The following is a 56,843-nucleotide window of genomic DNA, read 5'->3' on the forward strand; positions in this document are numbered from 1 at the left end:
GAGCGAAGTCGAGACACCGACCGCAACGTATGGTGTCTCGACTTCGCTCGACACGAACGGTTAGAGAGAGGGATGAGTTCAGAAGCCTACCAGATCATCGGCACGCCGCGTTTCGGCGGCATTCTCGTCGTCTCCGATCATGCCTCCAACCGCGTGCCGGATGACATCGATCTCGGCATCGACCCGGCGCTGCTCGAACAGCACATCGCGGTCGATATCGGCGTAGCGGGCGTTGCTGCCCGGATGGCCCAGCGCCCCGGCATCGCCGCGTTTCTCGGGGGGGTGAGCCGCCTTGTCTGCGATTTCAACCGCGACGAGCATGGGCCGACCGTCTGCCCCATCGCCAGCGACGGCCATGCCATTCCCGGCAATGCTCTTGATCACGCCGGCCACGAAGCCCGCCTCGCGCGGTTCTACCGGCCTTATCACGAAGCACTGGCGCAGTTGCTCGATGAAGCGCCGCCTGCGCTGATCCTCTCGCTCCACAGCTTCACCCCGCAACTCGCAAGTGATCCGTCGCAGCAGCGCCCCTGGCAGGTCGGCGTGCTCTACAACGAAGACGACCGCGCCTCGCGGCTCGCGATCCCTCTGCTCGAAGCGGAAGGGCTGATCGTCGGCGATCAGGAGCCTTATTCCGGCCGCCTCCTCAACGCCACGATGAACCGCCATGCCGAGGACGAAGGGCGGCCCTATTTCGGCGTTGAAGTGCGGCAGGACCAGATCGCCGATCCCGCGGGCCATGCGCTCTGGGCCGAACGGCTCGCGCGCATCGCCAATCAGGTGGCCATCGCTCCCGGCGCTTAGCCGGATGGTTGCGGAGATTACTTTCGACCGGAAAGCGCACTTGCGCTAGGTGCGCAGCATTGCCGCCGCGCGGGCGGTCACCCAACTTCGAGAGAGAATGCCAATGCCGGTCTATCGTTCCAGAACCACCACCCACGGCCGCAACATGGCGGGCGCGCGCGGATTGTGGCGCGCCACGGGCATGAAGGACAGCGATTTTGGCAAGCCGATCATCGCGGTCGTCAACAGCTTCACCCAGTTCGTGCCGGGCCACGTCCACTTGAAGGACCTCGGCCAGCTCGTCGCGCGCGAGATCGAGGCGGCAGGCGGCGTCGCAAAGGAATTCAACACCATAGCGGTCGATGATGGCATCGCGATGGGCCACGACGGGATGCTCTATTCGCTTCCCAGCCGCGACCTCATTGCAGACAGTGTCGAGTACATGGTCAACGCGCACTGCGCCGATGCGATGGTCTGCATCTCGAACTGCGACAAGATTACACCCGGCATGCTGATGGCCGCGATGCGCATCAACATCCCCGCCGTGTTCGTCTCGGGCGGACCGATGGAAGCGGGCAAGGTTGTCCTCAATGGCAAGGAAGTCGCGCTCGATCTCGTCGATGCCATGGTGGCTGCGGCAGATGACAAGTACACCGACGAGGAAGTCACGGCGATCGAGCGGTCCGCGTGCCCGACCTGCGGTTCGTGTTCGGGCATGTTCACTGCCAATTCGATGAACTGCCTCACCGAAGCGCTTGGCCTCTCGCTGCCCGGCAACGGTTCGGTGCTCGCAACCCACGCCGATCGCGAGCGCTTGTTCCGCGAGGCCGGACGGCTCGCCGTCAGTCTCTGCCGCCGCTACTACGAGGAGGACGATTCGAGCGTCCTTCCCCGCGAAGTCGCCAGCTTCCGGGCTTTCGAGAACGCGATGAGCCTTGATATCGCGATGGGCGGCTCGACCAACACCGTGCTGCACCTGCTTGCTGCCGCGCATGAAGCGGGCGTCGATTTCACCATGGCCGATATCGACCGCCTTTCGCGCCGCGTGCCCTGCCTCTCCAAGGTCGCACCGGCCAAGTCCGACGTGCACATGGAAGATGTCCACCGCGCGGGCGGCATCATGGCGATCCTTGGCGAGCTGGAGAAAGCGGGCCTGCTCCACACGGACCTCCCCACAGTGCACAGCCCGACCATGGGCGATGCGATCAACAAGTGGGACATTTCCCGCAGCAACGATCCGGCGGTGCACGAATTCTACAAGGCGGCCCCGGGCGGCGTGCCGACTCAAGTCGCCTTCAGCCAGTCGCGCCGCTGGAAGGAACTCGATCTCGACCGCGAGACCGGCGTGATACGCAGTGCCGAGCACGCCTTCAGCCAGGATGGCGGCCTTGCGGTCCTGTTCGGCAATCTTGCCAAGGATGGCTGCATCGTGAAGACGGCCGGGGTCGACGACAAGATCCTCAAGTTCAGCGGCCCGGCCAAGGTCTACGAAAGTCAGGACGCTGCCGTCACCGCCATCCTCACCGGGCAGGTCGAGGCGGGTGACGTTGTCCTTATCCGCTACGAAGGCCCGCGCGGCGGCCCGGGCATGCAGGAAATGCTCTACCCCACGAGCTACCTCAAGTCGAAGGGCCTCGGCGCGGCTTGCGCGCTCGTCACCGACGGTCGCTTCTCGGGCGGCACTTCGGGTCTTTCGATCGGCCACTGCTCGCCCGAAGCGGCGGAAGGTGGCACGATCGGCCTCGTCGAGACCGGTGACCGCATCGAGATCGACATTCCCGCCCGCTCGATCCACCTCGCGGTAGACGATGCCACGCTCACCGAACGCCGCAAGGCCGCTGAAGCGCGCGGCTGGCAACCGGTCAAGCCCCGCCCGCGCAAGGTCAGCCTCGCGCTGCAAGCCTATGCCCTGATGACGACCAGCGCCGCGCGCGGCGGTGTGCGCGATCTCTCCGGCATTGTCCGCACGAGCGGCAAGCAGGATGCCGGCTGACCTGGCCCAGGTCCTCGACGTCGCCGCGATGCGCGCTGCCGAAGCGGCGCTCATTGCGGGCGGCACACCTGCGCAGGATTTGATGGAAGTAGCCGGCCGCGCGCTCGGCGAATGGGTGCGCAGGCTCGGGGCAGGGCGCCCCGTCACGGTGCTCTGCGGCCCCGGCAACAATGGCGGCGATGGTTACGTTGCCGCGCGGTATCTCGCCGAGCACGGCGTGCCGGTCACCATCATCGCAGCGCGTCAAACGACTACGCCGGAAGCCTTTACGGCGCGCTCGCTCTACAAGGGCGAGGTGCAAGGTGCAGGCAGTCTCCCCGGCGGCGGCGTGCTCCTTGATTGCCTGTTCGGCAGCGGCCTGTCGCGGCCGCTGCCGAACGACTTGTTCGATCTCCTCAGCGGCCTTGCAGAACGGCATGCGCTGCGTATCGCGGCCGATCTCCCCAGCGGTATCGAGGCGGACAGCGGCGCCGTGCTGAACCCCGGCTTGCCCATTTTCGATCTGACGGTCGCACTTGGTGCCTGGAAGCATGCGCACTACGCCATGCCAGCCGCTCCGCTGATGGGCGCGCTTCGCCTCGTCGATATCGGCGTGCAGTCGGTTCCCGGTGCCGCGCGCGTTATCCAGAAGCCGCATGTTAGGTCGCCCGCACCCGATGCGCATAAGTACCGGCGCGGCCTGCTGGCGGTGGTTGCAGGTGCCATGCCCGGTGCCGCGCTGCTTTCCGCCGAGGCTGCGCAGCGCTCCGGAGCAGGCTACGTGAAGCTGTTGGCCCCCGCGCAGCCTCAGGGTGTGCCGCCGTCATTGGTCTGTGACGTCACGGACCTTGCAGCACTCACCGACCCGCGCATCGCCGCAATTCTTGTCGGCCCGGGACTGGGACGCAACGCGGAAGCCGCTGCCCGGCTCGATGCAGCGCTTGCGGCCAATCGTCCCGTCGTGATCGACGGCGACGCACTCACGCTCTTGCGGCCTGACAGCCCCGGCACGGCTCCGCGCGTTCTTACGCCCCACGAAGGCGAGATGGCCGCGCTGGAAGCCGCATTCGGACTCCCTGCCACCGGGACCCGCCGTGCCCGCGCGCTGGCACTGGCCAAGACGGGGCAGGCGGTTGTCCTCCTCAAAGGCCCGGGCAGCCTGATCGCCACGCCAAGCGGTGACGTAACGGTCAGCCCGCGCGCATCGGCATGGCTTTCGGTTGCCGGCAGCGGCGATGTGCTCGCCGGAATCATCGCCAGCCGGCTTGCTGTGCACGGCGAGGTCCACCGTGCCGCGCAGGAAGGACTGTGGCTCCATGGCGAGGCCGCGCGGCGCTGCGGACCCGCCTTTACTGCCGGAGACCTTGCGGGCGCGACGGGTTCTGCCCTAAGCGCCGCACTTCCATGAGCAATCCCGGCCTAATCATCCGCGTCGCCGCCAAGGGCGAAGGGCAGACCGCCGACGGGCGTTACGTTGCGCTCGCCGCGCCGGGCGATGTGCTGGAAGCCGATGGCATGCTGACGCCGGGGCCGGACCATGCCGCGCCGTCATGCCGCCACTTTCCGGCCTGTGGCGGGTGCCAGCTTCAGCACCTCTCCGAGAGCGCATTGGCTGCCTATGTCGCGGGCCGTGTCGAAGGCGCGGCGCGGGGGCAGGGGCTGGATCCGGGCCATGTGTCGCCGCCGCATCTCTCTCAAGCACATACCCGCCGCCGCGCCACGCTCCATGCGCAGGCCATCGGTAAGCGCGTCGTTCTCGGCTTCCGTGAGGCAGGCTCGCACAAGATCGTCGACCTCAGGGAATGCCCGGTCCTCGCACCCGAACTCGCCGCGCTGGTCCCGCCGAGCCGCCTCCTGCTGGAGGCGCGTGGCGGCCGCAGCCTCGCCGCCGATATCGCACTGACGCTGGCCGATCAGGGCCCAACCGTCGATCTCGCCGGGCTGACGATGGAAGGTCTTGCCCAGACCGAAGCTCTGCTCGACTTCGCGCGCGACAACCGGATTGCGCGGCTGACCCTCGATCAAGGCGACGGACCCGAGACAGTGTGGGAACCCGACCCCGTTACGGTAACGCTCGGCGGCGTGCCGGTCGGCCTGCCGCCGGGCGCTTTCCTGCAGGCGACGCGTGATGGCGAGGATGCCCTGGTCGCCGCCGCGCGCGAATGGCTGGCGGGCGCCAATACGGTGGCAGACCTGTTTTCGGGCCTCGGCACATTCGCCTTTGCCCTCGCAGGGCCCGGCACCAAGGTACTTGCCGTGGAAGCTGCCCGCGACGCGCATCTCGCCTGCCAGGCGGCTGCCCGCATGCACGGCAAGCCGGTCCATTCGCTGCATCGCGACTTGTTCCGCAATCCGCTGCAGAAGGCCGAACTCGACCGCTTCGCCGCGGTCCTGCTTGATCCGCCCCGCGCGGGGGCGCGCGAACAGGTTTTGCAACTCGCGCAGTCGGTCGTCCCGCGCGTGGTCTACATCAGCTGTAACCCGGCCAGTTGGGCCAAGGATGCCGTCACCCTGATCGAAAGCGGCTACAAGCTCGCCGGGCTCGTGCCGGTGGGCCAGTTCCGTTGGTCCACCCACGTCGAGCTGGCGAGCCTGTTCGTCAGGCCGTGAACACCGCCATCGCGGCGTGGAGTACGAGCGCCATCAGCGCCACGCTCGACAGCGCAAACAGGATGAAGCGCGGCGCGACCTTGTTCACGGTCGACTGGAAGATCGAGTGGATCACGCGCAGGCCCACATAGGCCCATGCGATCATCATGTTGACCCCATCGCCCTGGCCGATGATCGCCAGAACGATCGCCACTGCATAGAACACCGTAGGTGCTTCATGCAGATGATTGTAATTGTGCGCTTTCCACTGGATATGCGGAGGAATCAGCGCTTCTAGCTTGGCACCCGTCCAGCCTACATCTGCCTTCGGATCATCGGACTTGGGCAACGCGTTTATCGCCGGGATACGCGTGGCGTACATCCATATCCACATCACCATCGTCCAGGCCGTCAGCGCCACTACCGGTTTCAGAATTTCCATGCCCGTCATTGCGGTCCCCTCCATTTTTGGTTGTTCAAGGTAAAAGCGTGTTCTCCGCGGCGCGGATCGCCAGCGCCAGCAGCAGACCGGTCGACACCACGAAGAGCGTGAGGCGCACCGGGATCGTGTTGACGAGCGCCTGCCACAGCGAGTGGATGATTCTGAGACCCGCGTAGCCCCATGCCAGCACCACATCGATCTTCGTCGCGCCGGTCAGGGCAATGATGATGCTCACCGCATAGAACAGCGTCGGCTGCTCAAGCAGGTGGGTATAATTGTGCGACTTCCAGTTGATCTGCGGTGGAATCACGCCTTCGAGATCCTGTCCGCGTCCACCCGGCTTTGCATCGGCGAGCCCGCCCATCCGCTTGAGCGCGGGAAGGCGGCTGGTGGCAAGCCAGGTCAGCATCACGAATGTCCACAGCACCAGCACGGCGGCCGGCGCCAGCACTTCCTTCTGCATGGTCAGAACACCCCGCTGCCACGTTTGTGACAGGAGTGACGGCTCGGAGATCGATTGTCAAATGCAACCGATCAGGTGTCCGCGATCACTTTGGCAAACGCGGCCGGATCGACGTTGCCGCCGGAGAGGATCACCGCCGTCCGCCGGTCCGCCGGAACCTTGCCCGCCAGCACCGCCGCCAATGCCGCCGCGCCGCCCGGCTCGACCACCAGCCTCAGCTTGCGGAAGGCATAGACCTGCGCCGCGCGTACCTCTGCCTCGCTCACCGCTACGCCCTCCATATGGTGTGACGTCATGACGGCGAAGTTGATCGGGAAGGTCGCCATGGTCTGCAGCGCATCGCAGGCTGTCGGCGGCGGATTGGCGCCGACGCCGACGATCTCGCCGCCCGCCAGACTGCGCGCGATATCGTCCCAGCCTTCGGGCTCCACCGGCACGACCTCGGCGTCTGGACAGGCGATGGCAAGGCCGGATGCAAGCCCGCCGCCGCCGCAAGGCGTCACGATGCGTGTCGGTCCGCCGCCCGCAAAGCACTCCATCTGGCTCGCCAGTTCGATGCCGGTGCTGCCCTGGCCCTCGATCACCCACGGATCGCCATAGGCATGGACCAGCACGCTGCCCTGCGCAGCGCAGATTTCTGCGGCAATCGCATCGCGTGATTGCGTCAGCCGTTCATAGAGCACGACTTCGGCGCCGAGCCGCTTGGTCTCCGAAAGCTTCACTTGCGGCGCATCGGAGGGCATCACGATGGTCGCCGCGATCCCCAGCCGCCGCGCCGCCCAGGCGACACCCTGCGCATGGTTGCCGCTCGAAACGGCTACAACGCCGCTCGCGCGTTCTTCCTCGGTCAGATCGGTCAGCCGGTGCCAGGCCCCGCGGATCTTGAACGCGCCCATCGGTTGCAGGTTCTCGGCCTTACACCACACCGTTCCGCCATCCGGCAGCTCCAGCGCCAGCAGCGGCGTATGCGGCACCAGTGCGCTCACTTTGGCAGCGGCACGCAGCACGCCCTCGCGCGTCGGCTCGCGGACTGAAGGGGCAGGGCTCAATTGGGGACTTGGGTTTGTCATGCGCATACCCTAAAGGCACCGCTTTCGAAGCGCCAGCACACGCTGTGCCGGTCCGGTTTGGAGTTTTCCTATGGCCAAGGTCCTTGTCATCGGCGCAGGCGGCGTCGGCTCGGTTGCCGTTCACAAGATGGCGATGAACCCCGATATCTTCAGCGAAGTCGTGCTCGCCAGCCGCACGTTGTCGAAGTGCGAGGCGATTGCCGCCTCGGTCAAGGAGCGCACCGGCCGCGATGTCGCGACCTACGCACTCGATGCCGACGACGTCGCCGCGACGACTGCACTGCTGAACGAGCTCAAGCCTGCGCTCGTCTGCAATCTCGCGCTGCCCTATCAGGACCTCAACATCATGGAGGCCTGCCTCGCCGCCGGGGTCAATTACATGGACACCGCGAACTACGAGCCGATCGACGAGGCCAAGTTCGAATACAAGTGGCAGTGGGCCTATCAGGAGCGCTTCAAGGCGGCCGGCCTCACCGCGCTGCTCGGTTCGGGCTTCGATCCGGGCGTGACCTCGGTCTTCGCGACCTGGCTCAAGAAGCACAAGCTGGATACGATCCGCACGCTCGACATCCTCGATTGCAACGGGGGCGACCATGGCCAGCCTTTCGCCACCAACTTCAACCCGGAAATCAACATCCGCGAAGTGACCGCGCCCGCGCGCCGCTGGGAAAAGGGCGAATGGGTCGAAACGCCCGCGCTGACGATCAAGCAGACCTTCGATTTCGAAGGCGTCGGCCCCAAGAACATGTACCTGATGTACCACGAGGAGCTCGAAAGCCTCGCGCATCACCTGCCCGAGATCGAGCGCATCCGCTTCTGGATGACGTTCGGCGATGCCTATATCACGCACCTCACCGTGCTGCAGAACGTGGGCATGACGCGCATCGACCCGGTCATCTACGAGGGCAAGGAAATCGTTCCGCTCCAGTTCCTCAAGGCCGTGCTGCCCGAACCCGCCAGCCTCGGCGCGCTGACCAAGGGCAAGACCAACATCGGCGATATCGCCACGGGCCTGAAGGACGGGGTGGAGAAGACTTTCTACATCTACAACATCTGCGACCACGAAGAGGCCTATGCTGAAACCGGCAACCAGGCGATCAGCTACACCACCGGTGTGCCTGCCATGATCGGCGCAGCGATGCTGGTGACGGGCACGTGGGGCGGTGCGGGCGTGTTCAACATCGAACAGTTCGATCCCGATCCCTATATGGACATGCTGAACAAGCACGGCCTGCCCTGGCAGGTGAAGGAGCTTGAGGGGCCGCTGGCGTTCTGACGGTCGAGACGTCCCCGGTCAGGGAGGCGAGAGGGAAACAATGGAAACCAGAGCCGGCGATCCGGGCGCCTTCGCCCATTTCGACCTGAACCGCGTCGACAGCCCCGCCTTTGTCGTCGATGCCGCACGCCTCAGGCAGAATCTCGCCATTCTCGCCGATGTGCGGGACCGCGCCGGGATCAAGGTCCTCGCCGCGCTCAAGGCCTTCTCGATGTGGCGTGTTGCCCCGCTGATCGGGGAATACCTCGACGGCGTCTGCACCTCGGGCCTGTGGGAGGCGCGGCTCGCGGCGGATCACTACGCCGGTGAGATCGCGACCTACTGCGCGGCCTACAAGGCGGAGGACTTGCCCGAGATCCTCCAGCACTCCGATCATGTGATCTTCAATTCGCCGGGGCAGCATGCGCGCTTTGCCGAACAGATCGCGGCAGCGCGTGCTGCCGGTGAACCCTTCGATATCGGCCTTCGCATCAATCCCTTGCACGCCGAAGGTGAAGTACCGCGCTATGATCCGTGCGCGCCGCATTCGCGCCTCGGCTTCCCGGTCGACCAGCTGAAGCCGGAGCATCTCGAAGGCGTTTCCGGCCTCCACTTCCACACGCTGTGCGAGCAGGATTTCGAGCCGCTCCAGCGCACGTGGGAAGCACTGAAGCCGCGCATCACGCCGTTCTTTGGCCAGCTCAAGTGGCTCAATTTCGGCGGTGGCCATCACATCACCCGCGCCGACTACCAGCGTGAAGACCTCATCGCGTTTCTGAAGGCTGTGCGCGAAGAGACGGGCTGCGAGATCTATCTCGAACCCGGCGAGGCCGTGGCGCTCGACGCCGGCATCCTTGTCGGCACCGTGCTCGACACGCACTGGAACGGCATGCAGCTTGGCATCACCGACATCTCGGCCACCTGCCATATGCCCGATGTGATCGAGGCGCCCTATCGCCCCGCGATGCTCGGCGAACTGCCTATCGACGAGTACGAAGACGGTGAGGGCGATGCCCCGGTCCGGCTGGGCGGCCCCTCGTGCCTCGCCGGTGACGTCATCGGCGATTACCGCAAGCCCGGCCTTGCCGAGTCCGGTACCCGCTTCGCCTTCCTCGATCAGGCGCACTACTCGATGGTGAAGACCACGACCTTCAACGGCGTGCCGCTGCCTTCGATCTGGCTGTGGGACAGCGAGACCGACACGCTCGAATGCGTGAAGCGATTTTCGTGGGAGGCCTTCCGGGATCGTGTTTCCTGAGGCATCGTCTCCGCAACTGATAACAGGATGTGGAGAGTGCAGATGGCAGGCGAAGTGCTGGACGGCGTTACAAGCGACCCGGTGACGATGGGCTGGATGGTCGGCGCGCCGCCGCCGCCGGAGAAGCGCATCCTGGCCGCCCGCGCCGATCACATGCGCTTCCCGATGATCCGCTGGTCCTATTCCAACATGCGCAGCTTCGTCGCCAGCGCCAATGTTGCGGCAGGCGGCACCGGCACCCCCTATCCCCGCGCGCTGCGGCCTGAGCTTGCGGAGGTGCGCTTCACGCCGATCGGCGCAGACGAGGCGATGAGCATCGAGGAAGCGCTCATCCGCAACTTTACCGACGGTATCCTCGTGCTGCACAAGGGCACCGTGGTCTTCGAGCGCTGGTTCGGCGTCACCGGCCCGCTCACCCGCCATATCGCCTTTTCGGTGACCAAGAGCTTCGTCGGCACCCCGCTTGAAATGCTCGTGGGGGAGGGGCGAGTCGATCTGGCCGCCCGCGTCGATGAAGTCATTCCCGAACTCGCCTCCAGCGGTTTCGGCAGCGCCACCATCGCGCAGGTCCTCCATATGACGACCGCGCTGGACTATTCCGAGGACTATACCGACCCCAATTCGGGCATCGGAGCCTACAGCGCCGCGCTCGGCCTCACGCCGCGCCCCGCAGGCTATGGCGGTGCGCGCAATCTCTGGAACTATCTGACAACCGTACCCGGAGCCGGAGTCCACGGCGAGAAGTTCACCTACCGCACGCCCAACACCGATGTTCTGGCCTGGATCATCACCCGCATCGAGGGCAAGCCGCTTCCCCGGATCCTCAGCGAACGCCTCTGGCAGCCACTCGGCATGCTGGGCGATGCTTACCTGATAGTCGACGAGATCGGCACGCCATTTGCCGGTGGCGGGCTCAATCTGCGGCTCGAGGACCTGCTGCGCTTCGGCGAGTCGATGCGCCTGGGCGGTCTCGGCGTGATACCCGAAGCGGACGTCGCGCGCATCCGCACCGGCGGCAATCCCGCGCACTTCCCGAAGGCGACCTATCCCGATCTGCCGGGCTGGAGCTATGGCAGCCAGTGGTGGCACGCGCACGACAACCACGGATGCTTCACCGCGCGCGGAATCCACGGACAGACCTTGTGGATCGATCCTGTCGCCGAAATGGTCGTGGCGCGATTCGCCTCGCACCCGATCGCGACGAGTCTCGCCAACGATCCGCACTCGGTCCCCGCCTGGGGCGCTTTGGCGCAAGCCTTGATGGCGTAAGGATTTTGGGCGCCTCGGCGTAAAAATGTTTCATGTTTGTGACATCAACATGAGGTGCCCATTTTTTCACTTGATGTTCAGGGCGGGGGGGCTATTTACCCCCTCGCTGCCCCATGGGGACTTCCAAACCGCAAGGCAGCTTTGTCTCAATTTTCCGTTTGGGGGTCCCTTGAGTTGCACATCCATCCTGACGCATTGGCTGTAGCGGGCGCCTTCGCGCCTGACCAACCCGCCATTCTGAACCGACCGCACGCTGCTGCGCGCGCTGCCCGTTTCTTCGTCGAGAAGTTTCCGGGGCGCTCGCTCTATGCGGTAAAGGCCAATCCCTCGCCGGAGCTGCTCCGCGTGCTGTGGGATGCCGGGATCACGCATTACGACGTGGCCTCGATCGCCGAAGTGCGCATGGCGCGCGCGGCGGTGCCGGCGGCGACGCTGTGCTTCATGCATCCGGTCAAGACGCCGAGCGCGATCACCGAGGCCTACCGCGACCACGACGTGCGCGTGTTCAGCCTCGATTCGGTCGAGGAACTGGAAAAGATCCGCGAGGCCACGACGGCTGCCAATAATGGCGTGCTGCCCGAAGACCTGACGTTGTGCGTGCGCCTGCGCGTCTCGTCGGAATATTCGGAGCTCAGCCTCGCCTCGAAGTTCGGCTGCGATCTCACGGGCGCGGCAGAGCTTTTGCAGGCCACCCGCCAGGTCGCCGATTCGCTCGGTGTCTGCTTCCATGTCGGCAGCCAGTCGATGAGCCCGCACGCCTATGTCCAGGCGCTCGAGCGCGTCCGCGCGGCGATTGTCGATGCCTCGGTCACGGTTGACATCATCGATGTCGGCGGCGGCTTCCCGTCGATCTATCCGGGCATGGAGCCTCCGCCGCTGGAGGACTACTTCGGCGTGATCGACCGCACCTATGAATCGCTGCCGGTCTCGTATTCGGCCGAACTGTGGTGCGAGCCGGGCCGCGCGCTCTGCGCCGAGTACAATTCGATGATCGTGCGCGTCGAACGCCGCCGCGGCACCGAGCTGTTCATCAACGACGGCGCCTATGGCGCACTGTTCGATGCGGCGCATGTCGGCTGGCGCTTCCCTGTCCGCCTGCTGCGCGAAAGCGCGGCGAACGAGGACGGCGAGACCGAAACCGAGGACTTCAGCTTCTGGGGTCCCACCTGCGACGACATGGACCGCATGGAAGGGCCTTTCGCGCTTCCGGCGGACATCAAGGCGGGCGATTTCATCGAGATCGGCATGCTCGGCGCCTATGGCGCGGCAATGAAGACCGCGTTCAACGGCTTCGGCGCGACTGATGTCTACGAAGTGTCGGATGAGCCGATGGCCAGCCAGTACCGCGGTGACCGCCGCGATCCGCGCGTGTCGGACAACGTGGTGTCGCTGCGCTGAAGCTTTGATAAGCCGGATGAAGTCCGGGTCGCAAGCGAAAGGCCCCGCAAGCAATTGCGGGGCCTTTCTTTTTGTCGGGTCGAGATGGGGGAGGGGCAGGATGCCCGCTCTCCCCGCAGCTCGTCAGAACTTGGCGCGGAAGCCCGCGTAGAACGACGTCCCGCTTGTCTCGGTCGGATAAGTGTTTGAGCCGATGTCCGGCTGCTGGTTGAACAGGTTGTTCACGCCGCCGTAGAACTCCATCGTCTTGTTGACGGTGAAGTTGGCCGAGATGTTGTGCACCCAGCGCTCCTTGTACCACGCGTACTTGGGATCGACGTAGTTCGGGTTGCCGTTGGTGCGGTCGGCCGAGTAGCGCCGGGTCTTGTCCCACCACGAAACGCTGTAGTTGAAGCCGAGCGGACCGGTCTGGTACGACAGGTTCACGAAGGCCTGATACTGCGGCTGATAGGTCTCGCCCAGCGTGCTGCGCGGCGCGGCGCCCGGCGAATCGACGAAGGTCAGCGTGTTCAGGTAGTTGCCGACAAACTTCAGCTGGAAGTCGCCGATCTTCTCGAGCCGGAATGCGTAGTTCACGTTGAGCTCGAGGCCCGAGGTGCGGAACGCGGCGACATTCTGTGGCTGCACGGTATAGTCCACGATCAGGCCGCTGCCCTGCGCACGCACCAGCGATGCGCAGAACGGATTGTTGATCGTTGGCTGGTCGACGCACAGCTCGGCCAGCTTCTGTGCATCGACCGTGTTGATCGCCTGCTTGAGCTTGATGTCATACCAGTCGAGCGCAATCGCTAGGCCGCGCACAAAGCTCGGCTGAATGACCACGCCGGCGGTCCACGTCCGGGCCTTTTCGGGCTGGAGGTTGGGATTGCCGCCGCTGGTGCCCGAGATGTTGACCGTACGGGTGTCCTCGAAGTTGGCAATCTGGTCCGGCGTCAGTCCTGCGGCCGTGAGCAGGGCATTGCAGTTGGCGGCACGATTAGCAGTGCCGAGGCCGATGTTGGAGGGCAGGCAGGGATCGTCGAAGAACGTGAAAGTCTGCCCGGCCGCACCATAAAGCTCGCCGATGTTGGGCGCGCGTACCGCCTGCGAGATCGTGCCGCGGAAGCGGATGTCGGGAATGGGAGCCCAGGCCGCATCTACCTTCCAGGTCGTCGCGCCACCGGTCGAGGAGTAATCCGCATAGCGCACCGCGCCGCTCACATCGAGCACATGGAAGAACGGCTTGTCCTTCAGCAGCGGCAGATCAAGCTCGGCGAAGGCTTCCTTCACATCGAACTTGCCGCGCGTGATGCCCAGCTTGTTTGAGAAGGTGAGGCCCTGCTGCTCAAGCGGATCGGGTACGAAGCTGGAGCTTTCCTTGCGGTATTCGCCGCCGACCACGAAACCGACCGGGCCGCCCGGAAGATTGAAGAAGCTGCGCGTGTCGCCGGATAGCGAGGCGTTCACCACGTGCTGGGTGATGCGCGAGCGCTCGGTCGTGTTGGCGCGCACGAAATCGACGCCCGCCGGATCGCTGCGGCCTTCGCCGAAGAGATTGATCGGACGGCATTCACCCGGCTTGAACGTCACCGCGGCAGCCGCTGTCGGATCGAGATTGACACGGCAGGTGATCTGACCTGTCGCCGGATCGCGCACGGCATCAAGCGCGGCGTTGAAGCGATCGGTGTAGCGGTCGTTGACAAAGCGGTTGGTCACGTCCGTGTGGCCGAAGACGTAGGACACTTCGTAGTGCAGCGACGAGGACAGATCGCCTTCCGCGCCGATCACCGAACGGAATGTCTCGCGCTTGATGTTCTCGCCGCGCTGGCCGAGATCGAAGTTGTCGCGCGTGATGAGAACGCCGCCATTGGCTGGATCGATCGCTGCCTGGATGCTCGCGGGGATATAAGGATTATCCTGCGGCACGAAGATGTAATAGTCGAACGTCGGCTGCCCGAGCGAATAGGACTTCGTGTTCGCGTACTTGGTCTCGACAAACAGCTTGAGCGCCGGCGAGACTTCGAAGCGGGCGTTGAAGTTCACCACGTGGCGCTTGATCGAAGGCAGCAGGTCGTTGCCGTAGTCTGAAACCAGTGTGTCGTCGCTGCCGCGCGAATAGCCGCCGGGGATCGAGGTGCCGAGGTTGTACACCGCACCGTCGCCGCGGAAATCGGGAACCCCGTCGAAGTTCACATCAATGGCGCCCTGTCGCGACGACCACTCATAACGCACATCATTCAGCGGAATACGGCTGTAAACACCCGGCGTGTTCGGCGTGTAGTCCGGGTTGCGGACGAAGGTGATCGCGCGCGAGCCGGTGAACTGCGGGCGGTCGCGCGTCTGCAGGCGGTCGCTGGCGCCGTATTCGTAGGCCAGTGTCACGTTGCCGCGACCACCTGCGAGATTCTTGCCAAGCGTCAGTGCAGCAAAGCGGTCGCCGGCATCGCCATACTTGCTGATCCCGGCCTGCGCCTGCGCGGCGATGCCTTCGAAGTTCTGCTTGAGCACGAAGTTGACCACGCCGGTCACGCCGTCCGCACCATAGATCGCCGAGGCGCCGCCGGTGAGCACGTCGACGCGTTCGATCAGGCTGACCGGGATCGTGTTGATGTCGACGGCCTGCGAGCCTTGGACGCCGGACACCTGGCGACGCCCGTTGATCAGGACCAGCGTGCGATCGACACCCAGATTGCGCAAATTGAGGAGGTTAAGGCCGGTATAGCCGATCCCGGCGCGATCACCCGAGTTGTCGCGCGAGGTCTCGGATCCGACCAGCGCGGGCAGGCTCGCGGTCAGGAAGGTGGTCACATTGGTGACGCCCTGCTTCTCAAGCAGATCCTTGCCGAAGGAAACCGTGGGGCTCGCGGTCTGGTAATCGGTACGGCGCAGACGCGTACCCGTGACGACGATGTCGGTCGTATCCGGCGCCAGGGTGGTAGCGGTCGTGTCAGGCGTCGCGGGGCTCTGGGGCTTGGCCTGCGCCCATGCAGAGGTCGGGAGGTAAGCAGCTAGCGCAAGGGTCGAGGCAGCAACAAACAGGGATGAGCGGCACGGGTGATTGAGCAACATAATTTCCCCCATATTGGAGGAATATAAATTACTCACCACTTCGGATGTGACAACCCTTTGAATTTGCCCAAAAGTGTTAATCCATGTTGCTAAGGGTGAGGCAAGGGGAGCCGCCGACCGCCCATCGCGTCAGCAAAACTTTGTCGCGCCTGAGAATTATTCCCTGGCCCTGAACTCGCGTGCAATTGCCTATGTCAAGGTTGCTGCAGGCTCACGCGGCCTTGCGCATGTCCAGTTCAAGCCGCTGCCAGATCTCGACCAGCGCATGGGTCAGCTCGATCATCATCGCCTCCGTATGCGCGGGGCCGGGCGTGAAGCGCAGGCGCTCGGTGCCGCGCGGAACGGTCGGATAGTTGATCGGCTGCACATAGACGCCGTACTCGGCGAGCAGGATGTCGCTGACCTTCTTGGCCCGCACCGGATCGCCCACCATCAGCGGCACGATGTGGGTAGTGGACGGCATCACCGGCAGACCGGCCTCGGCAAAGGCCTTCTTGAGGAACGCCGCCGCTGCCTGCTGGCCCTCGCGCTCGACGCTCGAGGCCTTGAGGTGGCGCACCGCCGCCAGCACGCCGGCCGCCAGCACCGGCGAAAGCGAAGTGGTGAAGATGAAGCCCGGCGCATAGCTCCGGATCACGTCGATGATCCGCGCGTCGGCCGCGATATAGCCGCCCATGACGCCGAACGCCTTGCCCAGCGTGCCCTCGATGATGTCGATGCGGTGGGCCGCCTCGTCACGCTCCGAAATCCCGCCGCCGCGCGCGCCGTACATGCCCACGGCGTGGACTTCGTCGATATAGGTGAGGGCGTTGTACTTTTCGGCCAGATCGCAGATCGCGTGGATCGGGGCGACGTCGCCGTCCATCGAATAGACGCTTTCGAACGCGATGAGCTTGGGCAGCGCCGGATCGGCCTCGGCCAGCAGCTCTTCGAGATGGTCCACGTCGTTGTGGCGGAACACGCGCTTTTCAGCGCCCGAATTGCGGATGCCCGCGATCATGCTGGCATGGTTGAGCTCGTCCGAGAAGATCACGCAGCCGGGCAGGATCTTGGCGAGCGTCGATAAAGTGGCATCGTTCGAGACATAGCCCGAGGTGAACAGCAGCGCGCCCTGCTTGCCATGGAGGTCCGCCAGTTCGGCTTCCAGATCGACGTGGTAATGCGTATTGCCGCCGATGTTGCGCGTGCCGCCCGAGCCGGCGCCGACATCGTGCAGTGCTTCTTCCATCGCGCCGATGACCTTCGGGTGCTGGCCCATCGCGAGGTAGTCGTTCGAGCACCACACAGTGATCGGCTTGGGGCCATTGTGTCCGGCGAAGCAGCGCGCGTTGGGATAGGCGCCCTTGTTGCGCAGGATATCGATAAAGACGCGGTAACGACCTTCAGTATGCAGACGCTCGATCGCGGAATCGAAAACCTGATCGTAATTCACCCGCGGCTCCTCATGAACCAGTTGCCACAACCCTGTGCGCAGCGCGCTCACGGAACCGGGGGTCCTTGGGGCGCTGTGACTGTCTTCGAACCGACGCAAGCCCGAAGCGAGCGGCGCTTTACGCCGCTTGTCCGGGCAACGCCAGCGGCATTTCGGTCATATCCCGGGAGGGCACAACGCCCTATCGCGCGCTCTTGTGCTCTCTCACGGGAAGCCGGGTGGGTGGCGCAGCGGCAAAACGTGGCCCCTCTGCCTGATCCTGCAACCAGCCGAGGTCGTGGCCGTAGACAATCTTCAGCCCCGGTTCGCGTTCTTTGAGCCTCGCCAGCCCCTTGATCCACGCCAGCGTCTGCCGGCGATCCTCACGGCCGACCCATTCCGCTGCATAGCGTGACCGGGGGCGCTGCCATTCGACATTGCGCCGCATCGGGGCCGTGTCGCCAGCAAACAGATACTCGCGGCCATCCTGCAGGCGGACGTAGACCATCTGCGCGCCACCCATAAAACCCGGGGTGCGGACAATCGCGATGCCCGGCGCGATGGCGGCATAGGCGTAAGGGGCCATCAGGCCGGCAGGGGCGGGAGTGATGGTCTGCGTGAAGCTGGGAAAGAGCGCCTTGATGGTCTCCAGCTGCTGCGGATTGCCGATCAGCTTTTTTGCAACCGAACGATCTTCGACCAGCAGGGTCACAAGTCCGCCAATATGGTCGAGATCCTCACTGGTGAAGATGACACGCCGCGCCGCGAGCAGCCAGCTCTCGGCGGTCTTCTGGATTTCCGGACGGTAGTTGTCATAGCCCCAGGTCGCGGCCTGGTCCTTGGTCAGACCGACGTTGATGATCGTATCCCCGCCCGGCGTGAGCAGGCGCCACACGAACACGCCGGTCTGCTCGCTGCGCAACCCGCCGCCTGCAATGAGGTACGTGCCGGGCTCGGAATTGGTCGCGACGGCGGCATATTCGATCGCGACCGGACGCGGCCCCTTCTGGCTGTCGGCGAGTGTGCGCAGACGCGCAATGTCGATATCGCACGGCGCGACAGACGTGGGGCCCGGATCCATCAGCAGCCAATAGTATGGCACCGCCACGATCAGGATCAGCAGCAAGGCAATCCGGTTCAGCATGGTGCGGTGCAATAACCCCGATCCGGTCAGAACACCAGCCGCTGGCGAAGGCCATAGCGAGCCAGTGCCGGCATCAGTTTCGCATCGTCCGGATCGTCCTTGGTGAACAGCGCAAGGTCCCCGGTCTTGCCCGGCGCCCAGGCTTGCCCCTCGGTAAGGAAAGCGATTCGCCGCGCGATCCCGTCCGACCCGTCGACGAAGCGCACGCCCGGCCCGAAGGCCTCGGCGAGCTCCGCCTCCAGCAGCGGGAAGTGCGTGCAGGCAAGCACCACGGTGTCGATTCGCGCCCCGTCGGGCATCGCGCGCAGTGCCGCTGCAGCACGCGCGAACACCGCCGGATCGACCGGTTCGCCGCGCAGCTTGCCTTCGGCTGCGGCGACCAGTTCGGGCGCACCGTGGCGCAGTAGGCGCTTGTCGGCGGCGAACTCCGCTTCCAATCGGTCGACATAGCCCTGCCGGATCGTCGCCTCGGTGCCGAGCAGGCCGATCACGCCCGTCTGCGTCATGGCCGCCGCCGGCTTGATCGCGGGCACCGTCCCCACGATCGGCACTTCAAGCACTTCGCGCACCGATGCGAGCGCGATCGTGCTTGCGGTGTTGCAGGCGATGCAGACGAGGCGAGGGTGATACCGCTCGGTCAGCCGCCCCAGCAGCCCCGAAACGCGCGCCGCGATCTGCGCCTCGGTCTTGCTGCCGTAGGGAAGGCCCGCATTGTCCGAGACGTACATGACCGGCGCCTGCGGGAGGAGTGTGCGCACCTTGCCCAGAACGGACAGTCCGCCGACGCCGGAATCGAACATCAGGATCGGGGCGGCAGGATCGACGGTCATCGCGACTCTTCTATCGGGAACGGCGGCAAAAAGAAAAGCAGGCCTCTCCCCTTTGTGCCCGGCGGCGGTTAAGGGTTGGGGCATGATCATGGCATTCGCTTACCTAATCGGCATCGTCGCCTTGGCCTATCTGCTGGGCTCGGTGCCCTTCGGCCTCCTGCTCACGAGCTTCTACGGCGCGGGGGACCTGCGCAGCATAGGCTCGGGCAATATCGGGGCCACCAATGTCCTGCGCACGGGTCGGAAGGGCCTCGCCGCGGCAACGCTTCTGCTCGATCTGGCCAAGGGCGCGGCGGCCGTCATCCTCGCGCGCCAACTGTTCCTGGGGACAGAAGCGCTGGCCGCCTTCGCCGCCGTCATCGGCCACTGCTTCCCGGTCTGGCTGCGTTTCAATGGTGGCAAGGGCGTCGCCACGACCATGGGCGTTGCGCTCGGTCTCGCCTGGCCGATCGGGCTTGCCTATGCCGTGGTCTGGCTGGGCATGCTCGCGGCCACGCGCATTTCCTCGCTCGGCGGCCTTTGCGCGGTGATCGCGGCGCCGATCGCAGCTAAGGTGCTCGGCTATCCGGCTTACGCTCCGGTGCTGGCCGCCATCGCGCTGCTGGTGATCTGGCTCCACCGCGCCAACATCGCCCGCCTTCGCGCCGGGACCGAACCGCGCATTGGCAGCAAGGGATGAACCTCGCCGCGCCAGCGCTGTCCGAAGCCGAAGTGTTCGCGCGGCTCAGCGTCTTGCGCTCCGCCGGTATCGGCCCGGTCAGCTACTATCACCTCATGCGCCGCTTCGGCGGTGCAGCGAAGGTGCTGGAAGCGCTGCCCGATATCGCCGGGCGCAGCGGCGCGCTCTATCGCCATGTCCCGCGCGAGCGGATCGTGGCTGAAATGGAGCGGTTGCAAGCAGCGGGCGGCCATTACCTCTTCCACGATGACCCTGCCTATCCCCGCCTCCTTGCCGCTCTGGAAACCCCGCCGCCGGTGCTGACGTATCGCGGTGACCTTTCGCTGCTGGGGCAGGGGGCGGTTGCCCTCGTCGGCGCGCGCAATGCCTCTGCCGGTGCCTGCCGCCTCGCCCGCGACTATGGCGCCTCGCTCGCCGCGCGCGGCTACGCGGTGGTCTCGGGCCTCGCGCGCGGGATCGATGCGGCTGCGCACCGCGGTGCGCTTGCCGCCATGGACAAAGGCGGCGGCACCATCGGCGTGATCGCCAGCGGGATCGACGTCACCTACCCGCCCGACCACGCCGAACTGCAGGAGGACATCGCCGTGCGCGGTCTTCTCCTTGCCGAAATGCCCCCGGGTACCGAGCCGCTCGCGCGTCACTTCCCGTTCCGCAACCGCATCATCGCCGGGCTCGCTGCAGGCACCGTCGTCGTCGAAGCCGCCCCGCGTTCCGGCTCGCTCATCACCGCCCGCCTCGCCGCCGAGGCGGGCCGCGAGGTCATGGCCGTGCCCGGCTCCCCGCTCGACAGCCGCTCGCGCGGCTGCAACGAACTGATCCGCGACGGCGCGATCCTCGTCCAGTCGGCGGACGACATCGCCGAACTGCTCGAACGCTTCGATGGCCCCTCGCGGCTCAAGCTGCGCGAGCCCATCTGGACGGCGATGGACGAGGGCCCGGTGCAGTTCGCGCCTCAAGGGGATGCGGAAGATGGTCCGGCTGACATCGCCCACTTGCTCGGTATGGCTCCGGTCGCCACCGACGAACTGATCCGGCAGAGCGGTGCGAGCGCAGGGGCGGTGCAAATGGCACTGATCGAGCTGGAACTGGCCGGGCGGCTCGTTCGGCACGCGGGCGGGCGCGTCTCGCTCGCCTGAACTCGCCAACGATGGGCTGATCGGCCAGATCAACCGCCTCAAGTGACAGCACGCGTTACGGACTGGACTTTCTCGCAAAGCTGCGCAGAACGCGGCGCTTGACGGTGGGGGCAAAACCTCCCCACCCTCGCGCGTACGTGTAAGGCCTCGAAAGTCCATCCTCGCCCATGCAGCTTGTCATCGTCGAATCCCCGGCCAAGGCCAAGACCATCGAGAAGTATCTCGGTCCCGGCTTCAAGGTCCTCGCGTCCTACGGCCATGTCCGCGACCTGCCTGTGAAGGACGGCTCGGTTCGCCCGGACGAGGACTTCGCGATGGATTGGGAACTCTATGGCGACAAGGCGGCGCGGGTGAAGGCGATCGTCGATTCGGCCAAGGCCGCCGACCGACTGATCCTCGCCACCGACCCCGACCGCGAGGGCGAGGCGATTTCTTGGCACGTGCGCGAGCTGCTGGCGAAGCGCAAGGCGCTGCCCAAGGAAGTCGAGCGCGTTACCTTCAACGCGATCACCAAGGCGACCGTTACGGACGCCATGAAGCACCCGCGCGAACTCGATCAGGATCTCATCGACGCCTATCTCGCCCGCCGCGCGCTCGATTACCTGTTCGGTTTCACGCTTTCGCCCGTCCTCTGGCGCAAGCTGCCCGGCGCCAAGTCCGCCGGCCGCGTCCAGTCCGTCGCGCTGCGCCTGATCGTCGAGCGCGAGCGCGAGATCGAGACCTTCAAGGCGCAGGAGTATTGGTCGGTCGTCGCCACGCTTGAGCAGGGCGGCACCCCGTTCAAGGCCCGCCTCGTGCGCTTCGAGGGCGAGAAACTGGAGCGCCTTTCGCTCGGCAATGAAGGCATTGCCCAGCGCGCCAAGGCGACCGTCGAGGCCGCGACCTTCCGGGTCGAGGATGTCGAGACCCGGCCGACCCGCCGCAATCCCTATCCGCCGTTCACCACCTCCACGCTCCAGCAGGAAGCCGCGCGCAAGCTCGGTTTCTCCGCCAGCCACACCATGCGCGTCGCCCAGACGCTCTACGAGGCCGGCGCGATCACCTACATGCGGACCGACGGCGTGCAGATGGATTCGAGCGCGATCAGCGCCGCGCGCGCCGCGATCAGCAAGCGCTATTCCGGGCACTACCTGCCGGAAAAGCCCCGCCACTACGAAACCAAGGCCAAGAACGCGCAGGAAGCGCACGAAGCGATCCGCCCGACCGATTTCGGCAACGACCGCTACGGCAGCGGTGACGAAGCGCAGCTCTACGACCTCATCTACAAGCGCGCGATGGCGAGCCAGATGGCTTCCGCGCTCATCGAACGCACCACCGTCACGTTGCGTGAAGGCACCGGCAAGCACGAGCTGCGCGCCACTGGGCAGGTCGTGAAGTTCCCCGGCTTCCTTGCCGTCTACGAGGAAGGCCGCGATCAGAAGGCCGATGGCGCCGATGATGGCGAGGACGAGACCAGCCTACTCCCGGTGATGAACCCCGGCGATACCCCCGCCAAGCGCGGCGTCGAGGCCACACAGCATTTCACCCAGCCGCCGCCGCGCTATTCCGAAGCCAGCCTCGTCAAGCGTCTGGAAGAGCTCGGTATCGGCCGTCCCTCGACCTACGCGGCCACGCTGCAGGTGCTGAAGGACCGCAACTATGTCCGCACCGAGAAGAACCGCTTCTTCGCCGAGGAAAGCGGGCGCCTGCTGACGGCCTTCCTTGAGCGCTTCTTCGACCGTTACGTGGCGTACCAGTTCACCGCCGGCATGGAGGATGAACTCGACGACGTCTCCGGTGGCCGCGCCGCATGGAAGGCCGTGCTCGAAGCCTTCTGGCGCGACTTCAAGCCCAAGTCCGACGAGGTCATGGAAAAGAAGCCGAGCGAGGTGACCGCCGAGCTCGACACCTTCCTCGAGGACTATCTGTTCCCCAAGCGCGAGGACGGCTCCGACCCCCGCCTTTGCCCCAAGTGCCAGGCCGGCCGCCTGTCCTTGCGCGGCGGGCGCTACGGCGCCTTCGTTGCCTGCTCGAACTACCCCGAGTGCAAGTTCACCCGCAAGTTCGCGCAAGGCGGCGGCGAGGGTGAGGGGGGCGATGGCGATGAGGCTGGCCTCGGCAAGGACCCGGTGAGCGGCCTCGAAGTCACGCGCCGCTCGGGCCGCTTCGGTCCCTACATCCAGCTCGGCGACGGGAAGGAGGCCAAGCGCGCCTCGATCCCCAAGGACATTCCCGAGCTCGATCTGGAATGGGCGCTCAAGCTCCTATCACTCCCGCGCGAGATTGGTCCGCACCCGGAAACGGGCAAGATGATCACTGCAAGTATAGGACGTTACGGCCCATACCTCGCACACGATGGCAAGTACGGCCGACTTAAGTCTACGTCCGAAGTGTTCGAGACGGGCATGAACGCTGCGGTGGTCAAGCTGGCCGAAGCCGCCTCAGGTGCAGGCGCGCGCGGCAACCGCACTCCGGTCGAACCGCTCAACACCTTCGGCCCGCACCCGACTTCCGGCGGCGAGATGAAGCTGCTGGCGGGCCGCTACGGCGCCTATGTCACCGACGGCACGACCAATGCGACCCTGCCCAAGGACGTCAAGCCCGAGGACCTGACCCTCGAACAGGCCATCGCGCTGATCGACGCCCGCGCGGCTGCTGCCCCCGCCAAGGGCAAGAAGAAGAAAGCCGCGCCCAAGAAGGCTGCCGCCAAGGCTCCGGCCAAAAAGCCTGCCGCCAGGAAAGCACCTGCCAAGAAGGCGGTAAAGTAGGTCTTTTGCCCCAGATCATGCTGGTCTCGTCGCCCCGTGCTTGACATGGGGCTAGGCTGTTCTTCGGGCGCGGCGGCTGAAGAAAAGCCAAGGCCCGGAGCAAGTCCGGGCCGACGATTGCGGCTTATGCACTCTCCCAGCCGTACGTCTCGTAACGCGCCCTCAATTCGGCACCGCAAACCAGATCGTGTGCTTCGGCCCCTTGCCGTTGGTCCGGGCCGCGACGCGGATTTCCTCCACCGCAAACCCGTTCTTTTCCAGTCGCCGCGTGAATGCCGGATCGGGGGCTGCCGACCACACCGCCAACACACCGCCCGGTGTCAGCGCCCGCCGCGCCGCACGCAGGCCCGAGGCGCTGTAGAGGCTGTTGTTGCCCTCGCGCACTACGCCGTCCGGTCCATTGTCCACATCGAGCAGGATCGCGTCGAAATCCCCGTGCGCCCCGTCGATCACGCTGCCGACATCGCCCATGATCAGCCGCACACGGCGGTCATCGAGACAGCCGGCCGCCAGCTCTGCCATCGGCCCGCGCGCCCATTCGATGATTTCCGGCACGAGTTCCGCCACGACCAGTTCGGCTTTTGGCCCCAGAACTTCCTGCGCCGCGCGCAGCGTGAAGCCCATGCCATAGCCGCCGATCAGCAGAGACGGGGCAGGGCGGCCCTTGAGGCGCAGAATTGTTTCGGTCGCCAGCGACACTTCCGAGCCGCTCATCCGGCTGCTCATCAGCTCGTTATGCCCCATCACGATCATGAAATCGCGGTCGTGGCGATAGAGTTTGAGGTCTGTCCCGCCCGGCACATGCGCCGTGCCCAGCAGTTCGCGCGCAATCATCTTGAAATTCCTTCAGCCAAGGCTCTGCGCCACTTTGTCGAGTTCTTCCTGCGGCACGATGATCGCGCCGCTGCGCGGGCTGTCGAGATCGAGGATCGTCCCATAGGCCGCCGCCAGCAGCGTGAAAAACAGCACGGACGAGATCGCTGAGCGCCAGTCGGCTCGCCCGGTGGTGAAGCCCAGCAGTGCGGTGCAGGCACAGCAATAGAGCGCCAGCAAGCCCAGAACCTCGCTCGGCAGCCGCGCCGAACGCGCGGCATGGCGCTCGGTCGTTATGTCACACATCGCGTTGTAGGCGGTGACGAGCGTCGGCCCGCGCGTATCGGGCGGCATGGAGCGCAGCACCGCGAACAACTGGTCGCCAAACTGTCCGCAACTGCGCGAACTGGCGTCGTGTGCGGCCTGCCATGCGTCCTCGCCGGCATTCTTGCCCACAGCCGCCCGCTCCGCCGCGTAGTGCTTCAGCGATGCGGCAAGCGGCTGGCGCTGGCTGTCCTCGAGCAGTGCGAGCCGTGTCGACATCGTGCCGATGGCATTGGCTTCCTCGATCACCAGCAGCCGCCGCGTCTCGTAACGGCCAATCGCGAGGCTGAAGGCAAAGGCCATCAGCAGCGCCAGCAGGCCGAATGCGCCCGATAGCACATAGCTCTCGCCGCCCGCCTCGCCGCCCGCGCCCGCCCGCCGGTGCAGCGCCACGCCAAGCCGCCACAATGCCGACATCGCCACCAGCAAACCCAGACCCGGTAGCACTATCGACAAAGCCGCTCCCATCGCCCAGTCTCCTACTTCACCCAGTCGAGCCCGATTTCCTCATAGATTTCACGTGCCTCGGCCCAGCCTTCCTCCACCTTCACATGGAGGAACAAATGAACCTTCATGCCCAGCAGCTCCGCCAGTTCCTTTCGCGCCGCCTCGCCGATGGTTTTCAGCTTAGATCCGCCCTTGCCGAGCACGATCGCCTTCTGGCTCTCGCGCGCGATCACGATCTGCTGGTGAATCTCGACCGAGCCGTCCTTGCGCGTCACGTAACTCTCGGGCCGCACCGCGCTGTCGTAGGGCAGTTCGTCATGCAGTTGTCGGTAGAGCTGCTCGCGGGTGATCTCGGCCGCCAGCAGGCGCTCGCTGGCATCGGAGACCTGATCTTCCGGATAGTGCCAGGCCCCCGCCGGCATCCGCTCCGCCAGCTTCATCTTGAGGTCCGCCACCCCGTCTCCCGTCAGCGCCGAGACGAAGAACACCTCGTCGAACCCGCCCTGGGGCGCCAGCGCTGCCGCCATGTCGAGCAAGGGCTCCTTGGCAATCACATCGACCTTGTTGAGCACGAGGATCTTGGGCTCGCTGCGGCCCTTCAGGCTCTCGAGGATCGGCTCCAGATAGTCGCGCTTCTTCTTGCGCGCATCGACCACCAGCAGGATCGCGTCGGCCCCTTCCGCGCCCTCCCAAGCGGCATGGACCATCGCGCGGTCCAGCCGCCGCTTGGGCTCGAACAGCCCCGGCGTATCCGCGAGGATGATCTGCACCCGCTCACCGCCCGGCAGGTCCTGCAGCGCAATCCCCATCAGCCGTGCCCGCGTCGTCTGCGCCTTGTTCGAGACGATCGCGACTTTCTGCCCGACCAGCGCGTTGACCAGCGTCGACTTGCCCGCATTGGGCGCGCCGATCACCGCTACAAGTCCGCAATGTTCGGGCGTTTGGGGTTCCGTCATCTCGATCTCATCCATATCGCGTCATGAAGGCGGCCGCCGCGCCGCGCTCGGCTTCCTGCTTGCTTGATCCCGTCGCCCGCTCGCTGCCCACACCCGGCACTTCCACCTGCACCGTGAACACCGCCGCATGGTCCGGCCCGCTGCGATCCACCAGCGTGTAGACTGGCGGCTTGCGGCGATTACCTGCGGCCCATTCCTGCAGCGCCGCCTTGGGGTGCTTCCTCTGCCCCGCGCCGCCCGACATCGCCGGCTCCCACGCGGCACGCACGAAATCGCGCGCCGCATCGAAGCCGCGTTCGAGGAACAGCGCTCCGATCAGCGCTTCCATCACGTCGCCCAGCACGTTGTCGCTCTGCCCGGCGCCGTCGCCGCGCGCCTGCTTGCCGAGCCGGATATGCGGCGCCACGCCCAGCCGCCGTGCAACATCGGCGCAAGTCTCCCGGCTCACCAGCGCATTCAGCCGCTGCGACAGCTTGCCTTCCGCCGCCTCGCTCTGTGCGTGGAGCCATTCGGCAATCGCAAGGCCCAGCACCCGGTCGCCCAGAAATTCCAGCCGCTGGTAATCGCGCGCTTCGCCCATCGAGCCGTGGGTCAACGCCTCATGCCAAAGCCCATCCTGTTCCGGGGCCTTGCCGGTCAGCGCGGCGATGAAGCCCGCGGTCTCTTCCGAAAGTGAGCCGCTCAGAACGTGCCCCCGATCCGGTTCGCCCGGAGCGCGGTGAACCAGGTCCACGGCAGGAACCAGTTGGCGCTGCCGTCGGTCGACCACATCACGATGGTCGCACGGCCGATCAGGTTGTCCTGCGGCACAAGGCCAATCCCGCCACCTTCGACTGCCGGGAAGCGGCTGTCCATCGAGTTGTCGCGGTTGTCGCCCATCAGGAACACATGGCCCGCAGGCACCACCACCGGCGGCGTGTCGTCCTGCGGCCGGTAGCCCAGATCGAGCACGTTGTAGGTTTTGCCTCCGGGCAGTGTCTCGCGGTACTGCGGATAGTGGCAGCTCTGGATCCCGTTCGGCTCAACCGCCTCGAACTCGGGTGCGACGCAGGTGGTGTTGGACGATTGCCGGATCACGAAGTCCGCGATCTTGACCTTGGGCACCGGCACGCCGTTCAGGTGCAGCTGGCCGCCGATCATCTGCACCGTATCGCCCGGCAGGCCGATCACGCGCTTGATGTAGTCGACATCGTTGCCCGGCGGCGCCTTGAAGATCACCACGTCGCCGCGCTGCGGCTGGCCCGCGAAGATCCGGCTCGGCAGCAGCGGAAGGCTGAACGGCAGCGAGTAGGACGAGAAGCCATAGGGCCACTTCGCGGCGAGCAGGTAATCCCCGTTCTCCAGCCGCGGCAGCATCGATTCCGAGGGGATGTTGAACGGCGAGAACACGAAGCTCCGGAAGAAGGCCACGATCAGCACCAGCTTGATCACGAACACCGGGAAGCTGTCTTCCCTGCGCTCTTTCTTGTTCTTCGCGGACGGCACAGGCGCGTCCTGCGCCGTCGTGGCCATGGTCTCGGGCGTATTTTCAGGGGTCTCTGTCATCGCAGCGGTCATGTGGAGGGGCCTCGCATCCGTCAAGCGCAGACTGCATCGATAGCGCCGTGCAGACGAATTTTGCAGGGGCGCCCATCGGCCCTGTCTTGCACTTGATCGAATGGGCAGGGTACGTCCGCCGCATCCCCCAGGAGACAAACCGATGGCCGCCACCGCAACCGCCCCGCTCTGGACCGCGCTCGAAAACCTCCCGCGTCCCGCGTTGACGGAACTTTTCGCCGATCCCGGGCGGCTCGATCGTTACGCGGCGGTGCTCGATCTTCCCGGCGGACCGATTCGCTTCGACTGGTCGAAGACGCACCTTTCGGCGGATGTCGAAGCCGTGCTCGGCCAGATCGCCGAAGCAGTCGATCTCACCGGCAGCCGCGAGGCGCTCTTCGCCGGTGCGCTCATCAACAACACGGAAGGGCGCGCCGCCACGCACATGGCCGAACGCGGCGCCGGCAATCCCGCCGCAGCGGAGGAAGCCGAGCGCTTCCACGAACGCATGCAGGCTCTCGTCGAGGCAATTCACGAAGGCTTGCTGGGCGAGGTGAAGAGCCTCATCCACATCGGCATCGGCGGCTCCGCCCTCGGCCCGGCACTCGCCATCGATGCGCTGGCCCGTGAGGATGCCAGGGTCGCCGTCCATGTCGTCTCGAATGTCGATGCCGCCGCGCTTGCCGCCGCCACAGCGCAGTGCGACCCGGCCACGACCCTGATCGCGGTTGCCTCCAAGACCTTCACCACCACCGAGACGCTGATGAACGCCGTCAGCGCGCTCGACTGGCTGCGCGAAGGCGGCGTCGAAGATCCCTTCGGCCGCGTCGTTGCGCTTACCGCCGCGCCGGACAAGGCCGTCGCCTGGGGTGTCGATGAAACCCGCGTCCTGCCTTTCGCGGAGACGGTCGGCGGGCGCTATTCGCTGTGGTCGTCGATCGGCTTCCCCATCGCGCTCGCGCTGGGCTGGGAGGGGTTCTCCGCCTTCCTCGCCGGTGCCGCCGCCATCGACCGCCATTTCCTCGAAGCGCCCTTGGCCGATAACGTCGTCATCCGCGCCGCTTTCGCCGATCTCTACTACACGCAGGCCCGCCACTGCGGCAGCCGCGCCGTCTTCGCCTATGACGAGCGGCTGCGCCTGCTCCCCAGCTATCTCCAGCAGCTCGAGATGGAATCGAACGGCAAGCGCGTCCTCGCCGACGGCACCCCGCTCACCCGGCCCAGCGCGCCCGTCACGTGGGGCGGGGTCGGCACCGATGCCCAGCATGCCGTGTTCCAGCTGCTCCACCAGGGCACGCACCTTATCCCGGTCGATTTCCTCGCGGTCAGCGTCCCCGGCCACGATTTCGACCCGGCGCATCACCGCACCCTGCTCGCCAACTGCTTCGCGCAGGGCGCCGCGCTGATGGCCGGCAAGGCCGGCGGCGATGACATGGCACGCGACTATCCGGGCGACCGTCCTTCCGCCACGATCCTGTGCGACGAACTCGGGGCGGCAACGCTCGGCAGCCTCATTGCCTTCCACGAACACCGCACCTTCGTCTCGGCGACGATGCTCGGCATCAATCCGTTCGACCAGTTCGGGGTCGAGCTCGGCAAGGCCATTGCCAAGTCGATCGAGGCAGGCGATGCCCAGTTCGATCCCTCGACCACCGCGCTGCTTGCCGCCGCCGGGATCGACGGCTGAGCCGCCGTAACGTCACGCGAAACAGCCACGAATTGCCGCTGGCGGGGGAGGGGATGCATCCCCATATAGGGCCCTGCACGAGGAGCCTGATATGACCGACGACGCTGCCTACGACTACGACCTTTTCGTAATCGGTGCCGGTTCCGGCGGCGTCCGCGCCAGCCGTGTCGCTGCCAGCCACGGCGCCCGTGTCGCGGTGGCGGAGGAGTTCCGCGTCGGCGGCACCTGCGTGATCCGCGGGTGTGTCCCCAAGAAGCTCCTCGTCTACGGATCGCACTTCGCCGAGGAACTGCAGGACGCAGCGAACTACGGCTGGACGGTCGAGAAGACCACGTTCGACTGGCCGACCCTCCGCGACGCGGTGCTGCGCGATGTCGACCGCCTCAACGCCGCCTACACCTCGACGCTCGAGACGCATAAGGTCGAGCGCTTCCTCGAGCGCGCCGTGATCACCGGCCCCCATTCGGTCCGCCTCGCCTCGGGCCGCGAGATCACCGCCAAGCATATCCTCGTGGCGACGGGCGCCTGGCCAATCATGCCCGAGTTCGAAGGCTCGGAGCACTGCATCACCTCCAACGAGGTGTTCCATCTCGAAAAGCTGCCGCGCCGCGTGGTCATCGCTGGCGCCGGCTATATCGCGATGGAATTTGCCGGCATCTTCAACGCACTCGGCAGTCACGTAACAGTGATCAACCGGTCCGAAACGCTGCTGCGCGGCTATGACGAGTCGCTGCGTGACCGCCTGCTCCAGATCACCATGGCGCGCGGCATCCAATACCGCTTCAACTGCCCCTTTGAAAAAGTCGTCAAGCGCGACGACGGCGTGCTCGAAGTCTGGCTCAAGGGCCAGCCCGATCCGGTCCTTGCCGATCAGGTGCTCGTCGCCGCCGGGCGCAAGCCCAATACGGCAGGACTCGGCCTCGAAAACGCCGGTATCGTGCTGGGCGAGCGCGGCGAGATCGTTGTCGATGAACGCGCGCAGACCTCGTGCCCAAGCATCTACGCAGTTGGTGACGTAACGGACCGCGTCCAACTCACCCCCGTTGCCATCCGCGAGGGCCAGGCCTTCGCCGACCGCGTGTTCGGCAACAAGGACGTGAGGATCGACTACAGCTGCATCCCCAGCGCCGTGTTCTCGCAGCCGCCGCTCGCCGGGGTCGGGCCCACCGAGGGCCAGGCGCGCAACAAGTACGGCTCGATCAAGGTCTACTCGTCCGATTTCCGCCCGATGAAGAACATCTTCGGTCACCGTCCGGAGCGCGGCCTCTACAAGATGATCGTCGATGCCGCGACCGACCGGGTGCTCGCGATCCACATGATCGGCCCCGAAGCGCCCGAGATCCTGCAGGCCGCTGCCATCGCGGTGAAGGCCGGGCTGACCAAGGCCGATTTCGACGCCACCGTCGCGCTGCACCCATCGATGGCGGAAGAACTCGTCCTCATGAAGTAAAGGTTGCAACTTGCAACTTGATTGCTAGTCTCCCCGGAAACACCACGGGGAGTACCGCGTGAAGCTGCAAGGCAAGACCATCCTTCTCACCGGCGGGACCGACGGTATCGGCCTGCGCCTTGCCCGCCAGCTGCGCGACAAGGGGGCGCAGCTTATCGTTACGGGACGAACGCCCGAGCGCATCGCCGCCGCGCAGGCGGAAGGCTTCGAAGTGATCACGGCGGACTTGGCCGGGCCGGAGGGCGTCGAAGCCTTGCTCGCCGGCCTTGGCGGACGCCCCATCGATGTGCTGATCAACAACGCCGGCATGGGCACCGCACACGATTTCCGCGAAGCGCCGCCGGTCGAGGCCGATGACGAGCGCACGCTCTGGCTCAATGTCCACGCGCCGATCCGGCTGATCGGCCGCCTGATGCCCGTATTGCGCAGCCGCTCCGAAGCGATGATCGTCAACGTGACCTCAGGACTCGCCATCGCGCCCAATGCCGGCTCGCCGCTCTATTGCGCCACCAAGGCCGCGCTGCGCAGCTATACGATGGCCTTGCGCGAACAGCTCAAGGGCACCGGTGTTCACGTGCTCGAAGCGCTTCCGCCGCTCGTCGATACCGCGATGACCGCCGGGCGCGGCAGCAACAAGCTCGCGCCCGAAGAATGCGCGCGCCAGATCATCGCCGCGATGGAAAGCGGCGCCAACGAAGCCAATGTCGGCATGGTGAAGGTCCTGCGCGCGGTCTATTCGCTCTCGCCCGCGCTCGCCCGTTCCATCATGCTCCGTTTCTGAAGGGAGTTCACCATGAGCAAGACAGTCCTCGTCTCCGGCGGCAGCGGCTATATCGCCGGCTTCATCATCCAGCAGCTTCTCGCCGAGGGCTGGACGGTCCACACCACGGTGCGCAGCCTGAAGCGCGAGGCCGAACTGCGCCCGCTGCTCGGCGGCACGCCCGAGACGCTCAAGTTCTTCGCCGCCGATCTCACGACCGACGCAGGCTGGGCCGAGGCCATGGACGGCTGCAGCCATGTCGCCCATGTCGCCTCGCCGCTCTCCAACATTCCGCCACGTAACGAGGATGATCTCATCATCCCCGCACGCGAGGGCGTGCTACGCGCGCTGCGCTTCGCCAAGGCCGCCGGGGTCACGCGCTTCGTCCAGACCTCCTCGGTCGCCGCCATCGCCTATGGCCATGGCAAGGGTACCCACCACTTCACCGAGGCGGACTGGACCAATGTCGAGAGCAAGGACGCCTATGCCTACGTGAAGTCCAAGACCATCGCCGAACGCGCCGCGCGCGACTGGATGGCCACGGACGGCTCAGGCATGGAGTTCCTCTCGATCAATCCTGCCGCGGTGCTCGGCCCGGTCTGGTCGAAGGACTTCTCCGCCTCGATCGAGATCATCAACCAGCTGATGTCCGGCGCGCTCCCCGGCTGCCCCGATCTTGGCTTCGGGATCGTCGACGTGCGCGATCTCGCCGATCTCCACGTCCGCGCGTTGACCGAACCCGGCCTCGACGGCGAGCGCTTCATCGCCTCCGGCCCCTTCCTCAAGATGAAGGACGTCGCCGCCATCCTGCGGGCGAAAATGCCGCTCGAAGCGCGCAAGGTGCCCACCCGCGGCCTGCCGGACTGGCTCGTCCGTCTTGGCGCGAAGTTCAATCCCGTGGTCAAGCAAGTCGTCGGCGAACTCGGCAACGTGCGCGACGCCAGCGCCGCCCACGCCCTCGAACGCCTCGGCTGGAAGACCCGAGACCCCGCCGACTCCATCGTCGACTGCGCGAAAAGCCTGATCCAGCAAGGCGTTGTGAAGGTCTGAGGATGATCGTGCAACCAGCCCGAGGGATTATTCGAGCGCGCCTCGCCAATAGTGCGGTTGTAGCTCTCCCAGCTTGACCTTAGTCCACTCAGTCGGATCGTCCTTTCTGGCGACCGCTATGGAGACGTCGGGCCCATAAAGGAAGAGACGCTCCTGACAGACCCCGCATGGGGCCAGGATCACGTAACGATCGGTCGCTTCGCGATAAACGCAGGCACTGGCAGTAACCGGATCGTCCAAAGTGTATGCTTCGCAGAGGCAGCCGGTTTCGTGACATAACGAAACCGCATCGTTTAGAGTGTCTGGCGCGGTGCTCAATATGAGCCGACCCGAGGCGGTGTACATACCGGCTGCGCCTTCAGACTCGTCGCCCGGAAAGCGCCGGGCGATGAATGCGATGATGCTATCGACGAGGGCTTGATCGACTTCCACGGTCTGGAGCTTGCACCGGCATCGATGCCGTTACAAGCTCTCCCCGATTGCCGTCGCGACTAGATCCCCGCAAACCACTGATATCCGCGGTGATCTTCCCAATAGCCACCGCCGCCGCCATGGATACCCGCCAGCGACGAGACGGCCTCGACGCGCATCACGTACTTCGCCTGCTTGTAGCCCAGCTGCCGCTCGACACGCAGCCGCAGCGGCGCGCCGTGGCCCACCGTCAGCAGCTCGCCGTTCATGTGCGTCGCCAGGATCGTCTGCGGGTGGAAGGCATCGATCATGTCGATGCTCTCGTAGTATGGGATGCCGCCCGTGCTGTCGGCGCAATGGAACACCACGTACTTGGCGTTGCTCGACATGCCCGCGCGCTTCAGGATCAGTCCCAGCGGCACGCCCGACCATTCGCCGATCGCGCTCCAGCCTTCGACGCAGTCGTGCCGGGTGATCTGCGTGCGCCGGGGCGCCGCCATCATTTGGGCCAGGCTGATCCGCAGCGGATGCGCCACCATGCCGTCCACGCTCAGCGTCCAGTCGGCAAACTTGTTCGCCGCCAGCGCGTTGTACTCGCTCGTGTTGGGGTTCTGGTTGCCGTTCTGGCGGAACACCGGCGACATTTCGGACCGGCTGAACTCCTGCGCCAGCGCATTCCGGTTCGTTACGAGACGCTGCGCGCCATGCGTCGCCTTCTCGCCAAGGCTGAGGAACGACTTCACCGACGGCGAGGCGTTGATCTGGTCGCAGCCGGCCAGAAGGAGGCCCGCTCCGCCGATCAACGCGTTGCGCCGCGTAACGAGCGAGGAGGGGCGTTCGGCCGGCAGGATCAGGCCGGAGGTCTTTTCGTTGCTCATTTCGAACGCTCCTTCGGCAGACGATACCAGCCCGTGATGATCGACCGAAGCTCGTTGAAGGGCCCGGCTAGCACAACCGCCAGCAGATGCACCGCGATGAACAGCGCGAACCCGAATGCGCAGAGGAAGTGGATCGAGCGCGCCGAGGGTCGCCCGCCAAACAACTCCGCGAGCCACGGAAACGCGGCGTTCAGCGTGGGCGACATCGTGCAGCCGGTCAGGATCACGACCGGGATCAGCACGAAGAGCACGCCGAGATAGGCGATCTTCTGCAGCGGATTGTAGGCCCGTGCCGCTTCGCCGGTGGGGAAGCGCAGCCGTGCGTGTTCCTTGATGTCATGCCAGAGGTGCGAGAGGCTACGCTCTTCACGCTTCAGCGCAAGATCGCGCCGCAAGTGCCCGGAAATAAAGTTATACGTCATGAACAGCGTCGCGCTGATCAGCAGCACCCAGGCAAACGCGAAGTGCCATTGCCGCGCATCCGCGAGGCTGTAGGTCGAAGGGATCGTCACCAGCGGCGGGAAGGCATAGGCGACGCCCTGCGCATAGCCGAGGAAGCCTGTCGTCGCGATCTCGAAGCCGCCGATCTGCACGAAGCCGCTCGTCCCGCGGTGGCTGATCACAAGCCAGGGATGATCGAGGTTTGCGCCATAGACGCCCCAGTAAAGCCGCGGATGCGCATTGAAGATCATCATCCCGCTCATCAGCATCACGAATATGCTGAGGGCATTGACCCAGTGCCAGATCCGCACCGGAAGTTTCGTTCGGTAGATCAGCGGCGAGGCATCGGCCTCCGCCCGCCCGGCAGAGCCTTCGGCCCCGCCTTCTGCAAATTGTGTCGCCATTGTCCCGCTCCGCCAAGCTGTGCGCACACGGCGAGCATGCGCTTCCCGGCCGGAAGCGCAAGCGCCGCGAACACCACTTCGGACCAAACGCGCAAATTGTTACATCACGTGGAAAAAAATCCGTCAGCCCCCGTATTGACCCCCGTATTGGCCCCCCTATTGGCCCTCGTACCACCCCACATCCTGCGTCGCGACCTCGCCAAAGCGAGCGCCCTTGGTGATCGATTGCCAGATAATCGGCCACGAGGTGCCGATCATGCTGAGGAACGGCCATGGGTCGCGCCACTCCCAGCTGACGTCACGCGTGATGACCAGGCTCTTCAGGCTCGGCCAGAATCCCTTGCCCCGCAGCATGGCGCCCTGCGTCTCGGTCAGGCAGGCGTAGAACTGCTGCAGCGTCCGGTGCCGTCGTACCCGAACCGGGCCCTGCCAGCCGGGCTCGAGCACCGCGCGGGCGATGTCCTCGCCCTCCCAGAAATGCACCCCGCTTGTCGCGCGCGGATTGCATTCGATGGCATGGGGCACGCCATCCGCATCGATGATGAAATCGAACGAAATGAACCCGCTCCAGCCGATTTCCGCCACGAACCGTTCAACCCACGCACTGATCGCCGGCACGTCCACCCGCTCGAACGCCACCGCGACCGAGCCCGACATCACCGCCCCGCGATAGACCATCGTCGCCACCACGCGCCCGCCTTGCGCGATGGTGCAGGTGCTGTGTTCGCGCCCTTCGACAAACTGCTGCACCACCGCGGGCGCGCCCGGATCGGCCGGCGGCAGCGGCTCCCCGCCGCGCAGGATCGAAAGGCCATTGCCCGAGCATGAGAACACCGGCTTCACCACCACCGGTCCGCTCCGCGCGAGGGCCTCCGCCTCGGCTGAGCCAAGCGGCGCGCTCACCGGCACCGCCAGCCCCATCGCCGCCGCTGTCTCCACGAACCGCGCCTTGTCATGCAGCGCCAGCACCTGCTCCGGCGGCATCGTGAACAGCGCAGCGCCCTCCGGCAGCATCCCCGCCAGATGGGCGACATGCATCGTCTCTTCCGAGACCGGCACGACGAGGTCGACACCCTCGCGCCGCACGATCTCCGCCAGCGCGGCCAGATAGGCCGTCTTGCCCTTCACCGGCGGCGGCACCTTGAACTCGCGCGCCACGTGCCGCGATGCACCCGCCAGCGTCCAGCCATAAGGCTCGGCCACCAGCACCCGGCACCCCGCCTTGGCGAACCCCCGCGCCAGATCGAGCGCCTTGGGCAGCCGCCCCAATGTGAGCAGGATCGTCGTCATGACGTCACGCTCCAAGGGGCACTGGCGACACCCGGACCATCACTTGCTTCGCCGGTCGTGTGGTCAGCCGCGCCGCCGGGCGGACAGCGCCCGCATCCTCGATATGGAAATCGAACCGGCGAAACAGCCGCGCGATCAGCAGCACCGCCTCGGTCAGCGCAAAGGCCGCCCCGGCGCAGACGCGCGGCCCCTGACCGAAGGGAATATAGGCCCCCGGCGTCAGCTCACTCTCCCGCGCGGGCAGGAAGCGGTCGGGATCGAACACGTCGGGGTCCTTCCAGAACCGCTTGTGCCGGTGCAGCACCCACGGCGCCACCATCACCAGCGCCCCGCGCTTGACCCGCTTGCCCCCGATCGTGGTCGCCTCGGTCGCCACGCGCGGCAGGAACGTGATCGGCGGATAGAGCCGCAAGGTCTCGCGAAACACGTTGCGCACGGTCAGCAGATGTTTGGTCTCCTCGAACCCGATAGGCCCATCCTCGCCCGCCACTTCGCGGATTTCGCGCCGCACCCGGGCTACGAGCTCGGGCTGCATGGCCAGCAGATAGAACGCCCAGGTCAGCGCGCTCGCGCTCGTCTCATGCCCTGCCAGGAACAGCACCCCCAGCTGGTCGATCAGCTCCTCGCGCGTGAACGCCGTCCGCGTGAAATCGTCCCGCGCCGCGATCACGGCAGCGGCGATATCGTCGAAGTTCTCGCCGTTCGGCCCCACATGCGTATCGAGCAGATCGCCGAGATGCCCACGAATGCGCCGACAGGCCTCAAGCACAAAGTCCTTCTGCGGCACCGGAGTCCACGCCGGGTCCATGATCAGCCGCCGGATCTCGACTTGCGCCACGCTGTGCTCGAACACGGTGAAGGCATCGAACACGTCGTGCGCGGCGCCCGTTTCCAGACCCGTGCTGAACACCGTGCGGCAGATGATATCCGCGGTCAGGTGGCTCATCGTCAGATCGAGCGAAAACGCCCCGCCATCCGCCGCGCGCGCCGCCAGCGTCTCCTCGCAGGCCTCCGCGCCTTCCTGCATCGCCGGGAACGCCCGGTTCACCCGCATCATCGTGAAGGCGGGATCGATCATCCGCCGCTGCCGCTGCCACACCTCGCCGGAGGAGACGAAGATCGAATCGCCGATGAGCGGCGCCAGCGCGTCGACCATCAGGTCACTCTTGGGGAAAATTCCTTCGGGATCAGAGAGTACACGGCGAACTTCATCCGGCCTGTTCACAATCAGGATCGACCGCCGCGAATAGCCCAGCGGCCCGACATCGCAGCGATAGGCGCTTGCCGGCAGCAGGCTGAGCAGATCGCCGTCCCCCCGCAGCGCCACGCGCAGCAGCGCCATGACAGCCCCCAGCGAGTTGGGGCGCGGCGGGCGATAGGCGGCATTCTGGGTCAAGTGTGGATCCCGAAGAGTTCCCCAGTGTCATCTTATGTTTACACGAGGCCTGTCCAGTGAAATAGTCGTCCCGACGAGAACCTGGGGGATGCGATGGAACTGCTGGTGTTCCGCTGCCTGATTGCAGCCCACATCGCCGCCGGGGCGACCGGCGCGGTCGCGTTCTGGGTACCGGTGGTGGGCCGCAAGGGTGATGTCAATCACCGCAAGTGGGGCCGCGTGTTCACCAAGGCTATCCTGATCACCGGCTGCCTTGCCCTCGCGATGAGCCTGTTCACGCTCTACGATCCGATGACGGTCCATCCGCACCTCGTAGGCAAGTTCGATGCCGATTTCGTGCGCGGAATGTTCGGCGTGATGATGCTCCACAACGCGATCCTCACGCTCAACCTCGCGTGGTACGGCTGGCTCTGCGTGCAGAACCGCCGCAATGTCGCGGCCAGCCGAACCCCGCTCAATATCGCGCTGCAGTTTGCGGTGATGATCGCCGCCGTGGTCTGCGCGTGGGACGGCGCGCGCATCCATCAGCCCTTGATGATGCTCATTTCGGTCGTCGGCATGGCGACCGGGATCACCAATCTCGTGTTCCTCTATTCCCGCAATCCCTCGCCGGTCATGTGGCTCAAGGAGCATGTGAAGGCGCTCGTGGGCGCGGGCATCTCGGTCTACACCGCGTTCCTCGCGTTCGGCTCGGTGCGCCTCATGCCTTCGCTCGCGCTTCACCCGGCCATGTGGTCGGTGCCGCTCGTCACCGGCCTCATCATCCTCATCTACCACCGTATCCGCATCGACATGAAGGCCGGGATCAGCATCATTCCGCAGTTCCGCCGCCGCGCTGCGTCGTCTGACTGATTGCTGGGGGCGGACGTGGCGCGCAAGGTCGTTGTCGTCGGGGCCGGGATGGGCGGCCTTTCCGCCGCCGCCGATCTCGCCCGGCAGGGGCTTGACGTCACCGTCGTCGAACGCGCCGCCCATGTCGGCGGCAAGATGCGCCGGGTGGAAAGCGGCGGTCTTTCCATCGATGCCGGCCCCACGGTCTTCACCATGCGCTGGATCTTCGATGGCCTGTTCGGCGATGCGGGCGAGCGGCTCGAGGACCACCTTGGCCTCATCACCGCAGAGACGCTGGCCCGCCATGCATGGAGACCCACCAGATCAGGAATGGGCGGCAATCTCGATCTCTTCGCCGACGTGGACCGTTCCGCCGACGCCATCGGAGACTTCGCCGGTGCCGCCGAAGCCAAGGCCTACCGCGATTTCTGCACCCGCAGCGCGGATATCTACAAGACGCTTGCCGCCTCTTTCATCGCGGCCGAGCGTCCTTCGATTCCCGGACTTGTGGCGCGGCTGGGGCCCTTCGGCATCCCTGCGCTGATGCGCACCGTGCCCATGCGCACGCTGTGGGGCGCGCTCGGCGATCACTTCAAGGATGCCCGTCTGCGCCAGTTGTTCGGGCGTTATTCGACCTATGTCGGCTCCTCGCCCTGGGCCGCGCCTGCCACGCTGATGCTGATCGCGCATGTCGAGCAGGACGGCGTCTGGCTTGTGCGTGGTGGCATCCACGAAGTCGCGCGAGCCATCGGGGGCCTCGCTGAAAAGCACGGCGCCCGGTTCCGCTTCAACACCGAAATGGAGCGCATCGTCGTCGAAGGTGGGCGTGTCACCGGCGTCGATCTCGCGGGTGGTGAACGCCTTGCGGCCGATGCCGTGGTCTTCAACGGCGACATCTCGGCGCTCACCGATGAAGTCCGCCCGGTCCCCGCCACCGCACCGCTCAAGCGCTCGCTGTCCGCCGTCACCTGGTGCCTCGCCGCGCGTACATCGGGCTTTGACCTTGCGCACCATAATGTCTTCTTTGCAGAGGATTACGGGGCAGAGTTCCAGGCAATCTTCAAGGATCGCCGGATCACCGAAACGCCGACCGTCTACCTGTGCGCGCAAGACAGGGGCGAGGGGAGCAATCACCCCGCAGGCACCCCCGAACGCCTTCTCGCGCTGATCAACGCACCGGCTGATGGCGACAAGGGGCCACTGCTAGATGCCCAGCTCGCCGATCTCGCTCGCCGCAGCGTCGGGTTGATGCAGGATTGCGGCCTTGACCTTACCGCCGTCGACGAACCCGTGGTCACCGATCCCGCGGGCTTCCACGCGCTGTTCCCAGCCAGCGGCGGCGCGCTCTATGGCCGCGCCAACCACGGCATGATGGGCAGCTTCGCGCGGGCCGGAGCGAAAGGCAAAGTGCCGGGGCTCTACCTCGCCGGCGGCAGCGTCCACCCGGGTCCGGGCATCCCGATGGCGACAATGTCCGGCCGCATTGCCGCAGCGCGCCTCGTCGCCGACCTTGCCGGCGACCGCCGCACGGTCATGCTCCCTGCCGACGTGCTCTGGCCTTGAGGCTGGTACGCGACCAGCGCGGATGCTGGCAGGGCGCAGGCCGTCCCAGCGTCTGAAGTCCGGCGCGCAGCACCCAGCCAAGCTTTTCGTTGCGCGAGGTGAACACGCGGGCATCCCACACGCGCGGGCCGCCCGCCGCCACTTTGCGCGCAATCGCGCCGTAGATGCCCGCAGCGGACAGAATCGCCCAGCGCTGGCGGAACCCAAGCCGCGCCGCGCCGACCCGCGCCGAAGCCTCGTAGTCCGCCGCGAGCGCCGCGAGCCGCTTCGCCACGCCGACCAAAGCCGCGCGGTAGCAGGGCCGCAGTTGCTCGCCCGGCGGGATATCCGCCTCCGCCAGCCACTCGGCCGGAAGATAGCAGCGCCCGCCGCGATCATCCTCCGCCACGTCCCGCGCGATATTCCCGAGCTGGAAAGCCAGTCCAAGGTCGCAGGCGCGGTCCAATGTGTCGTCGTCGTCCGGCGCCACGCCCATGACGACCGCCATCATGACGCCGACAGCGCCCGCCACGTGGAAGCAATAGCGCAGCAGGTCCGCCTCGCTGCGCGGGCTCCAATCCGCCGCATCGAGCGCAAAGCCGTCGATCACGTCCTCGGCCATCGCACGCGTCAGTCCGCATTCCTTCGCGACCACACCGAGCGCATCGAAACTGGGATTGCCCGTCGCGATTCCCGCCACGGCGAGGTCGGTCAGCCGCCGGATCTGTGCCAGCCGCTCGTCCGCCGCTGCGCCGGGCGTCTTGCCCAGTTCCCCGCCGAGGTCCTGCTCGTCGGCAATGTCGTCGCACGCGCGGCACCAGGCATAGAGCAGCCACACCCGCTCGCGCGTCGTCCGGTCGAACAGGCGCGAGGCGGCGGCGAAGCTTTTGGACCCTCGCGCGATGGTCTCGCGGGCGTGGGCAACAAGGGCAGCGCGGTCCGGTCCGGTCGGCACGGCGCGAGGGTCGGTCACGCCAGCCTCACAAGTCCTTGGCGGACATCTGGATGATCGGCGTGTGCGGCACATGCGCCGCCATGCGCGGCAGCAGCACATCGAGCGAATGCTCGGCGAGGATAATCCCGCCATGCACCGGGCGGATGAAGCCCACCTCGATCATCTGCGCCTGAAACGCCAGCAGCTTGTCGTAGAAGCCGAAGGCATTGAGCAGGCCGACCGGCTTGGAGTGATAGCCCAGCTGCGCCCAGCTCACCGCTTCCCACAGCTCGTCCATCGTGCCGACCCCGCCGGGCAGGGTCAGGAACCCGTCCGAAAGGTCGGTGAAGGCCTGCTTGCGCTGGTGCATCGTGTCGACCACCGTCAGGCTCGTGCAATCGGGATTGGCGACTTCCGCTTCGGCCAGCGCGCGCGGGATCACCCCGATCACTTCGCCGCCCGCTTCCAGCGCTCCTGCGGCGACCGCGCCCATCAGGCCCAGCCGCCCGCCGCCGTAGACCACGCCGATGCCGCGCGCCGCCAGCTCAGCGCCGACTTCGCGCGCCAATGCCACATAGCGCGGGTCCGCCGGCGATGCCGAACCGCAATAGACCGCCAGCCGTTTCACGCGCGCTTACCTTTCCAGCAGGTCCTCGATCATGATCCGCGCCGTCGCCTTCGCGCTGCCGACCACGCCGGGGATGCCCGCACCCGGATGAGTGCCGGCGCCCACCAGATAGAAGTTCTTGATCGCATCGTCACGGTTGTGCGCGCGGAAATATGCGGATTGCGTGAGCAGCGGCTCAAGGCTGAACGCGCTCCCCTGATGAGCCGAAAGATCGATGGAGAAGTCCTTCGGCGTATAGTGGAATTTCGTCACAACCCGGCTGTGGATGTCCGGGATCAGACGGCGGCCCACTTCATCGAGCACGCGCTTTTCGAGCAGCGGGCCCACTTCGTCCCAGTCGACCGGCAGCTTGCCCATGTTCGCCACCGGCACCAGCGCGTAGAACGTGCTCATGCCTTCGGGCGCCATGCTCGGGTCGGTCACCGAGGGGTGGTGCAGGTAGATCGAGAAGTCCTCCGGCAGCACGCCGTGGTTGTAGATGTCGTCAAGCAGTCCCTTGTAGCGCGGTCCGAACAGGATCATGTGATGCGCGATTCCCGGCCAGGTGCCTTCCACGCCGAAGTGCACGACGAACAGGCTGGGGGAAAACTTCTTGCGCTGCAGACTCTTGGCCCGACGCTGCGCATGGCCGTTGTCGGGCATCAGGTCCTGATAGGAATGGACGATGTCGGCGTTGGAGGCGACCGCGTCGAAGTTTTCCTGCCAGCCGCTCTTGGTCCGCACGCCCGTCACCCGGTCGCCCAGCGACTGGATGTGCTCAACCGCATCGCCCAGCCGCACCGTGCCGCCCAGCCGCTCGAAGTGCCGCATCATACCTGCGATCAGCTTGTTGGTGCCGCCCTTGGCCCACCACACACCGCCGTCTTTTTCCAGCTTGTGGATCAGGGCATACATGGCGCTTGCGGTCATCGGGTTGCCGCCCACCAGCAGCGAATGGAAGCTGAACGCCTCGCGCAGCTTCTCGTTCTGGATGTAGCTCGAAACGATCGAATAGACCGAACGCCATGCCTGATAGCGGATCAGCGGCGGTGCCGACTTGATCATCGAGGCAAAATCAAGAAACGGCACCGAGCCGAGCTTGACGTACCCTTCCTCGAACACGCCGGCCGAAAACTTCAGGAACTCGGCATAGCCGGCCACGTCGCGCGGGTTGAGCTTGGCGATCTCCGCGTTCAGGATCGCCTCGTCGTTGGTGTAATCGAAGTTCGTCCCGTCCGCCCAGTTCAGCCGGTAGAACGGCTTGACCGGCAGGAGTTCGACGTCCTCGGCAATCTCATGGCCCGAAAGCGCCCACAGTTCGTTAAGGCAGGGCGGATCGGTGATCACCGTCGGCCCGGCGTCAAAGGTGAAGCCGTCCTTTTCCCAGTAGTAGGCACGTCCGCCAGGCTTGTCGCGCGCCTCGATCACGGTGGTCTGGATCCCCGCCGACTGCAGGCGGATCGCCAGCGCCAGTCCGCCGAAACCGGCCCCGATGACAGCGACTTTCTTCATGATGGAACTCAAACTCCTGAAAACTTCAACGGCGCCGGTTGCCGGCCGAAACCGGTAATCGTGCCCAGTGCCCGAGGGATCGGGATCGGCGGTATTCCCGCCAGAATGCGGAACTTGTCGTAAGAGGTCGAACGCCCCGAATAGAACCGCTCGATCAGCTGCGGCTTCATCGTGTAGAACCGCTCCAATATGCGCAGCCGTTCTTCCGGATAGGCACCGCCAAACAACAATGCCGAGAGCATGCGGTAGTAGGACTGGTTTTCCCAGTGCCCTTTAGCCCACTTGGCAGAGAAGGCTTTCAATCCCGCACCATCGAGCTTGTCGTGATGCGCCAGCGCCAGGGCAAAGCGCACGGCATCGGGCACCGAGTAGCTGGTGAGCGAATGGAACAGCCCGGCGCGCGAACCAGCCCGCGCGGTATCCTCGCCGGCACCCTGCCAGAACCCGGCAAAGTCGCCGCCGGCCACCACCGGCAGCACGCCGTGTTCCTCATTGATCAGCGCCTCGACTTCCCACCCGCGTGCCGCAAGGTATGCGTCGATCCGCTTTTCCAGCAGCGGCCGGTCCAGCACGCTGCTGTCCGAGTAGTAGGTATCCTCGAGGAAGATCACATCGGGCGCAAAGGGCAGGGCGTACATGAAGCGGTAGCCGTCGATCTGCTCGACCGTCGCGTCCATCACGATGGGCCGTTCGAGCCCATGCGGCGCCTTCAGCTTGAACTTGCGGCCGACGAACTTCTGCCACCCGCCGGTGAAGTGCGAGACATCGCGCAGCCCCCGCGTGTCGATCACGCCGCCGGCCTGCACCGGCGTGCCATCGCCCAGCATGACTTCGGTCTCGCTGCAGCTCTTCACGGCCTGCCGGGTGAGGATAGCATCCTCTGGCAGCGCCGCGCGCAGCGCCGCATCGAACTTTTCCGATGTCATCGCGCTATAGCGGGTGGCGAGGTGGCGGCTGTGGCGCGGAAAGTGGACGTTGTAGTCCGGCCAGCTCGCCTCGATCATCGGCGCAAGTAGCTCGGTCGCCTCGGGATCGGTGTCGGTCGCAAAGAACGACCACACGTGATTGCCGCCCAGACACTCGCCCTGTTCCACAATGAGCAGCGAAAGATCGGGTCGGTAGCGGGCAAGCGCAAGCGCGATCAGGCCGCCTGCCAGGCCCCCACCAAGGATCGCGATATCGCAGCGCCGTGCATTCATCATGCAAGGCGATAGGCGCTGGACCGAAGTCGCGCAACCTGTGCCCGCGTGCCCGTTTGTGAAGATGGGGGATCGGGAGGGGAGTGGGGCCCCGGGGATGGCGGTGAAGGCTGCCATCCCCGGAGAACTTGCAAAGGGCGACTGGGGGGAGTTGCCCTTCTCCCAGGGATTGTCGCGGCGACCGGCCCCTGAAGTGTGGAGTAAAGGGGTGGTCGGGGCGACGATCTCAACATGCCGAAGTCCATCTGTCGCCGAGCGGTCCGCACCATGAACAATCGGTAATGTTGAGTTGCCGTGCGGAGCAATGCCTCCAGATTCCTGTTGCGTTTTGATGCGGATCAAGGCCTCCTTGCACCGGCAAGGCGAGAACCGCCACAACCGGACCAATCGGCTCCCCGCTGCGGCGGAGAAGGGCCGCGGCCGGGCAAGATGGAGAGAGAATGATGGCAGAGCAGGCTGAGCAGCACGTCGACGTCCTGATCATCGGAGCCGGAATTTCCGGGATCGGATCCGCCAAGCATCTGCAGGACCAGTGCCCCGGCAAGAGCTACGCCATCCTCGAAAGCAAGGACACCTTCGGCGGCACCTGGGAAACCCACAAGTACCCCGGCATCCGCTCCGATTCCGATCTCTACACCTTCGGCTACCGCTTCAAGCCGTGGACCGGCACGCCGATCGCCTCGGCCGACGCGATCCTCAAGTACATGGGCGAGGTGATCGAGGAAAACGGGATCACGCCGCACATCCGCTACGGCCACACGATCACCGCCTGCAGCTGGTCTAGCGCCGACAACCTGTGGACCGTCAAGGCGGGCCGCAAGGATGGCAGCGAGGTCGTCTACACCGCCGGCTTCCTGTGGATGTGCCAGGGCTACTACGACCACAAGACGCCCTACATTCCCGAATGGCCGAACATGGCCTCCTACAAGGGCCACTTCGTGCATTCCCAGCTGTGGGACCCCAAGACCGACGTGGCCGGCAAGCATGTCATCGTGATCGGCTCGGGCGCCACCGCCGCCACCATCGTCCCCGCGCTGTGCGAGGCCGGCGCCACGGTCACCATGGTCCAGCGCTCGCCGACGTGGTTCTACTGCGCGCCCAACGTCAGCGAACTGGCCGACCGCCTGCGCACCATCGGCGTCGACGAGCCTACCATCCACCGCGTCGTGCGGCAGGACTACATCTACAACTTCTACGAGATGGACCGCCGCAGCCGCGAGGAGCCTGAGGCCATGGCCGAGGACCTGCGCGCGCTGATCCGCGGCTATGTCGGCGAAGACTTCAACTTCGAGCCGCACTTCACGCCCAGATATCGCCCGTGGCAGCAGCGCCTGGCCCAGCTCCCTGATGGCGACATGTTCAAGGCGGTCGTCGCGGGCAAGGCGAGCGTCGTCACCGACACGATCGACACCTTCACCGAGAAGGGCCTGCGGGTCAGCTCCGGGCAGGAGATCGAAGGCGACATCATCGTCGCCTGCACCGGCTTCCGCCTTTCGGTGCTCGGCGAAATCCCCTTCGAGGTCGACGGCAAGGCGGTCGATTGGTCCGAGACGATCAATTACCGCGGCATGATGTTCACCGGCGTGCCCAACCTCGTCTGGGTTTTCGGCTACTTCCGCGCCTCGTGGACCCTGCGCGTTGATATCGTCGGCGATTTCGTCTGCAAGCTGCTGAATCACATGGATGAAGCGCATGCGAGGAAGGTCGAGGTCGCGCTGCGCGAGGAAGACAAGGACATGAAGATCCTGCCATGGATCGACGCCGACAACTTCAACCCCACCTACCTGATGCGCGATCTGGACCGCATGCCCAGGCGCGGCGACAAGCCCGAATGGCAGCACAACCAGGACTACTGGAGCGAGCGGGAGCAAATCCCCTTCATCGATCCTGCCGCCAGCGAGTTCGTCTACGACAACCAGCGCGCCGAAGCAGCGCTGGAAGCTGCCGAATAACGCCTTTCAGGTCGTCCCCATTTTTGCGCAGCACAAATGGGGAGGAGGCGGGTCTGAGGGGCCTTTCGTCCCCGGTACGGTGAGGGAGACCACCCGTAGTGTGGTGGAGCGGGCGCCCTCGGAAAAAGATGGGGTTCACGCAGAGACGCAGAGGAAGAAGCGAGACGCAGAGAAGAAAGGGGTACAGGGGGGACTTCGGCCGCAGGCCGCCAATCAATCTCGAGCGCCAGGATCAAGAGCGGCTCCGCCGCAATCGCCAACTCTCCGCGTCTCTTTTCTTCCTCTGCGTCTCTGCGTGAAACCAACCTTCTACTTGACCCCTCACTCCTTCAGCGGAGAGGGAAAAGCGCTACGCCGCCTTCGCCCGCTTCGTCCCCGCCGCAATTTCCTTCAGCAAATCGCGCACATAGGCATCGAAATCGAGCTGAATCGTGTGCCGCCGCGCCGCATAGTAGTGCCCGGTGTGGTATTCCTCGTCGGCCTTGATGATGCGGTGCATCTCGCCGAGCGGGGGAGGGGTGTACGTCCCCGCCAGATAGGCCGCGATCAGCTTCGATTGCTGCTCGGCGAAGTTCACCAGCGTCGGCAGCGGCTGGCCCAGCCCCGCATAGAACAAGTCTGGCACTTCGGGCTTCATGATCCGCTTGAACAGCGGGGGCGGCCGGTTGTCGGCATCGGCGCAGAGCGAGGGATCGTCAAAGAACGGGAAGCGGATGTCGTAGCCCGTCGCCCAGACGATGACGTCGATCTGCTCCTTGCTGCCATCCTTGAAGACGACGCCGTCGCCGTCCAGCCGCTCGATGGCGCCCTTCATCGTCACGTCGCCCGAACCCGCGCGCAGCAGGAACTCGCCGGAAACCGTGGCATGGGCATCGAACGGGCCGATTTCCGGCTCGGGCAGGCCATAGTCGCTCATCTTGCCGACAAGGCTCTTGATCATCCGCGTGCCCAGAGCGGTGCGCACTGAGCGCGGCATCCACGCCGGGGCCGGGTTCTTGTCGATCGGCTGGCCCTTGTAATACTTCGGCAACACCCACACCCCGCGCCGGGTCGAAACGAACAGCTTTTGCGCAATCGGGCGCTGCGAGAGCTCCGAAGCGATATCCATCGCCGAATTGCCCATGCCGACCACCAGCACGCGCTTGCCGACGCAGTTCACCGGCTCGAATGCGCTGCGGAAGGAATGGCTGTGGAGCTGATCCCCGTCGAAATGCCCCGGATACTCTGGAATGCGCGCTGCCCAGTGGTGCCCGTTCGCCACCACCAGCGCCTCGTACGCGCGGGTCTCGCCGGTCGAGAGCGTCACGTCCCAGCCGCCACCGGGCTTGCGCTGCGCCTTCTCGACCTTGGTGTTGAAGGTGATGTTCTCGCGCAGGGCGAAGTGCGCGGCATAGTCGCGGAAGTATTGCAGGAGCTGCGAATGGTGCGGAAAGTCCGGCCAGTCCGCCGGCACCGGATAGTCCTCGAACGCCAGCCGCCACTTCGAGGTATCGATATGCAGGCTCTGATAACAGGCCGACAACCCGTTGGGATTGTTGTAGTACCAGTTCCCGCCGATATCGTCCGAGGCGTCGAACTGGTCGTAGCTGATCCCGTAGTCCTTGAGCCGCTTGGCGACCGTGATCCCCGAACAGCCCGCCCCGATGATGCAGACGCGCTTCATGTCAGGCACGCTCCAGCCGCACCGGCATGGCATTGAACCCATGCAGGAACGGGCTTGCCAGCCGCTCCGGCTTGCCGGCCATGACTGGCCGCAGCCCGCGCCCCACGATCTCGTCGATCACCGCCGCGATCTGCACTTCGGCGAGCCGCGCCCCTACGCAGCGGTGGATGCCATGGCCAAACCCGATATGCCGCCGCGCATTCTCGCGGGTCACGTCAAAGCGCTCGGCATCGGGGAACACGCTCTCGTCGCGGTTGCCCGAAATGTACCACATCACGATCTTCTCGCCCGCGCGGATCAGCTGCCCGCCCACTTCGACATCCTTGGTCGCGGTGCGCCGCATGTGGGTGACCGGCGTCTGCCAGCGGATGATCTCCTGCGCGGCATTGGCCGAAAGCGTCGGGTCCGCCCGCAGCACGTCAAGCTGCTCCGGATAGAGCGTCAGCGCCTCGACGAGCCCGGCGATCGAGTTTCTTGTCGTATCGTTCCCGGCCACGATCAGCAGCGCGATATTGGCGAGCCGTTCGAGCGGCGGCAGGTTCCCCATCGCTTCCGAATGCACCATCCGGCTCAGCAGATCGTCCGTCGGCGGCAAGACCTTCCGCGCATCAAGCTCACGGTCGAACCGCGCGAGCATTTCGCCCATCTGCTTCATCCACTCCGCGCGGTACTCCGGCGTCAGATTGTCCGCCGAAACCCCGCTGCCATAGTCCGACCAGCGCTTCAGATCGCGCCACTCCTTGAACGGAAAGTCGAACAGGCTGCACAGCATGCCGAGCGTCTGCGGAATCGCGAGGCTCTCCACCCAGTCGAACGTCTCGCCAATCGGCAGCGTATCGAACAGCATCTTCGCCCGCTCGCGCACCTGCGCTTCCAGCTTGATCATCTGCCCCGGGCTGAACGCCGGCGCGATCACCTTGCGCTGCGCGGTGTGGATCGGCGGATCCTGCGCGATGAAGTTGGGAAATTCCGCCTCGTTGATCGATTCGGCGATCGTGATGTTCCCCAGCTTCCACGAGGAGGAGAACACTTCCGGCATCAGCTCGATCTGCTGGATCGTCTCATGCGTCACCGCCGACCAGTAGCTGCCAAACGGGCTCTCCGGCCGCCAGCTCACCGGCATCTCCCGCCGCAGCGTGGCAAACGGCTCGCGCCATGTATCCTCGGTGTAGAGCGCATCCGCGCTCACGTCATAGGGATTGATTGCCCGCTCAAGGGTCTGGCTCGCCATGTCCTGCTCCGCTTTTCCCGCTCGGCACACGGCGGGCCTTGGCACGACTATGTTTAAGCGCCCGCTTAAAGTCCAGTCCCAATGGTGGCTGGACGACGCCGCGAGACCGGACTAGAACCGTCCCATTCCCCGGGGAGCCAGTGAGCACGCATGGCTGAGAGGGGCTGGTCACGCAGCCCGACCCGTCGAACCTGAACCCGTTAGCACGGGCGGAGGGAGCGGTCAGTCTGCACGCCAGCGCCCGCCATCCGTCCGTTCAAAGGAGCGCAAGATGGCTGATATCAATTCCCGCCTCGAAAATGGCCCGCAGGCCACGCCCATCGGCGTCACCACCGGCCCGATCCGCGGCAGCCGAAAGATCCACGTCGAAAGCCCGCGCTTCCCCGGCATGACGGTCGCCATGCGCGAAATCGCGCTCGAACCCAGCTCGGGCGAGCCCCCGCTGCGGGTCTACGACACCTCCGGCCCCTACACCGACGCGAACGCCCAGATCGACATCGCCAAGGGCCTTCCCCAGCTGCGCCGGGAGTGGATCATGGGCCGCGGCGACGTCGAGGAATACCAGGCCCGCGAAGTGAAACCCGAAGACAACGGCCAGCTCGGCCCCGACCGCTCGGGCGGCGTCCCCGGCTTCCCCAATGTCGTCCAGCGCCCGCTGCGTGCCAAGGCCGGCGGCAACGTCAGCCAGATGCACTACGCCCGCCAGGGCATCATCACGCAGGAGATGGAATACGTCGCCGTCCGCGAGAACCTCGGCCGCCGCCAGCTCAAGGAAGCCTTGGCGCGCGACGGGCAGGACTGGGGCGCCAGCATCCCCGACTACGTAACCGCCGAATTCGTCCGCGATGAAGTCGCCCGCGGCCGCGCGATCATCCCCAGCAACATCAACCACCCTGAATCCGAGCCGATGGCCATCGGCCGCAACTTCCTCGTGAAGATCAACGCGAACATCGGCAACTCCGCCGTCGCGTCTGACGTCGCCAGCGAGGTCGAGAAGATGGTCTGGTCCGTCCGCTGGGGCGCCGATACCGTCATGGACCTCTCCACGGGCCGCAACATCCACGACACCCGCGAATGGATCCTGCGCAACAGCCCCGTGCCCATCGGCACCGTGCCGATCTACCAGGCGCTCGAAAAGGTCGGCGGCATTGCCGAGGACCTCACCTGGGAAATCTTCCGCGATACGCTCATCGAGCAGGCCGAACAGGGGGTCGACTACTTCACCATCCACGCCGGCGTGCGCCTCCCCTATATCCCGCTCACCGCCAAGCGCGTCACCGGCATCGTCAGCCGCGGCGGCTCGATCATGGCCAAGTGGTGCCTCGCGCATCACAAGGAATCGTTCCTCTACGAGCACTTCGACGAGATCACCGAGATCATGAAGGCCTACGACATCGCCTATTCGCTGGGCGATGGCCTGCGCCCCGGCTCGGTCGCCGATGCCAACGACGAAGCCCAGTTCGCCGAGCTCTACACCCTCGGCGAGCTCACCAAGCGCGCGTGGGAGCAGGACGTGCAGGTGATGATCGAAGGCCCCGGCCACGTGCCGATGCACAAGATCAAGGAGAACATGGACAAGCAGCTCGCCGCCTGCGGCGAAGCCCCGTTCTACACGCTCGGGCCGCTCGTGACCGACATTGCCCCCGGCTACGACCACATCACCAGCGGCATCGGCGCCGCGATGATCGGCTGGTTCGGCACCGCGATGCTCTGCTACGTCACGCCGAAGGAGCACCTCGGCCTGCCCGACCGCGACGACGTCAAGGTCGGCGTCGTCACCTACAAGCTCGCTGCCCACGCAGCCGACCTCGCCAAGGGCCACCCCGCCGCCAAGCTGCGCGACGATGCCCTCAGCCGCGCCCGCTTCGAATTCCGCTGGCGCGACCAGTTCAATCTGTCGCTCGATCCGGACACGGCAGAGCAGTACCACGACCAGACGCTCCCCGCCGAAGGCGCCAAGACCGCCCACTTCTGCTCGATGTGCGGCCCCAAGTTCTGCTCGATGAAGATCACGCAGGAAGTCCGCGACTTCGCCGCCAAGCAGAACGCGGAGATCGGTACCTTCGTCGCGAACGAAGCCGAAGCCGAAGCGGGCATGGCCGAGATGAGCGAAAAGTACCGCGAGGCCGGCAGCGAGCTTTATTTGCCGGCAGCGGAGTAATCCTATTCCTCCCCGAGCTTGCTCGGGGAGGGGGACCGCCCGAAGGGTGGTGGAGGGGTAACGCCCATCCCTTGCAATCGGTCACACACCGGGTCACCCTTGGCCATCAACAACCAAGGGAACGCAAGACCAATGACCGACGCCAAAGCCATGATCCAGACGATGATCGCGCTCGCCTCCGCCTCGCTCGGCCTCGTCGCCGCGCTGGCTTGGAACGAGGCGATCAAGGCCACGCTCGCCATGCTCGGCATTGGCGACAGCCTCGCCGGGCTCTACAGCTACGCCATCGTCGCCACCGTGCTTGCCGTCACTGTCCTGACGATCCTCGGCCGCATCAGCGCCCGCCTCGGTGCCGAAGCTGTCATCCAGCGCGAAGCAGAGGGGTAAGGTTCGTCGCCGCGACGGGGAAAGGGGCGAACCGGCCATTCGCGCGTCGTGGTCGGGGCCTTGACCGTTCCTTCCCACCGGGCAAGAAAACCCTGTCAGGAAGGTGGACCCGGTCATCATGCTTCATTGTCAGCAATGCGGCTCGCGGGCGATCCGCAAATCCAGTGCAGTCTATGAGCAGGGCACCGCGGTCAAAACCAGCCAGCGTCGCGGCACTTCCTATGGCCGCAGCGGCCTTCGCGTGTCCTCCGGGAATACGACCAGTACGCGCACCACAGGCGCAGCCGCCCACAATGCACCGCCAGAGGACATGAAACCCGTTTTTTCGCTCGTGGCAGGAGCGATAATCGGCAGCCTTCTCGGGCTCGCCAGTTCCAACGTGATGGCATGTTTTCTTTTCACCATCATCGGCTGCTTTGGCGGACTCTTCCTCGCCTTGATGTCTGGCTCGGACTCTCACAAGGCTGCAATGGCCCTCTACCGCCGCCAATGGTATTGCACCAGGTGCGGTGCCATATCACATGCGCCGGAAGCCGACAGCGACAGCGACGCCGCGCTGTCGCCTTCAACAAACCGAGTGAATGCCATCCCGCAGGAATATGTGGAGCGGTTGATTTCACCGATTCAGCGCGCACGTAGCGAAACCGATCGCGATCTCGTCGGGCTTCGGACCATCGCCGCGCGCACCGCGCCCGATGGCACGTTCGATCCGCTCCTGCCCTATTCACTCGATCTCGGTCTCGTCTCGCGCCTGGCGTCGCTCGGCTATCTTGCATGGGACAGCACGGCGCAACGCTGCCGCCTTACTGATCGCGGTTCCGCCAGAGCCGCCGAAGCTGCTGCGGTTGCACCGCCTGCGTGAGGCTGTTATAACCGCCGTATGAACGCAACGCTCAAGATTACCAGGATAGGCAATTCCGCCGGGATCATCCTCCCCCGCGAGATCCTGTCTCACCTCGGTGCCGAAGTGGGAGAAACGCTCACGGTCGTAACCACGCCGGGCGGCATCGAACTGCGCGCCGAAGAGCCCGATTTCGATGCGCAGATGGCCGCTGCCCGCGAAGTGATGGCCCGGCGCAAGCGCGCCCTGCGCGAACTCGCCAAGTAAACACGTGGCCCATAACTGGATATGGGTCGCGCCCGATGTGGCGCGAGCTGCTCATGCCGAGCAACTGACCGAGCATGGTGGTGCCGAAGGCGTGCGCGATGATGGCCTGCTCGAAAGTGCATTCGCCCGCCCGCGCAACCTTGCGGACTACGGCGATCCGGACGCTGCCGCGCTAGCAGCCGCCTACGCTTATGGGATTGCCCGCAACCATCCATTCGTCGACGGCAACAAGCGCACGGCAGCGGTCGTCTCGGAAACGTTCCTTGTTCTCAACGGCTTTATATTGACCGCAACCGATGCGGAACTTGTCGTCGCCTTCCTCGCCCTCGCCGCTGGCGACCTGACCGAAGAAGAACTGGCTGACTGGTTCCGCCAGCACCTGCGCGCCGTCTGAAGGCCTGCCGCCAAGCAAGGCTTTCCTACAATGTACCAAATGGGTTATTCGCGCGCTTATGGAAAAGCCCGAAACCCGGCGCTCCACGCGCCATCCGCGTCCCGAAAACTGGAACAAGGTCAAGATGGCCGATTTCCTGCGGGAACTTGCCGCCACCCACTGCGTCGCCGCCGCCGCCAAGTCGGTCGGCATGACCAGGCAATCGGCCTACCGATTGCGCGCCAGATTGAAGGGGGAACCGTTCGACGTAGCTTGGGAAACCGCCTTTCAGCACGGCTATGATGCTCTTGCACAGGCCGCGCTTGAACGCGCGCTGCATGGCGTTGAAGTGCCGCATTTCCACAAGGGAGAACTGGTCCACGTCTCGCGCAAGTATGATGAGCGGCTCACCGTCTATCTGCTCTCCGCGCGGAACGTGAACGGGGCGCAGCAGCTTTCGCGCTATGGGGCGGCCAGCGAATTCTGGTCGGAAAGCTGGGACAAGCTGCTCGCGCGCATCGAGGAGGGCTCGGCCTTCTGGCACTTCGAGAACCCGGGCGACCAGCCCGACGACGAGACCCGCGTCCGGCAGGTTATCGATCGCCAGCTGCTCGTTGATCCTCCGGGAAAGTGACTGCGCCCGCGGTGGCTGTCACCGTCACTCCGTCATGCACAACTGTCTGTAAAACAAGGATAATGAGGTGAATTTTGAGGGTTGCACAGTGTAACCCTGTGTCACCCTCAACCGGCCGGTTGGGCCGCAATGCAAAACGGCCCTCACGCGGACTGTCCTGCGTGAGGGCCGCTTGCCCGGTCAGCCCCGATCCGGGGCCGTCCGCGTCTCGATCAGTTCGAGGCGACCTGGATGCCCAGTGCGCGGGCTTCGGCCTGCGTGAACTCGACTGCCTGGTTGTTGAACGTGCCGGTCACATAGCGGCCACGGACGTGGAGTTCGAAGGGGGCCTTGCCGTTGAAGGCGGTGCCCTTGATCACGCGCTCGCCACCAGCAACTTGCGTGGTGTAGGTGTAGGTGACACCTTCGTGGGTGAACTTGGCGGCGGATTCGTCAGCGTGGGCAAGGGCCGGGGCAGCGATCAGGGCAGCAGCGGCAGCGATCTGGAAAGTCTTGAGAAACATGGCAAAATCTCCTTTTGAACCGGAAGAAATTGCCTTCGAGCACCCCTGTTTTCTTGTTGAGGCCGATATGGTGCAGCGCACAATGACCCGCAATTGTAATGATCGCCGATCAAGTTGCAAAACACGCAACTGGGCTTTGCTGGCAGCCTTTTTCGCCGTGGCGGCCTGCACGCCGCAGGCTGATCCGCCTGCGCCCGTGCCGGTCCCTGCGCCGGTCCTAGCCGGGGGATGGCGGGTTGCCGACCCTGCCGGAGAGGACGTTCAGGCGGCGGCGCGCTATGCCGCAAGCCAGCTCCCGACCGGGGGCGGTGCAGTCGCCGAAGTGGTATCGGCAGACACGCAGGTCGTGGCTGGCATGAACATCCGCATGGTGCTCCGCCTCACCGATGGATCGCGTTGGCGCGTCGTTGTCTGGCGCCGCCTCGATGATACTTTCGCGCTGACTGAAAGTGCGAAAATTCCTTGAGAGTCAACGCTTCTTGACGAACTCGGCGCGCAGCACGAGGCCCTTGATGCCGTCGAACCGGCAGTCGATTTCCTGCGCGTCGCCGGTCAGGCGGATCGACTTGATCAGCGTCCCGCGCTTGAGCGTCTGGCCCGCGCCCTTGACCTCGAGGTCCTTGATCAGCGTGACCTGATCGCCATCGGCAAGGAGGTTCCCCACCGCATCACGCACTTTGACCGTGCCCTCCGCCGCGCGCTTCGCTGCAAGGTCAGACGCGGGCATCCATTCGCCGCTGTCCTCGTCGAACACGTAGTCTTCATCGCTCATGCCGTGCCGTTTGCCCGAAAGGGCAGGACCTGTCCAACCCACAACGCCAGCCACACCAGCACCGGCTGCAGAAACATGCGAGGGACGTGATAGCCGAGCCCCAGCCCATGATCCGGCCGCGCCATGTCGCGGATGAGGTGCACGATGTTCGCCGGGAACACACACACGGCGTAAGCAGCAAGCCCCCAACCAGCCGCGCGGCGGAGTGCTGGGGACCACGGCTGCAGCAGCCCCGCGGCACCCGCCAGCTCGGCCACGCCGGTCAGCGCGATGACGAGCTCAGGCTGCGGCACCCAGGTCGGCATGATGCCAAGGAACGGGCGGGGCAGCAGCAGATGCAGCACGCCCGCCAGCGCGTAGAGCAGGGCCAGTACCCAGCGGGTCACGGCCCTCGCCATAAGTCAGTCGCGCAGCAGTTCGTTGATGCCGGTCTTGCTCCGGGTCTGCGCATCGACCGTCTTCACGATCACCGCGCAGTAAAGCGAGGGACCCGGCGTACCATCGGGCAGGGGCTTGCCCGGCATCGCGCCCGGAACCACCACGGCATAGGGCGGGACACGGCCCATGTGGACTTCGCCCGTCGCACGGTCGACGATCTTGGTCGATGCGCCGAGATACACGCCCATCGAAAGCACTGCGCCTTCTCCGACAACCACGCCTTCAGCCACCTCCGAACGCGCGCCGATGAAGCAGCCGTCCTCGATGATCACAGGGCCAGCCTGCAGGGGCTCAAGCACGCCGCCGATGCCGGCGCCGCCCGAGATATGCACGTTCTTGCCGATCTGCGCGCACGAACCGACCGTCGCCCAGGTGTCGACCATCGTGCCTTCATCGACATAGGCGCCGATGTTGACGAAGCTCGGCATCAGCACGACGCCCTTGGCGATATGCGCTCCGCGCCGCGCCACTGCACCGGGCACCACGCGGAAACCTGCCTCGCGAAAGCGGTTCTCGCCCCAGCCGGCGAACTTCGAGGGCACCTTGTCATAGGCCGGAGCACCGCCCGCGCCATGCTCGATCACCGCGTTGTCATTCAGGCGGAAAGAGAGCAGCACCGCCTTCTTGAGCCACTGGTTGACGGTCCATGCGCCGTCCACCTTCTCCGCCACGCGGACCTTGCCGCCGTCGAGCAGTTCAAGCGCGGCCTCGACCACTTCGCGCACGGCCGTGCTGGCGGGCGTTACGTTGGCGCGGTCTTCCCACGCGGCTTCGATGGCGGCCTGCAGGTCTGCGGTCATGGCGTATGCTCCCCGAAAATCAGAGCGCGGGGCCTAACCGAGCGAAGGGCTGCCCGCAAGCTCCGCGCAAACCAATTCCAGCCACTGCGGCAGATCATCGATGACGAGATCGATCGCGGCATCGTCCTTCGCGCGGTCGCCCCATTCGCTGGCACAGTCGAGCCACACCGTCTGCATGCCGAGTGCCTTGGCAGGCGGCAGGTTGCGCGCCGAGTCCTCGACAAACACCGCGCGCTCCGGCTCGAAGCCGAACGCCGCGATCAGGCTGTGATAGGCGGACGGTTCCGGCTTGGGCTTGTAGTCCATCGCGATGACGTCCCACATGCCCTCGAAGCAATCCTCGAGCCCGAGCGCCGCCAGCACCCGCTCAGCATAGGGCTGGTCGCCATTGGTGAAGATCAGCCGCCGCCCGGGAAGTGCCTTGATCCGCTCCGCGAGGCGAGGCGCTTCGGCCAGCACGCTCATGTCGACATCGTGGACGAAGTCGAGAAACGCGCGTGGATCGATGGGGTGGTAGTGCATCAGGCCCGCGAGCGTGGTGCCGTGATCGTGGAAATACATCTTCTGGATGCGCTTGGCCTCGGTTGCATCACAGCCGAGCAGATCGGCAATGAACTGCCCCATGCGTTGGTCGATCTGGCCGAACAGCCCGCAGGCCGGCGGGTAGAGCGTGTAATCAAGGTCGAAGATCCAGCAATCGACGCGGGTCGGATCAAACGCCACAGGACATGCTCCCGCACAGCTTGTGATTGCCGGGCATTTCGGAGATGAGGTCGGCCATGGCGAAACGCGGTGAGACTGATCTGTTCATGGCCGCCACCATGGCAGCGAATGGCGCGGCTGTCAGCGCCCGAAACGG

Annotated in this window: 54 protein-coding genes and 1 riboswitch (1 of these 55 running past the window's edge); of the genes, 26 read left to right on the forward strand and 28 right to left on the reverse strand. The window is 65.4% G+C overall.

Features of this window, described 5'->3' with window-relative positions:
* The first annotated feature begins 72 nt into the window (after nt 1-72).
* The 4 genes from IP83_RS16715 (at nt 73) to IP83_RS16730 (ending at nt 5,365) form a co-directional block, all read left to right on the forward strand.
* Nucleotides 73-804 (forward strand): N-formylglutamate amidohydrolase, encoded by a 732-nt coding sequence (locus tag IP83_RS16715; protein ID WP_054123374.1) that lies wholly within the window; start codon nt 73-75, stop codon nt 802-804.
* A gap of 103 nt (nt 805-907) precedes the next feature.
* The gene (gene ilvD, locus IP83_RS16720) at nt 908-2,776 is read left to right on the forward strand and encodes a dihydroxy-acid dehydratase (protein WP_054123375.1); all 1,869 of its coding nucleotides are present in this window, start codon (nt 908-910) and stop codon (nt 2,774-2,776) included.
* Complete coding sequence (locus IP83_RS16725; RefSeq protein WP_054123376.1) at nt 2,766-4,163, forward strand: bifunctional ADP-dependent NAD(P)H-hydrate dehydratase/NAD(P)H-hydrate epimerase; 1,398 nt, start codon at nt 2,766-2,768, stop codon at nt 4,161-4,163. The genes ilvD and IP83_RS16725 overlap by 11 nt, the downstream gene beginning before the upstream one ends.
* Entirely contained in the window at nt 4,160-5,365 is a 1,206-nt protein-coding gene (locus IP83_RS16730) for a class I SAM-dependent RNA methyltransferase (RefSeq protein ID WP_054123377.1), read from the forward strand. The genes IP83_RS16725 and IP83_RS16730 overlap by 4 nt, the downstream gene beginning before the upstream one ends.
* Here the strand turns inward: IP83_RS16730 and IP83_RS16735 are convergent.
* The 3 genes from IP83_RS16735 to IP83_RS16745 form a co-directional block, all read right to left on the reverse strand.
* On the reverse strand, nt 5,355-5,795 hold the full coding sequence (locus tag IP83_RS16735) for an MAPEG family protein (RefSeq protein WP_054123378.1): 441 nt from the start codon (nt 5,793-5,795) through the stop codon (nt 5,355-5,357). The two genes, IP83_RS16730 and IP83_RS16735, sit on opposite strands and share 11 nt — an antisense overlap.
* Nucleotides 5,796-5,820: 25 nt before the next feature.
* Nucleotides 5,821-6,249: an MAPEG family protein gene (locus tag IP83_RS16740; RefSeq protein ID WP_054123379.1), complete on the reverse strand. Its 429-nt coding sequence runs from the start codon at nt 6,247-6,249 to the stop codon at nt 5,821-5,823.
* 71 nt (nt 6,250-6,320) lie between these two features.
* Nucleotides 6,321-7,319, reverse strand: coding sequence for a threonine/serine dehydratase (locus tag IP83_RS16745; RefSeq protein WP_054123434.1), 999 nt, complete (start codon nt 7,317-7,319; stop codon nt 6,321-6,323).
* Nucleotides 7,320-7,389: 70 nt separating this feature from the next.
* On the opposite strand from IP83_RS16745, the gene IP83_RS16750 reads away from it, so the two are divergent.
* The 4 genes from IP83_RS16750 (at nt 7,390) to IP83_RS16765 (ending at nt 12,499) form a co-directional block, all read left to right on the forward strand.
* Nucleotides 7,390-8,595, forward strand: coding sequence for a saccharopine dehydrogenase family protein (locus IP83_RS16750; RefSeq protein ID WP_054123380.1), 1,206 nt, complete (start codon nt 7,390-7,392; stop codon nt 8,593-8,595).
* Nucleotides 8,596-8,635: 40 nt separating this feature from the next.
* On the forward strand, nt 8,636-9,832 hold the full coding sequence (locus tag IP83_RS16755) for a carboxynorspermidine decarboxylase (RefSeq protein ID WP_054123381.1): 1,197 nt from the start codon (nt 8,636-8,638) through the stop codon (nt 9,830-9,832).
* Nucleotides 9,833-9,874: 42 nt separating this feature from the next.
* Nucleotides 9,875-11,101, forward strand: coding sequence for a serine hydrolase (locus tag IP83_RS16760; RefSeq protein ID WP_054123382.1), 1,227 nt, complete (start codon nt 9,875-9,877; stop codon nt 11,099-11,101).
* Nucleotides 11,102-11,275: 174 nt separating this feature from the next.
* Nucleotides 11,276-12,499 (forward strand): type III PLP-dependent enzyme, encoded by a 1,224-nt coding sequence (locus IP83_RS16765; RefSeq protein WP_054123383.1) that lies wholly within the window; start codon nt 11,276-11,278, stop codon nt 12,497-12,499.
* 123 nt (nt 12,500-12,622) lie between these two features.
* Here IP83_RS16765 and IP83_RS16770 read toward each other — a convergent pair whose 3' ends face one another.
* From IP83_RS16770 to murI, 4 genes are all read right to left on the reverse strand, one after another.
* Complete coding sequence (locus IP83_RS16770; RefSeq protein WP_054123384.1) at nt 12,623-15,547, reverse strand: TonB-dependent receptor domain-containing protein; 2,925 nt, start codon at nt 15,545-15,547, stop codon at nt 12,623-12,625.
* A gap of 211 nt (nt 15,548-15,758) precedes the next feature.
* Nucleotides 15,759-16,979, reverse strand: a complete 1,221-nt coding sequence (gene hemA, locus IP83_RS16775; protein ID WP_054123385.1) for a 5-aminolevulinate synthase — start codon at nt 16,977-16,979, stop codon at nt 15,759-15,761.
* Nucleotides 16,980-17,160: 181 nt separating this feature from the next.
* A complete protein-coding gene (locus IP83_RS16780) occupies nt 17,161-18,102 on the reverse strand; it encodes a hypothetical protein (RefSeq protein WP_054123386.1) in 942 nt (313 codons plus the stop codon).
* Nucleotides 18,103-18,128: 26 nt separating this feature from the next.
* Nucleotides 18,129-18,932, reverse strand: a complete 804-nt coding sequence (gene murI, locus IP83_RS16785; RefSeq protein ID WP_054123387.1) for a glutamate racemase — start codon at nt 18,930-18,932, stop codon at nt 18,129-18,131.
* A gap of 88 nt (nt 18,933-19,020) precedes the next feature.
* On the opposite strand from murI, the gene plsY reads away from it, so the two are divergent.
* From plsY to topA, 3 genes are all read left to right on the forward strand, one after another.
* A complete protein-coding gene (plsY, locus tag IP83_RS16790; RefSeq protein WP_054123435.1) occupies nt 19,021-19,611 on the forward strand; it encodes a glycerol-3-phosphate 1-O-acyltransferase PlsY in 591 nt (196 codons plus the stop codon).
* A complete protein-coding gene (dprA, locus tag IP83_RS16795) occupies nt 19,608-20,747 on the forward strand; it encodes a DNA-processing protein DprA (protein ID WP_054123388.1) in 1,140 nt (379 codons plus the stop codon). Before plsY ends, dprA begins: the two co-directional genes overlap by 4 nt.
* 167 nt (nt 20,748-20,914) lie before the next feature.
* Nucleotides 20,915-23,494 carry a type I DNA topoisomerase gene (gene topA / locus IP83_RS16800; protein WP_054123389.1) on the forward strand — a complete coding sequence of 860 codons (2,580 nt, stop codon included), beginning with the start codon at nt 20,915-20,917 and terminating at the stop codon, nt 23,492-23,494.
* 162 nt (nt 23,495-23,656) lie between these two features.
* Here topA and IP83_RS16805 read toward each other — a convergent pair whose 3' ends face one another.
* The 5 genes from IP83_RS16805 to lepB form a co-directional block, all read right to left on the reverse strand.
* Nucleotides 23,657-24,328 (reverse strand): spermidine synthase, encoded by a 672-nt coding sequence (locus IP83_RS16805; protein ID WP_054123390.1) that lies wholly within the window; start codon nt 24,326-24,328, stop codon nt 23,657-23,659.
* A gap of 12 nt (nt 24,329-24,340) precedes the next feature.
* Complete coding sequence (locus tag IP83_RS16810; RefSeq protein WP_231625095.1) at nt 24,341-25,048, reverse strand: hypothetical protein; 708 nt, start codon at nt 25,046-25,048, stop codon at nt 24,341-24,343.
* A gap of 62 nt (nt 25,049-25,110) precedes the next feature.
* Nucleotides 25,111-26,034, reverse strand: a complete 924-nt coding sequence (era, locus tag IP83_RS16815) for a GTPase Era (RefSeq protein WP_156309809.1) — start codon at nt 26,032-26,034, stop codon at nt 25,111-25,113.
* A gap of 7 nt (nt 26,035-26,041) precedes the next feature.
* Nucleotides 26,042-26,761, reverse strand: coding sequence for a ribonuclease III (gene rnc / locus IP83_RS16820; RefSeq protein ID WP_054123436.1), 720 nt, complete (start codon nt 26,759-26,761; stop codon nt 26,042-26,044).
* On the reverse strand, nt 26,716-27,579 hold the full coding sequence (lepB, locus tag IP83_RS16825) for a signal peptidase I (protein WP_369817034.1): 864 nt from the start codon (nt 27,577-27,579) through the stop codon (nt 26,716-26,718). Before lepB ends, rnc begins: the two co-directional genes overlap by 46 nt.
* 154 nt (nt 27,580-27,733) lie before the next feature.
* Here lepB and pgi point away from each other — a divergent pair, with 154 nt between their 5' ends.
* The 4 genes from pgi to IP83_RS16845 all read left to right on the forward strand — a co-directional run bounded on the left by pgi (nt 27,734) and on the right by IP83_RS16845 (nt 32,517).
* On the forward strand, nt 27,734-29,257 hold the full coding sequence (gene pgi / locus IP83_RS16830) for a glucose-6-phosphate isomerase (protein ID WP_054123393.1): 1,524 nt from the start codon (nt 27,734-27,736) through the stop codon (nt 29,255-29,257).
* Between the two features lie 91 nt (nt 29,258-29,348).
* Nucleotides 29,349-30,707 carry a glutathione-disulfide reductase gene (gene gorA / locus IP83_RS16835; RefSeq protein ID WP_054123394.1) on the forward strand — a complete coding sequence of 453 codons (1,359 nt, stop codon included), beginning with the start codon at nt 29,349-29,351 and terminating at the stop codon, nt 30,705-30,707.
* 58 nt (nt 30,708-30,765) lie between these two features.
* Nucleotides 30,766-31,488: an SDR family oxidoreductase gene (locus tag IP83_RS16840; protein ID WP_054123395.1), complete on the forward strand. Its 723-nt coding sequence runs from the start codon at nt 30,766-30,768 to the stop codon at nt 31,486-31,488.
* Nucleotides 31,489-31,500: 12 nt separating this feature from the next.
* Nucleotides 31,501-32,517 carry an aldehyde reductase gene (locus IP83_RS16845; RefSeq protein WP_054123396.1) on the forward strand — a complete coding sequence of 339 codons (1,017 nt, stop codon included), beginning with the start codon at nt 31,501-31,503 and terminating at the stop codon, nt 32,515-32,517.
* 27 nt (nt 32,518-32,544) lie between these two features.
* Here IP83_RS16845 and IP83_RS16850 read toward each other — a convergent pair whose 3' ends face one another.
* From IP83_RS16850 to IP83_RS16870, 5 genes are all read right to left on the reverse strand, one after another.
* On the reverse strand, nt 32,545-32,949 hold the full coding sequence (locus IP83_RS16850) for a cytidine deaminase (protein ID WP_054123397.1): 405 nt from the start codon (nt 32,947-32,949) through the stop codon (nt 32,545-32,547).
* A gap of 59 nt (nt 32,950-33,008) precedes the next feature.
* A complete protein-coding gene (locus IP83_RS16855; RefSeq protein WP_054123398.1) occupies nt 33,009-33,806 on the reverse strand; it encodes a molybdopterin-binding protein in 798 nt (265 codons plus the stop codon).
* Nucleotides 33,803-34,651 carry a cytochrome b/b6 domain-containing protein gene (locus IP83_RS16860; protein WP_054123399.1) on the reverse strand — a complete coding sequence of 283 codons (849 nt, stop codon included), beginning with the start codon at nt 34,649-34,651 and terminating at the stop codon, nt 33,803-33,805. Before IP83_RS16860 ends, IP83_RS16855 begins: the two co-directional genes overlap by 4 nt.
* Nucleotides 34,652-34,807: 156 nt before the next feature.
* The gene (locus IP83_RS16865; RefSeq protein ID WP_054123400.1) at nt 34,808-35,941 is read right to left on the reverse strand and encodes an ATP-grasp domain-containing protein; all 1,134 of its coding nucleotides are present in this window, start codon (nt 35,939-35,941) and stop codon (nt 34,808-34,810) included.
* Nucleotides 35,942-35,945: 4 nt separating this feature from the next.
* Entirely contained in the window at nt 35,946-37,337 is a 1,392-nt protein-coding gene (locus IP83_RS16870; RefSeq protein WP_054123401.1) for a cytochrome P450, read from the reverse strand.
* A gap of 93 nt (nt 37,338-37,430) precedes the next feature.
* On the opposite strand from IP83_RS16870, the gene IP83_RS16875 reads away from it, so the two are divergent.
* Nucleotides 37,431-38,189 (forward strand): hypothetical protein, encoded by a 759-nt coding sequence (locus tag IP83_RS16875; RefSeq protein ID WP_054123402.1) that lies wholly within the window; start codon nt 37,431-37,433, stop codon nt 38,187-38,189.
* A gap of 15 nt (nt 38,190-38,204) precedes the next feature.
* A complete protein-coding gene (crtD, locus tag IP83_RS16880; protein ID WP_082364798.1) occupies nt 38,205-39,731 on the forward strand; it encodes a 1-hydroxycarotenoid 3,4-desaturase CrtD in 1,527 nt (508 codons plus the stop codon).
* Here crtD and IP83_RS16885 read toward each other — a convergent pair.
* Genes IP83_RS16885 through crtY form a run of 4 tightly spaced genes read right to left on the reverse strand, consistent with a single transcriptional unit; the run spans nt 39,700 to nt 43,962 of the window.
* Nucleotides 39,700-40,683, reverse strand: a complete 984-nt coding sequence (locus IP83_RS16885; protein WP_369817035.1) for a phytoene/squalene synthase family protein — start codon at nt 40,681-40,683, stop codon at nt 39,700-39,702. The genes crtD and IP83_RS16885 overlap by 32 nt on opposite strands.
* Nucleotides 40,684-40,690: 7 nt before the next feature.
* Nucleotides 40,691-41,272 carry a TIGR00730 family Rossman fold protein gene (locus IP83_RS16890; RefSeq protein WP_054123404.1) on the reverse strand — a complete coding sequence of 194 codons (582 nt, stop codon included), beginning with the start codon at nt 41,270-41,272 and terminating at the stop codon, nt 40,691-40,693.
* Nucleotides 41,273-41,278: 6 nt separating this feature from the next.
* On the reverse strand, nt 41,279-42,763 hold the full coding sequence (locus IP83_RS16895; protein ID WP_054123405.1) for a phytoene desaturase: 1,485 nt from the start codon (nt 42,761-42,763) through the stop codon (nt 41,279-41,281).
* An 8-nt stretch (nt 42,764-42,771) separates the two neighbouring features.
* A complete protein-coding gene (crtY, locus tag IP83_RS16900; protein ID WP_054123406.1) occupies nt 42,772-43,962 on the reverse strand; it encodes a lycopene beta-cyclase CrtY in 1,191 nt (396 codons plus the stop codon).
* A 443-nt stretch (nt 43,963-44,405) separates the two neighbouring features.
* Between crtY and IP83_RS16905 the strand changes: the two genes are divergently transcribed.
* Nucleotides 44,406-45,914: an NAD(P)/FAD-dependent oxidoreductase gene (locus tag IP83_RS16905; protein ID WP_054123439.1), complete on the forward strand. Its 1,509-nt coding sequence runs from the start codon at nt 44,406-44,408 to the stop codon at nt 45,912-45,914.
* 349 nt (nt 45,915-46,263) lie between these two features.
* On the opposite strand, the gene IP83_RS16910 is transcribed toward IP83_RS16905, so the two are convergent.
* On the reverse strand, nt 46,264-47,577 hold the full coding sequence (locus tag IP83_RS16910; protein WP_054123407.1) for an NAD(P)/FAD-dependent oxidoreductase: 1,314 nt from the start codon (nt 47,575-47,577) through the stop codon (nt 46,264-46,266).
* Nucleotide 47,578: 1 nt separating this feature from the next.
* A complete protein-coding gene (locus IP83_RS16915) occupies nt 47,579-48,808 on the reverse strand; it encodes a cytochrome P450 (RefSeq protein ID WP_054123408.1) in 1,230 nt (409 codons plus the stop codon).
* Nucleotides 48,809-48,928: 120 nt separating this feature from the next.
* A riboswitch (TPP riboswitch) is annotated at nt 48,929-49,043 on the forward strand.
* A 36-nt stretch (nt 49,044-49,079) separates the two neighbouring features.
* Between IP83_RS16915 and thiC the strand changes: the two genes are divergently transcribed.
* From thiC to IP83_RS16945, 6 genes are all read left to right on the forward strand, one after another.
* Complete coding sequence (thiC, locus tag IP83_RS16920; protein ID WP_054123409.1) at nt 49,080-50,969, forward strand: phosphomethylpyrimidine synthase ThiC; 1,890 nt, start codon at nt 49,080-49,082, stop codon at nt 50,967-50,969.
* Nucleotides 50,970-51,101: 132 nt separating this feature from the next.
* The gene (locus IP83_RS16925; protein ID WP_054123410.1) at nt 51,102-51,356 is read left to right on the forward strand and encodes a DUF5654 family protein; all 255 of its coding nucleotides are present in this window, start codon (nt 51,102-51,104) and stop codon (nt 51,354-51,356) included.
* A 103-nt stretch (nt 51,357-51,459) separates the two neighbouring features.
* Nucleotides 51,460-52,218: a hypothetical protein gene (locus IP83_RS16930; protein ID WP_156309812.1), complete on the forward strand. Its 759-nt coding sequence runs from the start codon at nt 51,460-51,462 to the stop codon at nt 52,216-52,218.
* Between the two features lie 18 nt (nt 52,219-52,236).
* Nucleotides 52,237-52,464: a transcriptional regulator gene (locus tag IP83_RS16935; protein WP_054123412.1), complete on the forward strand. Its 228-nt coding sequence runs from the start codon at nt 52,237-52,239 to the stop codon at nt 52,462-52,464.
* A 4-nt stretch (nt 52,465-52,468) separates the two neighbouring features.
* Nucleotides 52,469-52,858, forward strand: coding sequence for a type II toxin-antitoxin system death-on-curing family toxin (locus tag IP83_RS16940; RefSeq protein WP_054123413.1), 390 nt, complete (start codon nt 52,469-52,471; stop codon nt 52,856-52,858).
* A 58-nt stretch (nt 52,859-52,916) separates the two neighbouring features.
* The gene (locus IP83_RS16945) at nt 52,917-53,471 is read left to right on the forward strand and encodes a hypothetical protein (RefSeq protein ID WP_054123414.1); all 555 of its coding nucleotides are present in this window, start codon (nt 52,917-52,919) and stop codon (nt 53,469-53,471) included.
* Nucleotides 53,472-53,683: 212 nt separating this feature from the next.
* Here the strand turns inward: IP83_RS16945 and IP83_RS16950 are convergent, their stop codons facing one another.
* Nucleotides 53,684-53,974: a hypothetical protein gene (locus tag IP83_RS16950; RefSeq protein ID WP_054123415.1), complete on the reverse strand. Its 291-nt coding sequence runs from the start codon at nt 53,972-53,974 to the stop codon at nt 53,684-53,686.
* Between the two features lie 136 nt (nt 53,975-54,110).
* Between IP83_RS16950 and IP83_RS16955 the strand changes: the two genes are divergently transcribed.
* Nucleotides 54,111-54,440, forward strand: coding sequence for a hypothetical protein (locus IP83_RS16955; protein WP_054123416.1), 330 nt, complete (start codon nt 54,111-54,113; stop codon nt 54,438-54,440).
* A 3-nt stretch (nt 54,441-54,443) separates the two neighbouring features.
* Here the strand turns inward: IP83_RS16955 and IP83_RS16960 are convergent, their stop codons facing one another.
* Genes IP83_RS16960 through IP83_RS16975 form a run of 4 tightly spaced genes read right to left on the reverse strand, consistent with a single transcriptional unit; the run spans nt 54,444 to nt 56,707 of the window.
* Nucleotides 54,444-54,746: an alkylphosphonate utilization protein gene (locus tag IP83_RS16960; protein WP_054123417.1), complete on the reverse strand. Its 303-nt coding sequence runs from the start codon at nt 54,744-54,746 to the stop codon at nt 54,444-54,446.
* Nucleotides 54,743-55,144: a DoxX family protein gene (locus IP83_RS16965; RefSeq protein WP_054123418.1), complete on the reverse strand. Its 402-nt coding sequence runs from the start codon at nt 55,142-55,144 to the stop codon at nt 54,743-54,745. The genes IP83_RS16960 and IP83_RS16965 overlap by 4 nt, the downstream gene beginning before the upstream one ends.
* 3 nt (nt 55,145-55,147) lie before the next feature.
* Nucleotides 55,148-55,984, reverse strand: a complete 837-nt coding sequence (gene dapD / locus IP83_RS16970; protein ID WP_054123419.1) for a 2,3,4,5-tetrahydropyridine-2,6-dicarboxylate N-succinyltransferase — start codon at nt 55,982-55,984, stop codon at nt 55,148-55,150.
* A 33-nt stretch (nt 55,985-56,017) separates the two neighbouring features.
* Complete coding sequence (locus IP83_RS16975; protein ID WP_054123420.1) at nt 56,018-56,707, reverse strand: pyrimidine 5'-nucleotidase; 690 nt, start codon at nt 56,705-56,707, stop codon at nt 56,018-56,020.
* A 98-nt stretch (nt 56,708-56,805) separates the two neighbouring features.
* On the opposite strand from IP83_RS16975, the gene IP83_RS16980 reads away from it, so the two are divergent.
* Nucleotides 56,806-56,843, forward strand: the beginning of a protein-coding gene (locus tag IP83_RS16980) for a ribonuclease HII (RefSeq protein ID WP_054123440.1). The gene runs 586 nt beyond the window's last position; 38 of the gene's 624 nt are visible here — the first part of the coding sequence; its start codon is at nt 56,806-56,808; its stop codon lies beyond the right edge, outside the window.

The organism is Novosphingobium sp. AAP93 (assembly GCF_001296055.1).
Classification (GTDB): domain Bacteria; phylum Pseudomonadota; class Alphaproteobacteria; order Sphingomonadales; family Sphingomonadaceae; genus Novosphingobium.

Coding starts and splice junctions, on each gene's coding strand:
- IP83_RS16915 (WP_054123408.1), bottom strand. CDS start 48,808: ATGGCGAGCCAGACCCTTGAGCGGGCAATCAATCCCTATGACGTGAGC.
- dprA (WP_054123388.1), top strand. CDS start 19,608: ATGAACCTCGCCGCGCCAGCGCTGTCCGAAGCCGAAGTGTTCGCGCGG.
- thiC (WP_054123409.1), top strand. CDS start 49,080: ATGGCTGATATCAATTCCCGCCTCGAAAATGGCCCGCAGGCCACGCCC.
- IP83_RS16875 (WP_054123402.1), top strand. CDS start 37,431: ATGGAACTGCTGGTGTTCCGCTGCCTGATTGCAGCCCACATCGCCGCC.
- pgi (WP_054123393.1), top strand. CDS start 27,734: ATGGCCGCCACCGCAACCGCCCCGCTCTGGACCGCGCTCGAAAACCTC.
- lepB (WP_369817034.1), bottom strand. CDS start 27,579: ATGACAGAGACCCCTGAAAATACGCCCGAGACCATGGCCACGACGGCG.
- IP83_RS16925 (WP_054123410.1), top strand. CDS start 51,102: ATGACCGACGCCAAAGCCATGATCCAGACGATGATCGCGCTCGCCTCC.
- IP83_RS16805 (WP_054123390.1), bottom strand. CDS start 24,328: ATGATTGCGCGCGAACTGCTGGGCACGGCGCATGTGCCGGGCGGGACA.
- IP83_RS16945 (WP_054123414.1), top strand. CDS start 52,917: ATGGAAAAGCCCGAAACCCGGCGCTCCACGCGCCATCCGCGTCCCGAA.
- IP83_RS16910 (WP_054123407.1), bottom strand. CDS start 47,577: ATGAAGCGCGTCTGCATCATCGGGGCGGGCTGTTCGGGGATCACGGTC.
- IP83_RS16895 (WP_054123405.1), bottom strand. CDS start 42,763: ATGAAGAAAGTCGCTGTCATCGGGGCCGGTTTCGGCGGACTGGCGCTG.
- IP83_RS16745 (WP_054123434.1), bottom strand. CDS start 7,319: ATGACAAACCCAAGTCCCCAATTGAGCCCTGCCCCTTCAGTCCGCGAG.
- IP83_RS16865 (WP_054123400.1), bottom strand. CDS start 35,941: ATGACGACGATCCTGCTCACATTGGGGCGGCTGCCCAAGGCGCTCGAT.
- ilvD (WP_054123375.1), top strand. CDS start 908: ATGCCGGTCTATCGTTCCAGAACCACCACCCACGGCCGCAACATGGCG.
- IP83_RS16845 (WP_054123396.1), top strand. CDS start 31,501: ATGAGCAAGACAGTCCTCGTCTCCGGCGGCAGCGGCTATATCGCCGGC.
- IP83_RS16950 (WP_054123415.1), bottom strand. CDS start 53,974: ATGTTTCTCAAGACTTTCCAGATCGCTGCCGCTGCTGCCCTGATCGCT.
- IP83_RS16905 (WP_054123439.1), top strand. CDS start 44,406: ATGGCAGAGCAGGCTGAGCAGCACGTCGACGTCCTGATCATCGGAGCC.
- IP83_RS16770 (WP_054123384.1), bottom strand. CDS start 15,547: ATGTTGCTCAATCACCCGTGCCGCTCATCCCTGTTTGTTGCTGCCTCG.
- era (WP_156309809.1), bottom strand. CDS start 26,034: ATGACGGAACCCCAAACGCCCGAACATTGCGGACTTGTAGCGGTGATC.
- IP83_RS16715 (WP_054123374.1), top strand. CDS start 73: ATGAGTTCAGAAGCCTACCAGATCATCGGCACGCCGCGTTTCGGCGGC.
- dapD (WP_054123419.1), bottom strand. CDS start 55,984: ATGACCGCAGACCTGCAGGCCGCCATCGAAGCCGCGTGGGAAGACCGC.
- IP83_RS16855 (WP_054123398.1), bottom strand. CDS start 33,806: ATGAGCAACGAAAAGACCTCCGGCCTGATCCTGCCGGCCGAACGCCCC.
- IP83_RS16740 (WP_054123379.1), bottom strand. CDS start 6,249: ATGCAGAAGGAAGTGCTGGCGCCGGCCGCCGTGCTGGTGCTGTGGACA.
- IP83_RS16725 (WP_054123376.1), top strand. CDS start 2,766: ATGCCGGCTGACCTGGCCCAGGTCCTCGACGTCGCCGCGATGCGCGCT.
- crtY (WP_054123406.1), bottom strand. CDS start 43,962: ATGAATGCACGGCGCTGCGATATCGCGATCCTTGGTGGGGGCCTGGCA.
- IP83_RS16760 (WP_054123382.1), top strand. CDS start 9,875: ATGGCAGGCGAAGTGCTGGACGGCGTTACAAGCGACCCGGTGACGATG.
- topA (WP_054123389.1), top strand. CDS start 20,915: ATGCAGCTTGTCATCGTCGAATCCCCGGCCAAGGCCAAGACCATCGAG.
- IP83_RS16735 (WP_054123378.1), bottom strand. CDS start 5,795: ATGACGGGCATGGAAATTCTGAAACCGGTAGTGGCGCTGACGGCCTGG.
- IP83_RS16860 (WP_054123399.1), bottom strand. CDS start 34,651: ATGGCGACACAATTTGCAGAAGGCGGGGCCGAAGGCTCTGCCGGGCGG.
- IP83_RS16960 (WP_054123417.1), bottom strand. CDS start 54,746: ATGAGCGATGAAGACTACGTGTTCGACGAGGACAGCGGCGAATGGATG.
- IP83_RS16780 (WP_054123386.1), bottom strand. CDS start 18,102: ATGCTGAACCGGATTGCCTTGCTGCTGATCCTGATCGTGGCGGTGCCA.
- murI (WP_054123387.1), bottom strand. CDS start 18,932: ATGACCGTCGATCCTGCCGCCCCGATCCTGATGTTCGATTCCGGCGTC.
- gorA (WP_054123394.1), top strand. CDS start 29,349: ATGACCGACGACGCTGCCTACGACTACGACCTTTTCGTAATCGGTGCC.
- IP83_RS16935 (WP_054123412.1), top strand. CDS start 52,237: ATGAACGCAACGCTCAAGATTACCAGGATAGGCAATTCCGCCGGGATC.
- IP83_RS16810 (WP_231625095.1), bottom strand. CDS start 25,048: ATGTCGGCATTGTGGCGGCTTGGCGTGGCGCTGCACCGGCGGGCGGGC.
- IP83_RS16965 (WP_054123418.1), bottom strand. CDS start 55,144: ATGGCGAGGGCCGTGACCCGCTGGGTACTGGCCCTGCTCTACGCGCTG.
- IP83_RS16755 (WP_054123381.1), top strand. CDS start 8,636: ATGGAAACCAGAGCCGGCGATCCGGGCGCCTTCGCCCATTTCGACCTG.
- IP83_RS16730 (WP_054123377.1), top strand. CDS start 4,160: ATGAGCAATCCCGGCCTAATCATCCGCGTCGCCGCCAAGGGCGAAGGG.
- plsY (WP_054123435.1), top strand. CDS start 19,021: ATGGCATTCGCTTACCTAATCGGCATCGTCGCCTTGGCCTATCTGCTG.
- IP83_RS16750 (WP_054123380.1), top strand. CDS start 7,390: ATGGCCAAGGTCCTTGTCATCGGCGCAGGCGGCGTCGGCTCGGTTGCC.